We start from the raw sequence: 56,072 nt of genomic DNA on the forward strand, positions 1-56,072 counted from the left end.
AAGCTGTTCGCGACGCCCCAGGAGGGTCGCACACTGGGCGTCGACCCGGTGACCGGCCACGAGATCGTCGCCAAGGAGGGGCGCTTCGGCCCCTACGTGACCGAGATCCTGCCGTCCGACGAGGATGACGACGACGGCGAGGCCCCGATCACCATCCCCGCGGGCCCGACACCGCGCGACGGCGGGTCCCCCGGAGCAGGCGGCAGCGATGCCGGCGACGCCGATGTCGTCCCGCTGGACTCCCCGGGCGGCGGCACCACCACGAAGACCAAACCGGCAGCGAAGAAGGTCGCCAAGAAGGCGGCGAAGAAGGCCGGTCCCAAGCCGCGCACCGGTTCGCTGTTCAAGTCGATGGACATCTCGACGGTCACCCTCGACGAGGCGCTGAAGCTGTTGTCGCTGCCGCGGGTCGTCGGCGTCGACCCGGAGTCCGGTGACGAGATCACCGCACAGAACGGTCGCTATGGGCCGTACCTCAAGAAGGGGTCCGATTCGCGGTCTCTCGGAAGCGAGGAACAACTCTTCGAGATCACCCTCGACGAGGCGCTCAAAATCTACTCCGAGCCCAAGCGTCGTGGACGGCAGGCCGCCGCGCCGCCGCTGCGCGAGCTGGGCAAGGACGACGAGGTCAGCGGCAAGCCGATGGTCATCAAGGACGGTCGCTTCGGCCCGTACGTGACCGACGGCGAGACCAACGCCAGCCTGCGCAAGGGCGACGAGGTCGACTCGATCACGCCTGAACGTGCGATGGAGCTCCTCGCCGATCGGCGTGCCCGTGGCCCGGCCAAGAAGGCGGCGAAGAAGGCTGCCAAGAAGGCACCGGCCAAGAAGGCTGCGAAGAAGACAGCCGCCAAGAAGACCACCGCCAAGAAGACCACCGCGAAGAAGGCTGCCGCGAAGAAGACGACAGCCAAGAAGACCGCTGCCAAGAAAGCCGAGCCGTCGGAGGACTGAAGCCGGCCCCCTTGTGACATCCCTCCGTAAGCTCCGAGGCGTCTCAGGGAGCGCGGGGCGGGCTACCCGAGGACGGTGTCGAGGTCAGTCCCTGCGGTAGGGCGCCATGTGTGGTCGTGCGAGGAGGGTCTCGATCCCTCGTCCGCGCAGCTCGACGCCCTCACCGATCTCCCAGTGTTCGGCTTCCTCGTGCGAGGCGAGGAACACCGCGCGGGCCGAACCGAGGACGCGGGTCGGTTCGTCTTTGGCGAGTTCGGTCAGCCGGGCGGCCTCGTTCACCGGGTCGCCGATGACGGTGTATTCGAGGCGCTGTTCGGCGCCGATGTGACCGGCAATCGCTTTACCCGCGGAGACGCCGATTCCGATGTCGGTGTCGCCGAGGGTCTCGTAGAGCTCGGCGCGCAACTCACGTGCGGAGGCCAATGCGCGCCCGGCGAAGTCGTCGAGGTCGAGCGGAGCGCCGAAGATGGCGAGGGCCGCATCACCCTGGAACTTGTTGACGAAGCCGCCGTGACGTCCGACGACAGCGACGACCACTCGGAAGAACTCGTTGAGCAGTTCGACGATCTCGCGCGGCGGACGGTTCACGGCCAGGCGCGTCGAGCCGACGATGTCGACGAACAGGACGCCGACGTAGCGTTCCTCGCCGCCGAGTTCGGTGCCGGTCTCGATGGCGCGTCGTGCGACGTCCTCGCCGACGTAGCGGCCGAACAGGTTGCGTAGTTCCTGGCGTTCGCGCAGGTCGGCGACCATGTCGTTGAAGCCTGCCTGCAGTAGACCGAGGTCGCTGCCGTCGTAGATCTTCACCGCGACGTTCAGGTCGCCGTCGCTGACCTTCGACTGCGCCCGACGCAGCTGTTTGATCGGGTCGTTGATCGCGGCGACCACTCGCACGATCGCGATGACGCTGAACGCGAGCGCCGACACCGCCATCCACAGGATCGGACGTTCCAGCCCGGTGGAGTCGGCTTCGATGATCCCGAGGCGGTGCAGCACGATCATCCCGATGATCACGACCATCGGCGCCACCACGCTGATCACCCAGAACGCCGTGATCCGGGTGGTCACGCTCGGCGCGATCGCGTGGTCGGGGTTGTTGGCCATCGCCGCGACGGTGATCGGCCGCAGCACCTTTTCGGCCTGCATGTAGCTCAGCGCGCACGTGACCATGGCACCGATGGCGCTCGCGATCGCGACGATGAAGGCGTTCTTGGACGACACCGTCAGATTGACCAGGGTGAACAGCGTGCCACCCACGACCCACAGCGCGGCGTTGACGACCGTCAGCAGGGTGGGCAGGGCGAGAGCGCGGCGTCGGGCGGCCTCGTTGTCGAGTCGCGTGCGTCTGCGATGCCACACGAGGACCGGCAGCGACAGCTGGATACTCGCGTAACCTCCGATGACCATCGCGATCAACAGGTAGCCCGCGAAGATCGCCTGATTCAGCGCGGTGATCTCGTCGAGACTGATCGAGTCCTGGAGTGGCATCCCGAAGCGGAGGAATGCGAAGGTGAACAGCGCGCCGACGAGGTTGGCACGGAGCATGTCGAGCGCGAGAATCGGCCACGGCGTATGAACCAGCCATCGGCCAAGGTGCAGGACCTTGGACCATCGCGACCGCTGTTCCACCACGGAGACTACGGTAGCTGGCTGCTTGCAATCGTTAAACACGGTTCCGCCCCGTTGGCGTGTCCGAACTGCGGTTTAGGGTGTCGTTGTGACCAATGTCTTTGATCGGCTGACCGGCCAAGAGGCGATCGCGGCCGATCTACGTGCCGCCGCCCGGGCCGCGCGGGTCCTCGCACAGGGGCTCGACGCGGGCAGCACCGAAGGTCTGTTCCTCCCCGACGACGAGATCCCGGGTGTCGATGCGGGATGGTCACGCGCGTCGATGACGCATTCCTGGCTCTTCACCGGACCGCCGGGGAGCGGCCGTTCGGTGGCCGCGACCTGTTTCGCGGCCGCACTGCAGTGCCAGACCCCCGACTCCGCGAACGTCGGCTGCGGCGAATGCCGCGCCTGCGTGACGGTCATGGCCAAGACCCACGCCGACGTCCGACACGTCGTGCCCGAAGGCCTGAGTCTCGCGGTCGGCGCGATGCGCGACATCGTGCAGGCCGCCGCACGACGCCCCGGAACCGGTCGCTGGCAGATCGTCATCGTCGAGGACGCCGACCGTCTCACCGAGCAGGCAGCGAATGCGCTCCTGAAGGTCGTCGAGGAGCCGCCACCGCGCACGGTGTTCCTGTTGTGTGCGCCGTCGGTGGACCCCGAGGACATCTCGGTGACCCTGCGGTCGCGATGCCGGCATGTCGCGCTGGTGACGCCGACGACCGCCGACATCGAACGCGTCCTCGTCGAACGCGACGGACTCGACCCGGAGCAGGCCCACTGGGCGGCGTCGGTCTGCGGCGGTCACATCGGTCGCGCCCGACGCCTCGCCACCGACCCCGACGCTCGTTCCCAGCGCGAGAAGGCGCTGGCGCTGGCACGGGCGGCGTCCCGGGATTCCACCGCCTACGCCGCGGCAGAGGAGTTGGTGCGGTCGGCGGAGGCCGCTGCCAAGGCGATCAGTGCCGAACTCGACGGGGCCGAGACCGAGCAGATGAAGACTGCGCTCGGCGCCGGCGGAACCGGCAAGGGAACCGCCCGGATGCCCCGCGGCAGCGCCGGCGCGCTGAAGGAACTGGAGAAGCGTCAGAAGTCGCGGGCCACGCGCGTCGGACGCGATGTCCTCGACCGTGCCCTCGTCGACCTCGCCGCGCTGTTTCGTGACGCGCTCGTCGTCGGGGTCTGGGCAAAGGTGACCGCGATGCACCCCGACAAGTCCGACGACATCTCGATACCCCTGGCCGGCTATGCCCGGCCCGAGCAGTTGCTGTCGTGCGTCGAGGCCGTTCTCGACTGCCGGGAGGCGCTGGACATGAACGTGAAGCCCAAGTTCGCGGTCGACGACATGGTCGCCAGGATCGGGTTGGCGCTCAAACGCAGGGTTGACGCCTGACGCGGTTCGGCGAGCGCCACCTCGATGTCTTGTCTGCTCGTCTCGGCGATGCCGTACGTGACCAGCAGCGTGGTGACCCATCAAGGAGATCGATGAGGAGAACCCCGTTCTGAAGAAGTGGCCGGCCCTATCATGGGTGGACGGTCGCGGGCCGTGCAGTCGATGAGCAAGGGAGCAGGCGATGTCCGACTTCATCCGCAAGATCAAGGAAGAGGCCAAAGCCGTCTCGGCCGCCATCGACCAGGAACTGACGGTCCTCGAAGGGGTTCCGGGGTACGACCCGCTGGCGGATGAGAAGGACGTGGAAGCCGCCGCCGACGAGCCCACCGCCGCCGACGAGGCCGAGGGCGAGCCGAGCAGGTAGACATGACGCACCGGCCGCCGGGTGGGGTCTCCCGCCCGGCGGCCGTCGTGCGTCATGGGCCCGGCTTCACTTCTGGACGAACCGCAGCAGGGCCTCGTTGACCTCGACGGCGTGCGTCCACAGCAGTCCGTGGGGAGCATCCTCGATCTCGACGTACTCAGCCGCCGGCACGGCTTCGTGGAAGCGGCGGCCGGTGGCGTCGATCGGCAGGATGTTGTCCGCGGTGCCGTGCACATGGGGTGCACGCGGTCGGGATGGACAAGGTGCGCGACGCGCCGGAAAGGCTACGGGCCGCCGAGACTTGCCGCGCAACTGTCGATCCTGGCGGAGGGGGCCCAGACGACCGCCGCGATCGCCGGCACCGCACAGGCTGCCGACGACGCGCGGAGTGCCGCCGAAATCCTGATCGATCAGGCTCTCGAATAAGTTGTCACTTGTTCGGAGGAATGGTCCGCCAAGCAATTAGTGGGTCATTTGAACCAATTGTTGAGGCATTCTGGTCGATTGATCTATCCGGAACGAATTTGGGCCATGATCGGTGATTGTTGAAACGGTATCCCGCCGAATCTCTAATTCGGTCTGCTAATGTTCCCGAGTAATCAACCCGTTGGAGAGTGCCTTCGGCACATGTTGACGCGCAACGGATCAGGGGCTGGGAAGGGTATGTGGATGCGATTCACGAAGGTGGCGACAGTAGGAATCGGGGTGGCGGCTGCGGCTGCGATGGGGTTCTCCGGATCGGGAGAGGCATCGGCAGCGCTGCTTCTGTCGTCGTCGTACCCTCACACACAATCCCTCAGTAATGGCACGGTGGCCGTGAAGGTGACCAACAAGACGTCGAAGACGGCGACGTGCTGGCTGTCCGTCCACAAGGCGAGCGACGAGACCGAACTCAAGATGCGCGCCACCGCCGTCAACGCGATCATCGCCACCGGCATCGAGTCCGGGCTGCTCGACAGCGCTCGTGAGGATGCAGCCGAAGGTGCGCTCAAGGTCGTGTGGAACGGCAAGAGCATCGCCGAGGACGGCTCGTCGACCGGACAGTGGGCCTCGGGTCGGACCGACACGTCGTATGCGATCTACCAGGAGTGCACGACCCCCGATCCGATCCTCGGGTTGACGATCAACGGCCTCGCGCAGGTCTACACCGTGACCGGAACCGGCAAGTCTCCTGACTCGCCTGACGATTCGGGCAACGGCAGCCTCGCAGGTCTGTTCGGCGGACTCCTCGGATAGTTCCTCGGACGGTGGGGGATCGGCGGGCCGAGACCTCTTGACCCCCGGCGTCAATGTCACATCGCTGCTCTGGGTGCATTGCTGTGCCCGCACGAAATCAGACACTCAATTCCCCGACGTTGTCGATCTTGTCGGGGTGTGCCTACGACACGTGTTGTAGGGCAATGAATCACGTGTCCGAAAGGGAACAGATGCGGTTTTCGCGGATGGCGCTGGCCGGAATCGGAGTGGCGGCTGGAGCCGCGGTGGCATTCACCGGGAGCGGAGAGGCTTCGGCGGCGCTGCTCCTGCCTTCGTGCAGGTCTACAAGGTGACCGGAACCGGTAAGGCTCCCGATAACCCGGGTGGTGGCGGCACTGGTGGTGGTGACACCGGTGGTGGCGACTCGGGCAACGGAAGCCTGGGAAATCTGTTCGGGTCGAGCTGATCCACTGGCCGGTTGGGGATCAGGCGGCCTCGCGGCCCGTCGAATCCCCACCGGCCGAGCTTGTTTCGGCGGAGTCCGACTTCTCCCGGTCCGTCCCGGCGTCCGATGAGTCGTCACCGCCGGTCGGTGAACCGGAGTCCCCGGCTCCGCTGTCTCCGGAGTCCGGTTTCTCCGAACCCGAGCCCGAACCCGAATCCTCAGAGTCAGGCGCTTCGGTGCCGCCGGGGCGGTCGTCGGCATCTCCGCTGCCGGGCTCGCCCTCGCCGCGGCCATCTGCGGGCGTCCGATCGTCGGTGGGGACGTCCTCGGCCGGCGGAACGATCCCCCCCGGCACGAACCCGCCGGATCTCGGCGGGTCACCCGGCTTCTCCGCGCCCGTCGCCACCTCGGACGGAACGGTGACGGTGTAACCATCGCCCGGTCGGTCCTGCTTGACCGAATCCACTGCTGTCACCGGCACCGCTGCGGTGTCGGGGTTCGGTGCCTGGGTCGGGTAGTAGGCCTCGGCGAGTTCGTCCCAACGAGCGAGGTCGTCCTTGTCGTAGGTGATCCCGAGCCGGTCGTGGACGGCAGCCACCAACAGCGCCAGGGGATGCGCGGCGTCGTAGACCAGGTATGTCGTGTTGCCGCTCTTGTACTCCTTCGGGTCACCCAGTCGTTCGACGTCGCCGTACGTGTGCGGTCCGGTGCCCGAGTGGATGGTGAGGAAGCCGGCCGCATTGACGATGAGCGACGCGACGGGCCGGTACGACACCCACTGGAAGTTGCTGACCGGGTCGCCGACGATGATCACCGACACGACCTCGACCTTGCCGGTGGCCTCCGGGTCGCGTGCGCCGTTCGCCTCGATCCCGGCCGCCTCGACGATCGGCTTGAGCCACGGCATGGCGTCGAGCCAGGCCTTGATGCCCCAGGGGCTCCGCGGGTCGGAGACCAGGACGACCATGTCCTTGCCCGGGACGAAGAAGTCGTCGTCGTAGGCCCGTGGGTTCTCGGCGGCATCGCCGAGTACGTCGGCGCCCTGCGAATAGCCGGTGTAGACGACGAACGGGCGGTCCTCGCCCATCTCGGCGAACGCGGCCATCACGGCCAGGTTCTGGTTCATCGCATGCTCTTTGGACTCGTCGTAGCCGGGCGAGAACGGAGCGATGGTGTTCGAGCGGCCGGCGATGACGGGTCCGAAGGACTCGGTGTAGTTGACGATGAGGGCCTGGCGGTTGCCGGCGTACGGGAGATTGCGCGGCATCAGCATGGTGTCGTCGGTCCCGGGTGTGACGACCATGATGGTGTCGTCGGGCAGGTCGGCGAAGATGTCGCTCGTGTTGTCGTGTTGGGTGGCTTCGCGGACGACGCCGCGGTCGATGAGGGATTCGACCACGGCGGTGACGTTCGTCGAGGCGACGGCGATCGGCACGACGGTGGCGAGAGACAATGCGCTGATCGTCAGCGAGGTGGCTGTCGCTCGCGACGGTTTACGAGGTGTTATGGCAGTCCGCGCCGGTTGAGACCGGTGCTTTCGTCCGCGACGTGCCCCCAATTGACCTCCTACAGTCGCATGGAGTGTAAGGAGCAGTGGGCTCGGAGTCTGTCATCCGAACGGATTAACGGGGCATACCTGGCACCGAATTATCTTTGCATCGCTAAGGGTTTAGCGGGCGGAAGATTCACTTGAAGGGCGGAAGAGGCTTCGGGTGTGCCTTCGGTAGTGGCGTGAGGGAGTGAATCCGTCGATGCGGGGAAGCGTCGTACGAGGGTCGAATCGTACGATCCTGGTGGAGCCGCCCAGGGGAATCGAACCCCTGACCTATTCATTACGAGTGAATTGCTCTACCGACTGAGCTAGGGCGGCGTGCTACGCGAGGCAGCGCAGACGAGTCTAGCGAGTCGATCGCCCGCAACAAAAACCGGCCCAGCTGTGCTGCCCCGCGCGTCGCCGCGCAGAATCGGCACCTGCGCGAAGAAGCGCCAGTTACAGCTGACGAACGGGCGTTGACCTGGAGATTCTGTGGCGGGTCGGGACTCAGAACGGGTAGTCGGAGCCGCACACCACCGGCACACGGTGGTCGGGGTCGAGCGCATTGCGGACGAGTGCGGCGACGGTCGGGGAGTAGGCCATGCCGACGTGACCGATCTTCGACGCCGGGCACACGTCCTGGACCAAGATGTTGACGACGTTCGGACCAGGTGTCATCAGCGTGACCTGGTACGGCGTCGAGATCTCGTCGTACCTGGTTGCGAAGTTGACGTAGTCGATCGACGGGTGCCGCGGGCCCCAGTAGCTCTGGCCGGGCGCCCGCGCCGGGAGTCGGTCGGTGATCGAGCCGACGCGGGAGAACCCCTGGTGTGATGCCGACAGCGCGATGATGGTGTCCACCTGCGCGGCGCGGCCGGGGAGTTGGGTCACGAGCTGGGCGATCGCTCCGCCCTGGCTGTGGCCGATGAGGTCGACCTTGGAGGCGCCGGTGGCGGCGAGGACCTTGTCGATGAACGGCGCGACCTGACGCGCGGATCGCTCCTTGTTGCCGAGGCCGCCGGTGGTGCCACTCCACGACGCCTGACCGTAGGTCGTGCTGAAGACGCAATACCCGGCGTTGGCGAGGGTCGGGGCGAGGTAGGCCCAGTTCGCGCTCTGGTTCATCGCGGTGGCATGCAGCAGGACGATAGGGTCGCGCCCTTCTCGATCCCGGCAGCCGAACCGGTTGCTGCCGGCCGGCGACTCGGTTGCCGGACCCAGGTAGTGCGCGGCGATCGCCTCGTCGGGATTCGTGGTGACCGGGAAGGGCGCGGCCTGCGCGGCGCCCGGGACGAGCAGCACGCAGGCCGCGGCAAGCGCGGTCGCGGCGGCGGCGAGGCCTGATCGGAGACGGCTCATGGGAGCATTGTCGCCCACGACCGTCGGCGCGACAGGCACTCTCGGACCTACGCGAGAATTTCGGCCATCTGCGTCAGGCGGATGCTGTTGCCCGACGGGTCCCGGAAGCCCGCGTCGATCCCGTATGGCCGCTCTTCGGGCTTCTCGGTGAATTCGACGCCGCGGGCGGACAATGCCTCGTAATCGGCCCGGCAGTCGTCGGTGGTGAGGAAGACGGTCCCCGCGAAACCCTTGGACATCAGGCTGTGGATCTCACCGGAAATCTCGGCCTCGAAGGCAGGCGGACCGGGGATGTCCATCAGCACGATGGAGACGTCGTCCTGTCCGGGCGGGCCGACGGTGAGCCAGCGGAACCCGCCCATTTCCGGGAGCGAGACGTCCGAGCGGACCTCCATCCCGACCTTCGTCGTCCAGAATTCCAGGGCCTCGTCCTGGTCATGGACCCACAGCTGAGCGCTGGCGATACGAATCATGGTGTGCACCTTTCGAATTGGTTCGTGGTCGGGCGTGTTCTCCCGGTGGTGGAACCAAAGTTACGGCCGCGCGGGTGCGGCGGTCTTCTTCCCGTGTGCTGTCTTCGGAAGCTGCTCGGCCGGCGCTGCGGACGGTTCCGGACGTTCGACGCGACTCGACGGTCCGGGCCGCGAGTAGACCCGCAACACACACGCGGGTACGTGAGCATAGGTGGCCGCGGGTGGGAACGAATCACGGTACGCGGTCGGCGTCTTGCCGAATGCGCGCGTGAAGCTCGTGGTGAACGATCCGACGCTCGACAGTCCCACCGACATGCAGATGTCGGCCACTGTGCGATCCGTCGACCGCAACATCGCTGCGGCCCGCTCGAGTCGCCGGGTCTGCAGGTAGGAATGCGGGGATTGGCCGAATGCGGCGGTGAACGCGCGCGAGAAGTGTGCGCGGGACAGCTTTGCCGCGGCGGCCATGTCGTCGACGGTCAGCGGTTCGGCGAACCGGACGTCGGCGAGATCCTTGGCGCGCAGCAGGTGGCGCGCCGGATGTGCGCTGGACATGGATTGATTATGCCGATCCCGCGATGACCCCGCGCCCTGTTCGACCGTCGGCTAGGTGACATCGCGACGGAGGAATTCGACGCCGCGCGGGGACAGTTCGTAGCCCACCTCGAGGCTCTCGGTCAGCCCGAGTTTCTTCAGCTTGGTGACGTCGTTCTTGAAACCCGCTCGGTCCCTGCCGAGTTCGACCGCGAGTTCGGTGGACACGACGCCGGGCCGGCGGGCGATGATCGCGAGGGTGTCCCGTGTCCAGGGTCCGTGTTCGGAGCGAGTGTCCATTCGATCGAGCCGCGAACGGATCTCCGCGACAGCGTCGTCGGAGAGATCGTCGTCGGCGCGCAGTGCGATCCGGGGATCCTCCCCGATGCAACGCAGTCCGATCCGGTAGGTCGGATTATCGGTGTTGACGCACAGCGTCGCCCGTATCGCATCGGCGTCCTCGTAGCCTGCCCGGCGGGCGTCCTCCGTGCTGAGCTGCGCGGGATCGACTCGCTCGAGGGACGTCACCTCGATGACGTGTGTCAGGGCGATGAAGCTCGATCCGGGACGGATGCGGGGACGCCCCCAGCGACGGAAGGCGAGGTCGACGGAACCGTCGGCGACCCCGCGCGCCACTGCAGCTGTGAGAAGCACGCCTCCGACCGTAGCGAGCGCGTTGGGGTCGCGCTGAGAGTCGGGATGAGTGCCTGTCGTGCCTGTGGATGACACCTGAGATGTTGCTGAGAGCTGTTGTAGGGTGACCCGAGATCAGCGACGGCAGTGCCGGCGCCACGGGGGGATCTTCCTTTGGTGTCGTGTCGTCGCGTGCACAACTGACAACGACGATCACCAGCCGGGGGGAGGGGGTCTCATGGTGCTGCAGCGTCCGCAGTCTTTGTGGTTCCCCGACGTTGCCGCCTGGCCGTCCTCCGGTGCCACGCCGGCGGTCGATCTGGCCGCTCACCTGGCTCGATTCCGATCCGTCGACGCAGTTCAGAGCGATGCCGGCGGCACGGCCGTGGCGGTGCTCGGCGCTCCGGCCACTTCTGTCGGGCGATCGGTGACGAGGGGTGAAACCCCCGTGGCCGCGGTTCCCGAGAAGCCCTCTTCCGATCTCGACTCCTTCCTCGCCGAGGCCGAGAGATCGGTCCGCGCGAAGCGAAAGGCCGTGTCCGGCATCGCTCCCGGGTGGCGCCGATTACTGGGTTCGGGACCGCGGATCGCGGGTGCGGCAGCTGCAGTTCTTGTGATTCTGACCACAGGCGTTGTCGCAATCTCGATGACTGGTGCCGACTCCGGGCGCTCCGCTGTGGCTGTGGAAACCTCCGAATCCGCCTCGCCGACCGAGGGGCCGACGACGTCGGCGGTCGCCCGCAACCCGGCGTGTGCGCAGCGTCCCGTCGGGTCGGGGACGACGGTGTCGAACGACGACGAGAAGGGCGACCAGGAGTCCGGTCCGGGCGCGATCCGCGCGTTCAACCACGCCTACTACGTACTGCGCTCGGCGAAAGCCGCACGCGCGGTTGCCGCCCCGGGTGCCGTCGCCTCCGAGTACGTCATGCAGCAGTACATCGATCAACGCCCGATCGGCACGCGGCACTGTCTGAAGATCACCGAACGGGCTCCCGGTGAGTACTCCGTCGTGCTCACCGAGTTGCAGCCCGACGCGGCGCCCATCACCTATCGCCAGGTCATCCGCACGTCGACGACGGGCGGCAAGACGTTCATCCAGTCCATCAGGTCCGTCGAATGAGTTCACGCGCAGCGTCATCGGGAGTCGCGCAGAAAGGTTGTACCGAGATGTCTCAGAGTCGTGGTCGGCATCGTAGGCGTCGGAGGCCGAGTGGTCCGGTTCTGTCGGTGACGTCTGCTGTTGTGGCGGTGTCGATCACGGCTGGTGCGGGTGCGGCGTTTGCTGTTCCGGAGCAGGGTGGTACCGATCCGTCGGATTCGGTGCCGGGTCAGGGTGGTACGAGTCCGTCTGATGTTGCGCCGGGTGCTCCGGCTCCGGGTGACACGGTGGTGCAGCCTGTGGTGGTGCCGGGTCCGGGTTCGGTTCCGGGTCCGCCGGTGGAGGCTCCGTATCGTTCGTACGACGATGCGAGTTCGTGGAGTTATGAGCGGCCGTATTCGCCGGTGATCACCAATCCTGTTGTGCCGCAGGTTGCTCCGCCGGTGCGTCCGATTGCGCCGCCGCCGGACAAGATTCGTGCGGGCAACTTCGTGACCGATATTCCTGAGGGTCTGTCGGACAAGGATGTGAACTCGATCAATGCGTGGTCGGCGTATGGCGAGGCGAAGATTGCTCAGGGTTTGATCTCGGTGGGTGTGCCGGAGGACGAGGCGAGTCGTCGGGCAGCTGCGACGATCATCGGTGTCATGGCCGGCGGTACGGCAGGTGCTGTCGCGCTGGGTATTCCGTCGGCGGTGGTTGGTGCTGTTGGTGGGGCTGGGGTCGGTGCGATCGCTGGTCTGGGAGTCAGCTGGATCACTACCGCTGGTGCAACGGCTTTCTTTGATGTGCCTGTCGGCGCTGGAATCGGTGCTGCAGTTGGCGGGATCGGGGCTGGCGCAGCCGGTGCAGCGCTCGGCTTCGCGATCGGTGGCACCGCTGGTGGTCTCCTCGCTTACTCCCTCGGGGCTGGTGATCCGGGTGCCAACCCGGATGAGCCGTGGAGGCAGAACCGCCCTCGGCATGCGGCGCCTGAGGTAAAAGAAGAGAATCAGTTTGAGTTTCACCTCTCGCCGGCCGAAGCGCGTCGCTCTGGCCTTCCGGCTGTTGACTATGTCGTCAACAGCCGCGGGGATGTGAATCTCAAGGTTGGGGCATCGGCGGTGAAATGGTCTGCTGCGCAGGCCAGGTCGCCCTATTCGGTCTTTGGCGAGGGCGCAGAGAAGTCCGTCCGGGACTGGACCAGGGCGCAATCGGACGGCTTGAAGAACGCCATCCCCGGCAGTGAAGTCCTCTGGCCGACGGAGAATGAATAGTCCTATGACGAGCGCTAGAGCGACAGCCCCACACCCAGTCCGTCGAACACATGCAAGTGTTCAGCACACGATCGAGTTCACCCCGCGGATGGGTCGCGCCGGAGAGAAGAGCATGCGACGGACAAGTGGAGGATTGAGATGAGAAGACTGTTCATCGGATTGATTGCTGGAGTTAGCGTGATCGTGTCCACCGGCATAGGGGCGGGTGGTGCGGCCGCTGCGCCCATCCCGAACATCGCGCTCTACGGCCATAATCTCGCGACAATGGGAGACCATTCCCTGTGCCGTGGCACTGTCAACCTCGCGATTCACACTCCACAGAACAAGCGCGGCGTGGTTCGTGTGACTGCACGGTCACTCGGATTCGGTGGTGACGGCGCCAGCTGGAAACGAAATCCAAAGTGCCGAGTACTATTCCAGACGACTTACACCAGTCTTCGGGGCTATGCACTGCACAAATGGGTGCCAGCAACGTTCGGTCCCCGTCCCGGTGAGAAGACAGAATGGGATGTCCCGACCGGATCGGGTCCGGCGACCATCGGTATCACGACGTACGCGGTGAACAATCCGGTCAGGACACCCACAGGTGGTCTCGTGGGTTTCCACATGCTTGTCCCGTAGAAGTACTCGTGTGTCAGATGACGAGCCTGCATGAACTCGCTTGACCACGGCAACCAGCCGCGAACTCCGTACCCTGATCGACGATGACTGGCCTGATACAGCCGCGCGACGGCGACCCGCAATCTTGGGATGAGCGGGCCGTCGTCGTTTGTGGAACCGCGGGCGGGGTCGGCACGTCTGTCGTGTCGGCCCTCCTCGCCGAACATCGCGCCGCGTCGACCCTCGGCCTGCTGTCGTGGTGGGTCGACGCGTCCGGCAACGACTGCGACATCGAGCTCCGACTCCGCGGAACTGGCAACGAAGAGCTGCTGCGCACCGCGTCGGGCACTGGTCTCTGGCTGCCTCCCGAGGAGGCGGCAGTCACCGACGCTGTGGTGGAGGTATGGCGGCAGGGCGCGGTGCCGGTCGTCGACGCCGGGGCGCACCCGCTCACGCTGCTGCCCGAACTCGCCGAAGACGACCTCCCGAACCTCACGCCGGTGCTCGTGATCAGCCCACGACCCGACCTGCTCAACCGGGCACGGGTCATCTTCACCGAATGGGACCGCGCGGGGGTGCTCGAGCGCACCGTCGTCGTGATCGGGTCCCAGCTTCCGGTGCCACAGCAGAAAGGCCTCGCGGACATGCTGGTCGGGGTCGTCTCCGGGGCGGTCGGCACGGTGATCGGCCTCGACTACGACCCGGTCATCGGCGCCGGGACCGCACTGGACCAGGACGCTCGACGCGGGTTTCTGCCTGCGACGGCCGAGGCGATCGCGAAACTGGCCGCAGCGACGTCGAACCAGCGCTGACAACGTTTCCACAGTGCGGGCTGAGTGCCGGAATCCGGCACTGAGCCCGCACTCTGTGTCAGCACCCCTTTCGCATCCGCGGTCCAGCAGGCAGCATGGGGGAGTATGACCGGCTCAACACGCAGTCCGCTGTCCCGTGCCCAGGCAACCGAAGCCGTACCCGATCCCTGGCGGGTGATCGGGTACAAGCTCCAGGCGGCCTATCGCACCGGTTCGATGGTGCGAGGTCTCGAGTTCATCACCAAGATCGTCGACGCGGCCGAGGCGGCGAACCACCACCCCGACATCGATCTGCGCTACGGCTCAGTGCATCTCGTTCTCACAACGCACAGTGCCCACCAGCTGACCGAGGCCGACGTCGCACTGGCGAACCGCATCGCGGGCATCGCGATCGAGATGGGCCTCGAGACGTTCCCCGAGCCCGCCGGCCAGTTCGACGTGGGGATCGACGCGCAGGACATCGAGGCCATCCGACCGTTCTGGAGGGCGGTGCTCGGCTATTCCGACGCGGTGGGTGACGAGTCCGTCGATCTGATCGATCCTGCCGGACGTCTGCCTGCCGTCTGGTTCCAGCAGATGGATTCCCCACGACCGGAACGCAACCGGGTGCACTTCGATCTGTGGGTGCCCCACGACGAGGTACACGAACGCCTGCAGGCAGCGATCACCGCGGGTGGCCAGCTACTGACCGATGAGTACGCGCCCGCGTGGTGGGTTCTCGCCGACACCGAAGGCAACGAGATCTGCCTGTGTACCTGGCAGGAACGGACCGACTGACGGTCAGTCGGGGTACATCGTCTGGGTGAACGCCATCCGGTCGCCTCGATAGAGTGAGCGGCGGAATTCGATGGGAACGCCCTGTCGTCGTACGACTGGCGCTTGAGCACGAACATCGGCGTACGCGCATCGACGTGTAGCAATGCCGCTTCGCGCGCGTCGGGAAGAGTGGTCTCCATCGTGTCCTCCGTTCTGCCGAAATTGATTCCGCGTCTCGCAAATTCGGCGTACAGAGATGACGACACCTCGAAGTTCGGCTCGAGATCGGGATACCGGTGGGCCGGTAGACGGGTCGTGTCGAGTCCTATCCGCACGCCGGCGGTGGTGATGATCCTGCCGTCGAGCAAGAGTTCTCGGAGTGCTTGACGAATGGTCTCGCGGGACACCGAGAATGCTTCGGCGAGTTCACGTTCCGCAGGGAACGGATCGCCCTCGACGAGATCTTCCAGCAGTCCTTCGAGCCGTGATCGAACCACCTGGTGCTTCAGAACACGCGGCCGCTCGAACAGATCCATGCTGCCGAAGATCAAGACTTGGTCTAGACCAAATGGAAGCCGAGTGTTCATCTGGAGTTCGGAGGAACCACCCGAATTGGGCTATACCAAAGGTGAGAGTTGTGCGCATGCAGACTTCAGGCAGCATCCGCATACCGAACTCGGAGGTCATCGACTCGACTGTCCCCCAGTACATCACCGGTCCCGTTCAGCTGGTCGTCTTCGACATGGCCGGTACCACCGTCGTCGACGACGGTCTCGTCACCCAGGCCTTCGAGGCAGCCGCCACCGCGGTCGGCGTCCCCGAGGCGGGAGAGACACGTGAACGCGCCCGCAAGTACGTGCTCGACACCATGGGGCAATCGAAGATCGCGGTCTTTCGTGCCCTCTTCGGCGCCGAGGGTGCAGCCGAAACCGCCAACGAAGAGTTCGAACGCGCCTACGGAGAACTGATCACCCGCGGAGTCGAACCCGTGGCGGGGGCTTCCGAAGTACTCGCCGGTCTTCGCGCTCGGGGCATCGCGACCGCCTTCACCACCGGGTTCAGTCCCGCGACGCAACAGCGAATCCTCAGAACTCTGGGATGGACCGAGGCCGTGGACCACGTCCTGGCACCTACCGCGGGCCTGCGCGGCCGGCCATACCCGGATCTCGTACTCGCCGCGGCCCTGACCGCACAGGTCGACGACCTGGCCAACGTGATCGTCGTCGGCGACACCTCCAGTGATATCGAGACCGCCCGTCGTGCGCGCGTCGGCCTTTCGGTCGGGGTCCTCACGGGCGCACACGACGAGGCCACCCTCCGTGCGGCCGGTGCCGACGCCGTGCTCGCCTCGGTCGCAGACCTCCCCGCGCTGATCCCCGACTCCTGAGCACTCCCTTCCCCAGAATCGCGTCACCCCATGATGATTCGCCGGCTCCTCGACGTCGACATCCGCACGTCCACGGTCCTCGGCGTCGTCGGTGCCGGCGGTATCGGTCTCCTGCTGTCCGAGTCGATCCGCACGCTCGGTCTCGAGGTCGTCTGGGCGATCGTGATCGTCATCTTCGTCATTGTGTTCGCCATCGAAAGGTTGCCGGGATGGATACGTTCGAAACAGGTCTGACCCGTGCGGCCGTGTGGCGGGGCGATCGGATCGACATCGTCGAGATGCCGCTGCCCGCACCGGGGCGAGGAGAGATCGTCGTCAGAATCCGACTGGCGACGGTCTGCGGCAGTGATCTGCACACCGTCAGTGGGCGTAGACAGTCGCCGTGCCCGTCGGTCCTCGGGCACGAAGCGGTCGGCGAGGTCGTCGCAGTCGGCGCGGGCGCACCCGCGCGGGTGGGCGACCGGGTCGTGTGGTCGGTCACGGTCGCGTGCGGTGAATGCGACCGCTGCGGGCGCGGGATCACCGCCAAGTGCCGGCGAGTACGGAAAGTCGGTCACGAGTCCTTCGACAGTGACTGGACGTTGTCGGGAGGCTATGCCACACACATCGTGCTGCCTTCGGGTACCGCGGTGGTCAGGGTTCCGGAGCATCTCGGCGACGCGGTGGCCGCTCCGGCCGCCTGTGCGACGGCCACGGTCATGGCCGCGGTCGAGCGCGCCGGCGACATGTCGGGCCGCAGGGTGTTGATCGGGGGTGCCGGCATGCTGGGTACGACCGCCGCGGCGGTGTGCACCGACCGCGGGGCCCACGCGATGATCGTCGACCCCGACCGGGTCCGACTCGGACAAGCGGTCAGCTTCGGAGCTCTGCTCGACGACGGCGAGATGGTCGATGCAGTACTCGATTTCACCGGTGCCGCGTCGTTCATCCGGGAAAGCCTTCCGCGGCTGGCGATCTCCGGGGCGCTTGTTCTCGCCGGGTCCGTCGCCCCGGGGCCGTTGCTGGAAGTCGATCCGGAGCAGATCGTCCGACGCTGGTGGACGATCACCGGCATCCACAACTATGAGCCACGCCATCTGCGGGAGGCTGTCGCCTTTCTCGGCCGCACGGTGGACCGTCATCCTTGGTCGGAACTGGTGACCGATCCGCTACCACTCGAACAGATCGAGACCGCGGTGCGGTCGGCCCCCGGCCGCAAGCTACGCGTCGCCGTCGCGCCGTAGACCCCGAAACCGATGGGAAACGAGAGGATCTGAATCGATGCGCGTGATCATCGTCGGAGCCGGAATCACCGGAACCGCGCACGCCTGGATGGCCGTCGAACGAGGTCACGACGTCGTTCACCTCGACCGTGAGCTGGAGGCGCGGGGCGCGACGGTCCGCAACTTCGGTCTGGTGTGGGTGTCGGGCCGGTCGGCGCCCGAACTGGAGACACGCTGCGGTCGCGCGTGCTCTGGGAGGAGATCGGGGCACTGGTTCCGGCTGTCGGATTTCGCGCCAATGGGTCGATCACATTGCTGCGCAACGCTGCCGAAGTGGCAGTCGCAGAGGAGGTCGTCGCCCGCGAGGATGCGGACCGCCGCGGCTTCCACCTCCTCACGAGAGCCCAGGTCGCCGAGGTCAATCCCGCCCTTCAAGGCGAATACCTTGCCGGACTGCACTGTACGAGCGATGCCGCGGTCGAGTCACGACAGGCGATGCCGGCTCTCCGAGCGCATCTCGCGCGTTCGGGGCGGTATACATTCGTGCCGGGTGTGGAGGCTCGCGACATCTACGGGACCTCTGTGCGTGACGACGCCGGCACGGTTCACGGCGGTGACTGTGTCCTGTTGTGCCCCGGGGCAAATCACCGCGGTCTTCTGCACGAGGTGTTCGGCGAACTCCCGATCCGCCGGGTGCGGCTGCAGATGATGCAGACGTCCCCGCTCGGGCAGCGGCTGACGACCTCCATCGCCGACGGCGACAGTCTGCGTTACTATCCGGGGTTCGCCGGGACGGCGCTGGACGAACTGCGGCGAACCGAGCCGCAACGACCGATCGCAGCCGAGCAGGGCATGCAGTTGCTGTGTGTTCAGCGGCTCCACGGCGGGCTGACCATCGGGGACACCCATGAGTACGAGGAGCCGTTCGCGTTCGACATCGACGAGGACCCCTACGCGCATCTGGTGGCGGTGACGGAGGGCCTGCTGGGCAGGGCCCTACCGCAAATTCAACGACGCTGGGCCGGTGTCTACAGCCAGTGCACCGAACCCGACCGCATCGTGTGCCGGGAGTCGATCGCCGACGGAGTCTGGGCCGTCACCGGCCCCGGCGGGCGGGGGATGACGCTGGGGCCCGCCATCGCGGAAGAATCTGCGGGACTGATGGGCTGGTAGCGGCCTGGCGCCGCGGTGAGCGGCGCCAGGCGCAACCTTCGATCAGGAGCAGAGACCCTCGTCCTGCGCGGCCTTGGCGACCGCGGCCGCGACCGCCGGTGCGACCCGGTCGTCGAGCGGGCTGGGCACGATGCGATCGGCGCGCAGGTCTTCGGCGGCGACCGAGAAGATCGCTTCTGCCGCAGCGATCTTCATGCCCTCACTGATCCGGCGGGCGCCGGCGTCGAGTGCGCCCTTGAAGACGCCCGGGAAGGCGAGCACGTTGTTGATCTGATTCGGGAAGTCACTGCGTCCGGTCGCGACGACGGCCGCGTACTTGGCGGCGGCCTCGGGGTGGATCTCGGGATCGGGGTTCGACAGTGCGAACACGATCGCGTCGTCGTTCATCGACGCGATGATCTCCTCGGGGATGAGGCCGGCCGAGACGCCGATGAAGACGTCCGCGCCCTCGAGGGCCTCCACGGCGCCGCCGGTCAGACCACGCGGGTTGGTGCGGCTCGCCAGATCGGCCTTCGACTCGTTCAGGCCGTCGCGTCCCTCCGAGACGATGCCCTTCGAGTCGAGCACGATGACGTCCGAGACGCCCACGGCCAGGAGGATGTTGGCACATGCGACGCCCGCGGCGCCGGCGCCGGAGATCACCACGCGCAGGCTGGTGATGTCGCGGCCGAGGTGCGTCGTCGCGCCCTTCAGGGCGGCGAGTACGACGATGGCGGTGCCGTGCTGGTCGTCGTGCATGACCGGGCAGTCGAGGGCCTCGATCACGCGGCGCTCGATCTCGAAGCAGCGTGGCGCCGAGATGTCCTCGAGGTTGACCGCGCCGAAGCTCGGACGCAGACGGATCAGGGTCTCGACGATCTCGTCGGGATCCTTGGTGTCGAGGACGATCGGGATCGAGTTCAGCCCGGCGAAGCTACGGAACAGTGCGGACTTGCCCTCCATGACCGGCAGCGACGCACGCGGGCCGATGTCACCGAGACCGAGCACAGCCGATCCGTCGCTCACCACGGCCACCAGACGGTCGGTCCAGGTGTACTTGTTCACCAGGGTGGCGTCGGTGTCGATCGCGCGTGACACCTGGGCGACGCCCGGGGTGTAGGCGATCGACAGGTCGCGCTGAGTGTCGATCGGCGAGCGCAACTCGACGGACAGCTTGCCGCCGGCGTGCGCCAAGAAGATCTCGTCATCGGTGATCGGCAGATCGGCAATGGCCGGTTCGGTGATCGGGGTGTCGCCCATACGTGTGTCCCCCATACGTGTCTCCTCCGTGCTCGTCACGGTCGGGTCCTCCTGAATGCCGCGAAACGCGGGTTGCATCGTCTCGCCGGCCACGTTGCCCGCGAGCTGTCGAGATCCGCATCGACGCGAGCGGGTGGCTCAGCGGACGCGATCAGGGCTCGTGAGCGAGGGTGACGCTCGTTACGGCCGCATCAAGTGTCTCACCGATGAGGACCGTCATGGAAGTCGGGTCTGCCCTGGTGACGGCGCCATCAGGCATTGGTAAGGTACAACTTGTGTCTATGTCGCATGCCTCCGCGGAATCCGCTGCTGAGCGGGTATATGCCGAGGTCAAAGAGCAAATTCTCACAAACGAGATCGCTGGCGGTGAGCTGATCAGCGAGGGTGAGATCGCTTCGAGGTGCTCCGTGAGCCGCACTCCCGTGCGTGAGGCATTCCTGCGGCTCGAGACCGAGGGGTGGATGCGGCTCTACCCGAAGCGAGGAGCGCTCGTGGTACCGATCGGAGACCGCGAGAAGCGCGACGTCGTCGACGCCCGACGTCTCCTCGAAGGTCACGCGGTCCGCGCGGTCACCTCCCGGCCCGCCGCCGCGGCCGAGCTGGCCGCGCGACTGCGAGCCAACCTCGAGGCGCACCGGCGAGCCGACACGACCGACGTCGCCGAGTTCTCGCGGCTCGACGCCGAGTTCCACCAGCTGATCGCCGCTGCCGGCGACAACCCGCTCCTCGCCGACTTCTACACGACGCTGGGCGAGCGGCATCGCCGCATGACGATCGCCTCGGTGCACCGCGACGCCGGGGTGGCCGCCCGCATCATCACCGACCACCTCGGCCTCCTCGGCGCCATCGAGTCCGCCGACGCCGACCGTTTCGAACACCTCTTGGCGGGGCACCTCGCCGGTGTCCATGACCTCCCGGGAGAACCCGCATGACCGACAACCGCCGCCGCTTCGGATGGCCCGCGGTCTCGCTGGCCGTCTTCGCGACCGCGTGGGGCGGTAACGAGTTCACCCCGCTGCTCGTCATGTACCGCCAGATCAGCGGTCTTTCGCCGGTCGTCGTCGACGCCCTGCTGTTCGCATATGTCTTCGGCATCGTCCCCGCACTGCTGATCGGCGGACCGCTGTCGGATCGGTTCGGACGTCGTCCCCTGATGCTGCCGGCGCCGGTGTTCGCGGCGCTGGGCTCGGTGTTGCTGGCCGCGGGGTCGCAGTCGGTGGAGTTGCTGACCGTGGGACGCATCTGCAGCGGCGTCGCGCTCGGTCTGTCGATGGCGGTCGGCGGCAGCTGGATCAAGGAACTGTCCGACCGCGACGGTGCGCGAGCCGGGATCGGCGCCGGACGTGCGGCGATGAGCCTGACCGCCGGCTTCGGAATCGGCGCGGGTGTCGCCGGCGTGCTCGCCCAGTGGGGCCCGTGGCCGCACGTGCTGCCGTACCTGGTGAACATCGCCGTCGCGGTGTGCGCGGGAGCTCTTCTGACTGTCGTCCCCGAGACGCGTTTCCCCAGCCTGTCGCCCGGCCGCCTGCGCGACGACCTGCGTATCCCGGCCGCCGGTCACCGACGGTTCATGTTCGTGGTCCTGCCGGTCGCGCCGTGGGTCTTCGGTGCCGCCGCGACGGCGTACGCGATCATCCCGGCGCTCATGTCGGCACGGACCTCCGGGGCGCCGATCGCCTTCGCCGCCCTGTGCTGCGTCCTCGGACTCGGCGCCGGGTTCGGCATCCAGTCGGTGGGTCGGCGCATCGATGTGCCGGGCAGTTCGCGCGGCGTGGTCGTCGCGCTCACGACCCTCGTCGCGGGCATGCTCGTCGCCGCCGTGGCGGCACACGTGCTGACCGTGTGGCTGTCACTGGTCGCCGCAACCCTGCTCGGCTGCGGCTACGGGATGGCCCTGATCGCCGGCCTGCTCGAGGTGCAGCGCATCGCCGGTCCGGACGACCTCGCCGGTCTGACCGCGGTGTTCTACAGCGTGACCTACCTCGGCTTCGCCGTCCCCGCGGTCCTGGCCTGGATCACCGGGACCTGGACGTCGATCACCTACACGGAGATGTTCGTGTTCGGTGCGGTCGCAGCCCTGGTCTGCCTCGCCGTCGCGGCGTCCGGGCACTCGAAGCATCGCCCGGAGGTCCTCCCGGTGTCCGACGGGCAACCGATGCCCGACGAGAGCGTCGTCACCGGACAGTCGCACTGATACGGCGCCGGGTACCCTGCTGAGTGTTTGGTCGGGGCCCGGCAGGGAGTGGAAACGGGTCTCAACCGCGGGGTGACAGGCGAGTGTGGAAAGGCGCGGGGTGATGGTGCTGGCTGCGTGGGTCGTGATCGTGTCCGCGCTCGTGCTGATCCTGCCTGGTGCATTCGTAGGACGCCGGATGAACCTGTCGTGGCCGGTGGCGCTCGCGGCGGGACCGGCCATCACGTTCGCGCTGGTCTCGATCCTCACCGTGCTGTACTCCGCGGTCGGCTTCGTGTGGAACCCGATCTCGGCGCTCGTGGGGCTGGTTCTCGCTCTCGCGGTGGCGTGGGCGTATTCCCGCCTGCTGCGCACCGGCGTCGCACGACGGTTTGTGCCGGTGCCTGCGGATACGAGCGAACCAGGAGTCGGGCGTACCGCGATGCTGCGCGTGGTCGCCGGTCTCGGTCTCGGCGGACTCATCATCGCGATCACCTGCATCCGGCCGGTGGCCAAGACCGCGTTCGCGGGACTCGACAACATCTCGCAGGTGTGGGACTCGTTGTGGCACGCCAGTTCTCTGCGGTGGATCCACGAGACCGGGATCGGTTCGGCCCTGCGCATGGGCGAGCTGATGAACTACGACACCCACGGGTTCAACTATTACCCGAACACGTGGCATGCCCTGGGCGCCTTGCTGTTCCCGTTGACCGGCGCGAATCCGGTCGAGTTGTACAACACGTATTCGCCTGCGGTACTGGCGGTCACGGTGCCGCTGGGTGTGGCGTCACTGGCCTACTGGTTCGCCCGACACCGCTACGACGTCGACACCTCCGCTCTCATCGCGGGTACCGCCGCCGCCGTCGCCGCGCTGTTCCCGTCACTGCCGTACGTCGAAGTGCAGCTGACGTCGGTGCCGAATGCGGTTGGCGTGAGTCTTGCTCCGGTCGCGGCGGTACTGGTTCTCAGCGTGGTCCGCGACCGGTCTCGTGTGCTACCGGCCGCCCTGGCGGTGGCCGGTGTGACGGCCACGCATCCCTCCGGTCTGATCCTCGTCGGTGTCATCGTGGGACTGTGGTGGCTGTGTGAGGGCCTCTGGCGACCGGCGGTGAGCCGTGTGGGTGATCTCGCGACCCTCGCGGTCACGGCCGTCCTCACGCTGATCCTGATCTTCCCGGTGGTCCTCGGCACGATCCGCGTCGCGGACACCAACGAACTCCCGTTCTTCGACTTCCGTGAAGAAGGGATCGGAATACTCGACGGCCTGGCGCAGGGTGCGTTCAACGGCACGATCCCGCTGAATCTCGATCACTTCCCGGTCTGGCCGCTGATCATCGTGACCGTCCTCGGCCTCGGGGTCCTGGCCTGGTTGCGGTGCTGGGCCGGACTCGCGGCGTGGCTGGTCTTCGCGCTCGTGACGGCGAACTCGGTGGTGTCACTCGGCCCGCTGTCCTACCCGCTCGGCGCCATCGGGGGCTACTTCTACAACTCGCCGCACCGACTCACCTTCGTGGTCGCCATCTTCTCGGCGGCGGCCGCAGGTGTCGCGATCGGCGTGTCCGTGGTCGCCCTCATCGGCGTCATCGGGCGGCGGTTCGGGCCGTCGGACGAGACCTCCACCACGGGCACGAACCGCGCCGGTTGGGTGGTCGCGACCACGTACGTGGTGTTGCTGGCCCTGATCGCCGGCGCCGCGGTGGTCCGCTACTCGCCGAACGCGCAGATCGCGTCGAAGGAACGGGGCGGCAAGTACATCGGCCCTGACGACCTCGCCGCCTACGCATGGCTCGCCTCGCAACCCGACGCCCAGGACGTGCTCGTCCTCAACAACCTCGACCAGGGCACCGGTTGGATGTACCCGGTCACCGGCGTCACCCCGATGTTCCCGTTCTACCGCGCCAACGAGTTCTCCGATCGGCAGCGCGACGTCTTCTGGGGTGTCGCGAAGATCGGCGCCGACCCCGCGATCGACCAGATCGTCCGGGACATGAACGTGCACTACGTGATCGACTCCCCGACGAGCTACTGGGAGTTCCAGCGCGGCCGGCCCGATCCCGAGAACGGCCACCAGGGCGACCCGTTCCTGGAACTGCGCGAGAACGGGGCCCCCGGTCTGACCGAGGTGTTCCGGCAGGGCGAGGCCGTCGTCTACCGCGTCAACGACCTGGTGTACCCGCCTGCGCCGGTGGAGGGTGTGCCGGCTGTGGGCGTCCCGCCGGCCGAGGCGCCGCCCGTCGGCTGACCCGGGACGAGGTCGTATGTGGTCCGGCGTCCTCGGCTTTGGTGCGAGGCCTGCTCGTCGCGCCGCCCTTCGCGAGCATCGGGCTTTCTGCTTCAGACCGGTATGACGTTGTGCCCGGATTCCGGGCACAACGTCATACCGATGCCATCTCAGGCGCGCGGGTATGCGGCGGCGAGCATTATCGAGGCGAGGGTGGCTTCGGCGTCGGAGGCGTTGCGTAGGTCGATGATCTGGCGCAGCTGAAGGCGCGACTGATCGCCGGACGCCTCGTCGGGCCCGTGGATCTCGGTGCGCACCTGTTCAAGGTGCTCGGCGAACCGTCGGGGTATGTCGGGTCGCCGGTTCACACGTTCGGGGTTGGGTGGTGCGCCGGGTTCGGCGTTGAGTTGCCAGGTGCAACGGCCTTCGTCGGGTCCTTCCCGCACCATGCGGGTGGTGTATTGGCCGGGCTGGTCGCCGACCATGCGGTTGTGTTTCGGGCATGCGGGTGCGAGGTCGGTGATGTCGGTGAGGCCACCGAGACCCCAGTCGAGTTGCGCGTGGTGCATTTCCACGTGTGCGGCGGATAGGTCGCAGTCGGGTGTGGAGCAGACCTCGCCGTCGGGTCGGGCGAAGGACACGAGTCGTTGTTCGCGGGTGGCCAGGCGTTTGCCGCGTCCGAAGTAGAGCGGGACGGCGGTGGCGTCTTTGAACACGGCCAGCCAGGGTTGGGCGTCGGCGGCCATGTCGATGAGGTCGGGGATGGGGATCAGCGTGCCGGTGGCGGTGGTGGCGAACCCGGCTTCGCGGATCAGATCGTTGAGGTCGGCTTTGACGATCACCTGTATCGGCAACCCGCGGTGACTCTTGCCGAGCAGGCCGTCCTCGAACACAGCCTTCAGCAAGGCGTCGAACGCGTCGTGGTTGCGCTGCGCATCGCTGCGATCATCACGTGCGGCAGCGGCTTCGACCATCTCGGGGTCGGCATTCTCGATCGACCCGTGCGGTGATTCGGGGTCGTCGGGGTTGTTCATGCCGGGTTTGGCCCAGACCGCGAGCAGCATGGTGATCCGCGCGAGGAGTTCGGGTGTGAGGTCGGCGGACATCTTGGCGGTGCCGTCGGCGCGTTGCCGGTTGACCGACAGTTTGCGACGGCGTTTGCGGTCGGTGTCGTCGGCGAGTGTTCCGTCGGGGTCGAGGTGGGCCAACAGGCGGGCGCCGAGGGCGGTGATGTCGGCGGGGGTGTGGTCGACGGCGATTTCGGCCATCTGTCGTTCGGCGGCGAGTTTCACGTCGTGGTCGACGGCGTGCGGGATCTGGTCGAGCACGTCGAGTACCGCCCGGATGTGGGAGGTGTTGATCTTGCCGTCGGCCAATGCCTCTGCCAGAGCGGGGCGTTCGGGTTCGAGTGGTTCGCCGGTCGGGCTGAGGTGGGTGGCGGTCGCGTGGCGTTGTTTGGTGCGGCGCATGGGGTCGGCCATGCGCAGGCGGTGGGTCATGAACTGGGTGATGCTGCGGTGCCCGGTTTTGTGGGGCAGGTCGCGGTCGGCGATCTCGACGATCTGCCGGTCGCCGGCGAAAGTGAGTCGGGCGATGGCGCGTTCGGTGTCGGCGGCGACGTCGACGAGCTCGGCATCGGAGCATTGTGTCAGGTCGACGGTCTGCAGTTCGGTGGTGATCCGGTGTAGTTCTTGCACGAGTTCGGAGGCGCGGGTCGACGGCACGACGTCGGAGTTCGAGATCTCGATCAAGACGGTCACCCCCCCCGATGCCGTTGTTACGAATGTATGTTCGAGCGTACGCCTGAATATCAAGGCGTGCAACGATTGTCGATGGAGTTCGTGTGCAAATCTTCTGTCGGTATGCACTGATATAGTGCTGACCCACGTCGGTCCGATGGACCACATCCCTCGGAGATCAGGGCCCGAGGCTGGCAACGGGGTTAGCGTCGAGTCATGCAGCCGTGGATGTGTGTCTTCTGCGCGAACGAGTACGCGCCCGACGCGGACCTTCCCGAGGTCTGTCCGATCTGCGACGACGACCGGCAGTGGATTCCGACAAGCGGACAACAGTGGACCCGACTCGACGAGGACGCCGACAATGCGCTCGACGTCGCCGAGGTCGAGCCGGGCCTCACCCGACTTTCGCTGAGGCCGTCGGTCGGCATCGGCCAGCAGGGATTCCTGGTGGCCACTTCGCAGGGAAACATCCTCTGGGAACCACCGGGTTTCGTCGGTCCCTCTCTCGTCGACCGGCTGGTGGAATGCGGCGGCGTCGCAGCCATCACGGCCAGTCATCCGCACCTCTACGGCGCCAGTGTGTCTCTCAGTCACCGGTTCGGTGGGGTGCCGGTCTACTACAACGATCTCGATCGTCGATGGCTGACCCGGCCGGATCCTGTCGTCGAGTTCTGGTCCGGCGACGCCGAGATCCTCAACGGGGTGCGAATCATCCAGTGCGGCGGGCATTTTCCGGGTAGCGCGGTCCTGCACCTGCCGGGTGCCGCCGACGGTCGGGGAGCGTTGCTGACCGGCGACACGATCAAAGGCGTCATGCAGCCGGGGATGGTGACCTTCATGCGCAGCTACCCGAACATGATCCCGTTGTCGCCCAGACTCGTTCGTCAGATCGCCGACCGGGTCACGGCACTACCCTTCGATCGACTGTACGACGCGTTCGGCGTCGTCGTCGACGAGAACGCACGCGAGGTCGTCGAGACGTCGGCCCGCCGCTACATCGGGTGGGCCACCGACGAGACCGTCGATCCCGACGATCCGTACGCCGATCGGTGACGGCTCAGGCGTCCGGATAGCCCGTCGGGTTTCCCGACTGCCAGCGCCAGGTGTCGGCGCACATGTCGTCGATCGTCTTGGTGGCGTGCCAGTTCAGGTCGGCGTTCGCGCGGGTGGGATCGGCGTACGACGCGGCGATGTCACCGGGCCGGCGCGGTGCGATCTCGTACGGAATCGGCTTGCCGCTCGCCTTTTCGAAAGCGTGCACGACTTCGAGGACCGAAACGCCTTGTCCGGTTCCGAGGTTCCACGTCGACATGCCGGTATGACCAGTGCTGATGCGGTCCAGTGCGGCGACGTGCCCGGCCGCGAGGTCGTCGACGTGGATGTAGTCGCGAACGCCGGTGCCGTCCGGGGTGTCGTAGTCGTCGCCGAAGACCGACAACTTCTCGCGCCGGCCGACGGCGACCTGCGCGACGAATGGCATCAGATTGTTCGGGATGCCCGACGGGTCCTCACCGATCTGACCGCTCGGGTGCGCACCCACCGGGTTGAAGTAGCGCAGCGCCGCGATCCGCCAGGCGTCGGAACTGGCCGCGACGTCGCGCAGCACCTGCTCGATCATCACCTTGGTCCAGCCGTACGGGTTGGTCGCCGACGTCGGGAGGTCCTCGGTCATCGGCAACTCGGGGTCGGCGCCGTAGACGGTCGCCGACGACGAGAAGACCAGCGTGTGCACGTTGTGGCGTTCCATCGCCCGCAACAGCGAGAACGTCGTGCCGAGGTTGTTCTGGTAGTAGTCCAGCGGCTTGGCCACCGACTCACCGACCGCCTTGTACCCGGCGAAGTGGATCACCGCGTCGACGTCCTCGTGGGCGAAGAAGTGCTCGGTCTTGTCCACGTCCGCGAGGTCGAAGGCGTGTACCGGGATGGAACGACCGCTCAAGGCCTCGAGCCGACCGACGACCGTGGGCTTGGCATTGCTGAAGTCGTCGACGATGACGACGTCATGTCCGGCGGAGACCAGCTGGATCACGGTGTGCGAGCCGATGTAGCCCGCGCCGCCGCTCACGAGTACGCGCATGTGAACACCGTAGGGGGCGGAACTGCGAGAACGCCAAACGACCGGCCGCGAACTAGCCCGTCACCCGCTCGGTGGCGGCGTATTTCTGTTCGACGGCGTCTTTGGCGGGTTGCCACCAGCTGGTGTTGTCGCGGTACCAGTCGATGGTGGCGGCCAGGCCGGCGCGGAAGTCGACGTAGTTGGGTTGCCAGCCGAGTTCGGTGCGCAGGCGGGTGGAGTCGATGGCGTAGCGGCGGTCGTGGCCGGGGCGGTCGGTGACGAAGTCGAAGGCATCCTTCGGCTGGCCGAGGAGTTCGAGGATGGTTTCCACGACGGTGCGGTTGTCGACCTCGCCGTCGGCGCCGATCAGATACGTTTCGCCGATCCGACCCTGGTCGATGATGGTCCACACCGCGTCGTTGTGGTCGTCGACGTGGATCCAGTCGCGCACGTTGCGGCCGTCGCCGTAGAGCTTGGGACGTACCCCGCAGAGCACGTTGGTGATCTGGCGGGGGATGAACTTCTCGATGTGCTGGTACGGGCCGTAGTTGTTGGAGCAGTTGGAGATGGTGGCGGCCACGCCGAAGGAGCGCACCCAGGCGCGCACGAGCAGGTCGGAGCCGGCTTTGGTCGCCGAGTACGGGCTCGAGGGGTTGTAGGCGGTGGCTTCGGTGAAGCGGGCCGGGTCGTCGAGGTCGAGGTCGCCGTAGACCTCGTCGGTGCTGATGTGGTGATAGCGCACCTGATGGGCGCGGACGGCTTCGAGCAGGGTGTAGGTGCCCACCAGGTTGGTGTGCACGAACGCCGAGGGGTCGGCCAGGGAGTTGTCGTTGTGGGATTCGGCGGCGAAGTGCACCACCAGATCGGCCTCGCCGACCAGGTGGTGGACCAGGGCGGCATCGGCGATGTCGCCCTCGATCAGCTCGACCCGGTCGGCGACCGAGGTCAGGGTCTCGGGGTTGGCGGCGTAGGTGAGTTTGTCCAGCACCCGGATCGAACACTCGGGGCGGGTGGCCAGCGTGCGCAGCACGAAGTTGGCGCCGATGAAACCGGCACCGCCGGTCACGAGAACACGCACGTCGATCCTTCCGCCTGAGGTATTCGTCGACGCAACTCTACCGAGATCGGCACCCCGACCCGAGGTGACGAGCTTGCCACGCGGATGGGGACCGGCCAGGGCCCCGGGTGTGCGCGCAGTGAGCCGGAGCGTCGGGCACTAGGCTGTGGCGCATGCGAGGGATCATTCTGGCCGGCGGTACGGGCTCGCGCCTGCACCCGATCACGCAGGGTGTGAGCAAACAGCTCGTCCCGGTCTACGACAAGCCGATGATCTACTACCCGCTCTCCACGCTGATGCTCGCCGGTATCCGCGACATCCTCGTCATCACCACCCCGCACGACGCGCCCGCCTTCCAGGGACTGCTCGGCAACGGCGACCAGTTCGGTATCAACCTCACCTACAAGACCCAACCCTCGCCCGACGGCCTCGCCCAGGCCTTCACCCTTGGCGCCGACCACATCGGCGACGAGTCGGTCGCACTCGTGCTCGGCGACAACATCTTCTACGGACCCGGTCTCGGCAGCCGGCTGCAGGGTTTCGAGAACGTCGACGGCGGAGCGGTCTTCGCCTACTGGGTGTCCAATCCGGAGGCCTACGGTGTCGTCGACTTCGACGCCGACGGGACCGCGATCTCGCTGGAAGAGAAGCCGGCACAACCGAAGTCGAACTTCGCGGTGCCCGGCCTGTACTTCTACGACAACGAGGTGGTCGAGATCGCCCGCAACCTGAAACCCAGCGCACGCGGCGAATACGAGATCACCGACATCAACGCCCACTACCTCGAACGCGGCAAACTGTCGGTGACGGTCCTGCCGCGTGGGACCGCCTGGCTCGACACCGGAACCTTCGACAGCCTCCTCGACGCCGGCAATTTCGTGCGCACGGTCGAACAACGCCAAGGCCTCAAGATCGCTGTGCCCGAAGAGATCGCGTGGCGTCGTGGATTGCTCGACGACGACGAGCTCCGTTCTCGCGCGGAGAAACTCCGCAAGTCCGGTTACGGTGACTACCTGCTCGAACTCCTGCAGCGGGGCAAGGGATTCTGAGGATACATCCGATGCGAAAGGCTCATCCATGAAGGTGCGACCGCTCACGATCGACGGCGCGTGGGAACTCACCCCGGTCCAGCACGGCGACGCACGGGGACTGTTCGCCGAGGCGTTCAAGGGGGACCTGCTGGCCGAGGTGATCGGGCACCGCTTCGACCTCGCGCAGGTCAATCTGTCGGTATCTGCCGCTGGTGTGCTGCGCGGTGTGCATTTCGCCGATGTTCCTCCGGGACAGGCGAAGTACGTCACCTGCGCGTCGGGTGCCATCCTCGACGTCATCGTCGACATCCGCGTCGGCTCCCCGACCTTCGGCACCTACGACACCGTCCTGCTCGACGACGTCGACCGTCGGGCGGTTTACCTGTCGGAAGGGCTAGGGCACGCGTTCTGCGCGCTGGCCGACAACTCGACCGTCACCTACCTCTGCTCCACCGGCTACAACCCGTCTGGCGAACACGGCATCAACCCACTCGACCCCGACCTCGCCATCGACTGGCCGACCACCGCGCGGGATGGTACGCCGCTGGAGTACGAACTCTCCGAGAAGGACACCGCCGCACCCGGATTGCACGAAGCCGCGGCGTCGGGACTGCTCCCGCGCCACGACGACGTGACCGCCTACCTGCGTTCGCTGGCGGACTGAGCGCCGCGGACTCGGGACGACCGCCCGCTCAGCCGGCGGTCGAGCGGCGGAATGCGGTGACCGCCCAGAAGTAGCCGACGATCAGGAACACCACGCACCAGCCGAGTGCCCACGGCCAGCGATCGCTGATGTCGAGTCCCATGAGCAGGCCGCGCAGCGTGTCGGCGATCGGGCTGAAGGGCTGATACTCGGCAAACTGCCGCACCCCGTTCGGCATGCTGTCGGTCGGCACGAGCCCGCTGCCCAGGTAGGGCAGGAACAGCAGCGGCAGGGGCATGTTGCTGGCGCTCTCCGGATTCGGTGCGACGACGCCCATGGCGACGGCGATCCACACCAGGCCGGCCGTCAGCAGGAGCAACAGGCCGCCCGCGAGCAGCCAGTCGAGAGCGTTTGCCTCCGAACGGAAACCGAGTGCAAAGGCGGCGGCGAGCAGGAACAGCACCGCGACGACACCCTGGATCAGGGCACCGACGAAGTGACCGGCGAGGATCGCCGTCGGCGGGGTGGCCAACGAGCGCAGACGATTGATGATGCCCTCGGTGACGTCCTGGTTGACCGAGACCGCCACCGCCACAGTGAGGAACGACGGCACGAAGAGCAGCAGCCCCGGCAGCAGGTAGTTGATGTACTTCCCGTCGAGCGGGCCGTCGGCGGCCAGTGCGCTCTCGATCGCCCCGCCGAAGAAGAAGGTCATCATCAGCAGGATGACGACGGGCATCGCGATCGTGGAGAACATCATCGTGGGGTATCGCCGGAGCCGAACGAGGTTGCGGCGAACCATGACCGAGGAATCGGAGAGCGTGAAGGCGAGGGTGGTGGACATCGGATCTCCTAGAGGGTGGCGGCCGACCGGCCGGTGATGGTGAGGAACACGTCGTCGAGATCCGGGGTGTGCACCGAGATGCCGGTGGCCTCGATGCCCGCGGCGTCGAGGGTCGACAGGACGTCGCGGATCGCTCCGATCCCGCCGCCGGAGGGAACAGCGAGGCTGTTCTCCTCCTGCCCGTCGACCGACGACGAGAACGCGCGGCGGGCGCGCTCGCGGTCGTCGGCGTCGGCGAAACCGATCCGGATGTGACCTCCGGGCACGAGCTGTTTGAGTTCGGCGGCGGTGCCCTCCGCGACGATCCGGCCGCGATCGAGGACGGCGATGCGGTCGGCGAGATGGTCGGCCTCTTCCAGGTACTGCGTGGTGAGGAAGATGGTCGTGCCCCGGGCGACGAGTCCGCGGACGGTCTCCCACACGGTCCGGCGAGAGCGGGGATCGAGGCCGGTCGTCGGTTCGTCGAGGAAGATGATCGACGGTTCGCCGACGAGGGTCATCGCGAGGTCGAGGCGGCGGGTCATCCCGCCGGAGTACTCGGCGACGCGGCGGTCGGCGGCGTCGACGAGGTCGAAGTCGGTGAGTAGCTTCTCCACTCGCTCGTGGGCCTGGTGTTTCGGCAGATGCCGGAGCCGGGCGACCATCGTGAGGTTCTCGCGTCCGGTGAGCAGCGTGTCGACGGCAGCGAACTGGCCGGTCAGACCGATCCGGGCGCAGATCGCATCGCGGTCGGAGGCGGGATCGAGTCCCGCGATCCGTATCTCGCCCGAGTCCGGCTGTGCGAGCGTGGACAGGATCTTGACCGTGGTGGTCTTTCCTGACCCGTTGGGGCCGAGTAGGGCGAACACGCTGCCGGCGGGCACCGAGATGTCGATACCGTCGAGAACCGTGTTGTCTCCGAAGGCCTTTCGAAGACCGGAGACACTGATGGCGGGTTGATCGGACATTGCTGTTCCTTTCCGTACGAATAAGGACATGCGCATATATGCATGTATTGATAGACGAGCGCCCGATGGGGCGTCGCCGGGATGTTCTGGGGGAGTGGTCGGTTACGGTGAGGCGTTACACGTCGAGGTCTTCGACGTCGGGTGCCAGTGCGGCCGCGGTGCGCTCGAAGAACCTCTCGGGCACGAGTTTTCGCAGTCCCTCGATGTCGTCGACGATCTCGACGGTGTAGTCGCCCCAGTCGGGGAGTTCGGCACTGAACAGGCTGCGGACGCTGGGGATGCCGGTGAGGTCCTTGAGCCAGTTGCCGGTCTTCTGCATGCGGGTCACGCCGTAGTTGTTCCAGTCCACGAAGTGGATCGACAGCACGATCTTGCCGGTGCGTCCCTCGTAGGCGGTGAGTTTGGTTGCGTTGCCGGTGTTCTCGTCGTACTCGGTCTCCTCGGCGAGGGGTCGACCGAAGAACCGTTTCCGACGCACGCCGTCGGGTCCGTCCCGGAGCACGATCTCGTCGTACCCGGCGTCGCGATAGTCCGCGGCCCGCACATACGCGCGGAGTGCCTCGACGACGGCGCCGGAGAGGTTACCGCCCGACACCTGCTGAGCGCGTTCGAGGACGGCGATGTCGTCGTCGGAGACGTAGATGGTCTTGTTGGGCATGAACCCACTATAAGTAGACGTATACGTAGACGCAAGGGGTGCGTCGAACTCGGATCTTCCGGCGACTTATGCCCGATCAGTCCTCGGGGGCCGCGTCCTGACCGGGCCTGTTCTGGTTCTCGGCGTTCTGCAGCGCGACGGCGCGCGCGAGCCGTGCGTACTTCACCTCGAGGTCGCGGAACCGCAGGTACGTCGACACCGTGGTGAACGCGAAGGCGATGACCAGCAGGAACAGCACGAGGTCGAGGCCGCGCTGGATGCCGATCTTGTTGGCGACCCAGGTGACGTCGTCCTGGCGCAGCATCGCGTAGAGGCCGAAACCCACGAACGCGACGAACAGGATCTTCACACCGGCCGACGATCGGGCGGTGCCGCGGTTGACGACGAAGAAGCCGACCAGTGCGAGCAGGCCGATGATCGCGAGGATCTGGAACCAGATCATCGACTCCTCACTTCCTCATCCGGGTGTGGAACAGGCCGTCGGCGACGATGTTGACCCCGTTGATCAGCGACTGTCCCTTCGCGCGTGAGTATTCGGTGTAGAGGATCGTGACCGGTTGCTCGGCAACCCGCCACTTGTGGTGATCGATGAGCGCGATGAACTCCGACGCGTGACTCATCCCGCTCATCAGGAGGTCGAGATCGTCCGCGACCCTCTTGTTGAAGACGCGAAGTCCGTTGTGCGCGTCGGACAATCCGAGCCGTCGCGTGCGGGGGCTCAGGAAGACGATGGTGCGCAACGCCATCCGGCGCAGCAGCGGGACCGACTCGCTGCGTCCCTCGGCGAACCGGGTGCCGACGATGATGTCGACCGGTTCGGTCCGCAGGCGGGCGACCATCGCCGACACGTCGTCGACCTGATGCTGTCCGTCGGCGTCGAAGGTGACGAAGAAGCGGGCGCCGGGCTGCTTGCGCGCGTATTCGACGCCGGTCTGGATGGCCGCTCCCTGCCCGAGGTTCACCGGGTGGCGCACGAGGTGGACGCCGGCGGCCCTGATCTCCTCGGCCGAGTTGTCCGACGAGCCGTCGTCGACGCAGACGATGTTGGGGAAGGTCTCGCGGGCCTTTGCCGCGACCTCCCGGATCACCTGCCCCTCGTTGAAGACGGGTACCACCAGCCAGACGTCGGCATTGGTGATGGGTTCGGCCATGGTGAACAACCCTAACCCGGCCGGTCGCGGTACTCCCATTCCGCGGCCTCGGAGAGGAACCGCCCGGCTCGGCCCGGCTAGTCTGGTCGGATGCCGATCGACGTGATGATGCCCTTCTACGGCGACGTCGCGCAGTTCCGCGAGGCCGTGACCAGCGTGCTCGATCAGAGTGACCCGGACCTGCGGCTCGTGGTGGTCGACGACTGTTATCCCGACCCGACGCCGCGCGAATGGCTGGCCTCGCTGAACGACGCGCGCGTGCGCTACCTGCGCAACGACACCAACCTCGGCGTCAACGGGAACTTCCGACGCTGCGTCGAGCTCGTGACCGCCGACTGGTTCGTCGTCATGGGCTGCGACGACGTGATGCACGCCGACTACCTCGCGACCGTCCGCACGTTGACCCGGCATCACCCGGAAGCGTCGGTCATCGCGCCGGGCGTCGACGTCATCGACGAGAACGGTCGGACGGTGCGTCCGCTGGGGGACCGGATGAAGAGCGTCCTGGCCCCCTCGAACGCGACGGTGCTGTCCGGTGAACGCCTAGCGACCAGCCTGTACCACGGCAATTGGACGTACTTTCCGTCGTTGCTGTGGCGGACCGCCGCGGTGCGGGAGGTCGGGTTCCGGCCCGGGCTGGAGATCGTCCTCGACCTCGCGCTTCTCGTCGACCTCGCCGCCGACGACGGATCACTCGTCTACGACCCCGAAGTCGTCTTCTCCTACCGCCGCCACAGTGGGTCGGTGAGTTCGGTGCAAGCCGTCGACGGACGTCGCTTCGACGAGGAGAACCGCTTCTTCGCCGCCGAGGCGGAACGGTGCGCGGCTCGCGGTTGGCCAAGAGCGGCCAGGGCAGCGCGCTTACACGCGACGTCGCGGCTCAATCGCCTGCAAGCGCGGGTGGGGGCGGCGGCAGGCAAGGTTTCGACGGGGCTCAACCGGCGATAGGCCGCCGCAGCACCCCGACCATGTGCACGACGAGCCCCACCAGCGGGCCGACGACGAGCGCGACGCACGTTCTGACCTCGACGTCGGCCGGGATCAGCAGCAACCCGACGGCGACGAGGGTGGCGACCCACCAGCCCGTGGCGTACCAGCGGTGGGCACCTGCGGCGATCGCGGCCGCACCGGTGACGGTCAACAGGGCGAGGCAGGTGGCGCCGGCGGTGAGCAATGCGACGACGATGCCGTCGAGGTCGAAGTCGGCGCCGAAGACCGACCGGAGCAGCCAGGGCCCGACCAGCCACGCGGCCACGATCCCAACCCCGCCGACGATGCCGACGATGCCGAGCGGGGCGGCCAGCGCCGCGAGCCGTCGGTCACGGTGATCGACGAAGCGCGAGATCAGCACGCCCTGGAAGCTGTTGAGCGGCACCAGCAGCGGTGCACGCGTGAGGGTCACCGCCAGAATCAGTGCGCCGATCACCCGGGCCTCGTCGGCGCCGGGGGTACCGCGCAGGTTGGCGGTCAGGTTGATCAGCACGGGGAAGCCCATGACGAGAACGGCACTCGCGGTGGCGGCGGCCATCGCGGTGAGGGTGTTGGTCGTGAGCCGGCGCGGGGGTACGTCTCCGCCGATCCCGACCGCGCGTCGGGCAGCGGGGGACCCGACCAGCAGCAGGCACCACGACACCGAACCGATGACGGTGACGATCAGGAAGGCCGTCGTGCCCCAGCCGGCGGCCACCGCGATGACGGCACCGGCCAGGCGGATCAGTGCGTCGACCGACAGCAGCACCGCGAACGACGACCAGCTCAGCATCCCGGACAGCGCGCCGCACAAGTGCGCGTACACCGCGAAGCTCGCCACCCCGATCGCCAGCAATGCCACCGACAGCCGGCGTTCGTCGGTGAACACCGCGCCGCTCCACAGCGGTGACGTCGCGGCCACCAGTACGGCGAGACCGGCGCCGATCCCGATGTTCACGACCAGCGGCCGCGACCGGGCCGCACCACCGGATGCGGCGCGCACCGCGCGCGTCGTCTCCTGCAGCTGACCGTTCTGTGCACCGGTGACGAGACCGTAGGCCGCCCAGAACACCGCGAAGACGCCGTACCCGATCGCACCGAGGTGACGTGCGGCAAGCAGCAGCACCAGATAGCCCGACGCGGCGGCGATGAGCGTCGCGACGGTGACGCGTCCCAGCGAACGCGCGTCGGTGTCGATTTCTCCGGCCGCGCCGGAAGGCGTCTCCGGCGTCGGTGCCGGCACGTCCGTCATCGGATCCTCAGGACGGACTGGGGAACGGCGGCAGTTCCGGGGTGAACAGCCAGGCGTCCCACAGGTCCTTGAGCGGCATCGACGAGTGGTTGGCGGCGAGCGCCATGAAGTCTTCGGTCGTCACCGACCCGTAGCGGTACTTCTCGGTCCAGCGCTGCAGAAGCGCGAAGAAGTCGCCGTCGCCGATTCTCAGCCGCAAGGCGTGCAGGGTGAGGGCACCGCGTTTGTAGACCCAGTCGTCGAACATCTTGCGCGGGGTCGGGTCGGCCAGCGGCACCCGCACCGGGTTCGCATCGAGCTTCTCGTAGTAGTGGCGTGCCCATTCGTCGGCACTGCGACCGCCCGACCGCTGGCTCCACAGCCATTCGGCGTAGCAGGCGAATCCCTCGTGCAGCCAGATGTCGCGCCAGCGTGCCGCGGTCACCGAATTGCCGAACCACTGGTGGGCGAGCTCGTGGGCGATGAGACGGTCGGCGTCCCGGCTGCCGTCGCAGTGGTTCGCGCCGAACGTCGAGAAGGTCTGTGCCTCGATGGGGATTTCGAGCTCGTCGTCGGTGACGACGACGGTGTACTGCGGGAACGGATACGGTCCGAACATCTCGACGAACACCGAGATCATCTCCGTCTGCGGGCCGAAATCGATCCCGAAGTTCTCCTCGAGGCGGGACGGGATGAGGCCGATCACGGGAAAAGGCTTGCTGGTCAACGAAATCTGCTTGTACTGGCCGATCTGGATGGACGCGAGGTAGGTCGGCATCGGCTCCACCTGCTGATAGACCCAGGTGGTCTGCGCAGCGCGGACCCGCTTGGACTCCAGTACGCCGTTGGCGAGTGCGTGGTACGGGCTGTCGGTGGTGATCGAGATCCGGTACGGCGCTTTGGCACTCGGATGGTCGTCGCACGGGAACCACGACGCCGCGCCGTTGGGTTGGTTGGCGCAGAGTGAGCCGTCGGTCAGTTCTTCCCAGCCGACCTCACCCCAGGGGCCACGGATCGGCCGGGGGTTGCCGTGATAGCGGACGGTGATCGTCATCGCCCCGCCGGGTGGCACCGGGGTGTCGGGGGTGATGGTCAGCTTGTGGCGTCGATGGCTGTACCGGGCGCGCTTGTCGTTCACCGAGACCCGCTGTACCGACATCGAGCTGGCGAGATCGAGTGTGAAGCGACTGAGTTCCCGATGTGACGTCGCGGTCAGGACCGCGGTGCCCTCGAGACGGTTGCTCGACACCTTGTACTCGAGTTCGAGGTCGTAGCGCGAGATCCGGAAGCCGAGATTTCCGTTGTCCGGCAGGTAGGGATCGAGGACGTCGGACGGTGCACCCAGGAAGGGCTCCCCGGCGTGCCCCCGTGACCCAGGGCCAGACTTTCCCGGCACTCTCGACTCCTACTCCGTTCTGCCGTATGGCATGTTCGCCCGCCTGCTGCCGGCCGCGTCATCGGGCGCCGACGATGCGGTTCCTTTGGTCACGGTGCGGTTACGGTTGATGACTCGATTTCGGCGTATCACCCGCGACGAGGTCTCGTCGTCGCGGACACTGTGAGAGTACCTGGCGGCGGGGAACCAGGCCCGTCCGACGATGCGAGGAGCAGCATTATGACCGGATTCGGCAGTGTCGCGCAGTTTCTCGCGCGACTGATACTCGGCATCATCTTCATCGCCCACGGCTGGCAGAAGCTGGTGACACAGGGGATGGACGCCACCAAGGTGGCCTTTGGTCCGGCCGGCATGGACGTGCCCTATCCGGATCTGGCCGCGTACTACGCGACCTGGGTGGAACTGGTCGGCGGCATCCTGTTGATCCTGGGCCTCCTGCTGCCCATCGTCGCCACGTTGCTGATCGCGGAGATGATCGGCGGGATCGTCTTCGTTCATTGGGATGCGGGATTCTGGAACACCGACGGTGGTTACGAATGGCCGCTGGCCTTGATCGCCGGACTGCTGGCGGTGGGATTCACCTCGGCCGGACGCGCAGCCGCGGACAGCTACCTCCTGCGGCGACGCCGCCGACGGACCGAGGTGGTCTGAGACGTCGACGATAGACAGGATCGCCACTTCCGTGCAGCTGCGCCGGCCCGAACAGCACGGCTGGGCGGGAGTGGCGAGATTCTGCGATCCGTCAGGCGATCGCGAAGCCGTCGATGGTGGCCGAGCTCCGTGACGCCGTGTCCGTGTCGGCCAGTTCGGCCACCAGACGCGAGATCACGGTCCGTTCCTCGTCGGCGTGGTGGAGCCCCACCCCGTCGATGACGCCGGGGGTGAGGATCGCCAGGGGGTCGGTGTCGTGCCGGTGGATCACCGCGGCACCGAGAAGGCGCTGTGCCTGACCGGGATCGACGTCCCAGAGGGCATCGGCGGTCATGAGGTAGAGGCGGATGGCCGGCGGATAATCGTGGAGGTTCACGAGTGCCCAGGCCCAGTGTTTGGCGACGTCGACGGTGTCGGCCTCCCCGCGACCGTGGGTCCGCACGTACTTGCCGTGCAACTCGCTGCAGAGGTAGTTGGCGTCCATCCACAACTGCAGCTGGGACATGCATCGGACGCAGTCGTGCAGATTGGACAGGTACTTCGTCGAGTACGGTCCTTCGCGTCGTGCTCTGACCTCGCGGAGCACGGAGAACGCGGCCAGCGCGTGCTCGTATTCGCCCGCGGCGAGGAGGGCTTCGGCCTCGGCCTGCAATTCCTCGATCATCTTCGACATTCTCGCCGATCCCACGGACGGTCACCGGCGCTTTGCCCGAACTGGGACCACCCGAGGTCACGTGTACCGGACAAGTCCGCGGAACTCTGGCACACGCCCCGTTCGGCTGGCATCGTGGCAAGGGTGAAGGACGATATCGGCAGCACCCCGGAAGGCTCCGACGGCGAGTTCAGCCTCGACCAGGACGACCAGCTCCAGCCGGAGGACACCCTGGTCGACCGCGGCGTCGACGACGTCCTCGACGAGGGCTACTCGCCACCCGACTACCCGCCCAAGGCGGCGATCCACGGACTCACGGTCCGCGAGCAGGCGGAGGGGGAGACCCTCGACGAGCGGCTGGCCGAGGAGGAGCCCGACGTCGGTGCGGTCGATCCGCTCGACGAGATCACTGCCGACGAGCACGCCCGAACCGATTGGCGTGCGCACGATTCCGATCGCAGCGACGAGTTCGACGAAGGTGACGAGGTCGGTGACCGGCGGGCCGGCCGGCTGATCGCTCCGGACGAGGGATCGGGGATCGACACGGAGGCCGAAGCAGTGGCTGCGGATGCGGGTATCGACGGCGCCGCGGCCTCGGCCGAGGAGGCCGCGGTGCACTACATCTCGGATCAGGAGTAGTTCGGCTACTCGGCCGGCGGAGCTTCCCCGAACTGCGCGAGTGTGGCGACGATCTTGTCGCGGATCGCGCTGTCGTCGAGTCCGAGACCGGTGAGCGCACCGGCCACCGGATCGTCGGCGAACAGCCCGAGCAACAGGTGTTCGGTGCCGACGTAGTTGTGACCGAGGTCGACGGCGATGCCGACGGTCGCCTCCAGGACCGCCTTGGCGGCGGCGCCGTAGGGCACGACGGACGATGCCTCGGCATACGGGACGTCCCGCGGCGCCGGGACGAGTTGTGCCACGGCATCGGCGAACGCATCGGGGTCGACGCCGAACTCCCGCAGCACGACGAAGACGAGGGCCTGCGGCTCGGCGGTCATGGCAGCTGCCACGTGGGCGGGGGTCACGTACTCGGCTCGATCGGCGGCCGCCGCACCGTTGGCCGCCATCAGGACGTTCGCCGCGCGGGGCGTGAACCGCGAGAACGGGTTCGACTCGCCGGCCAGGCCGCCGTCGGTGCCGCCGGCGGCCGACACCCGGTCGACGAACCGCTTCTGGGCGGCCTGCTTGCTGACGCCCATGCTGGCCCCGATCGCAGTCCACGAAGCGCCCGAGCGGCGCGCCTGGTCGACGAAATGGCCGATCAGACTGTCGGCGACCTCGTCGAGATGAGCCGCGGCCAGTACCGCGTCGGACAGCTGGTCGAGGGGGTCGTCGTGCACCTTGCGGATCGCTGCGATGAGGTCGTCCAGCCGAATGGGAACAGCGTTCTTCGTCATGCGTCAACCGTAGGTTGACGGCCGAACTTCGTCAACCCTTGGTTGACGATCGATCATTCGGCGAATCGGGGGCAAGGCCGGCCATCGTTGACACGGATGCAAACCGTCGTGACGATGGATGCGGAGATCCGCCGAAGACGCCGCCGCACTCCACCGCCTTTGCCACGGGAGGTTTTCCAGTGAGCATCACCGAACCCACCGTCCGCCCGGACCCGAGATCAGATCCCGAGTCTCCGGTTGCCCGGCCTCCGGGTATCGCCACGGCGGACGGTCCCGACACCGTCCGACGGTTTCTCGAGGTGCGGTCGCTGACCGATGCTCTCGCCGAACGACTCTCACCCGAGGACCAGACGCCGCAGTCGATGACCGAGGCGAGTCCCGCGAAATGGCATCGGGCGCACGTCACCTGGTTCTTCGAGGAGTTCATCCTCCGTCGGAACCCGGACTACGTCGTGTACGACGAGACCTTCCGGTACCTGTTCAACAGCTACTACGAAACGGTGGGAGAACGACATCCGCGCCCCGATCGCGGTCTCGTCACGCGACCGGGCGTACGCGACGTGACGCGTTATCGCGAGCACGTCGACGCGGCGATGGTCGAGGCTCTCGAGGCCGGGCGATTCGACGACGCGGCGCTCGAATTGCTCGAGCTCGGCTGCAACCACGAACAGCAGCACCAGGAGTTGCTGCTGATGGACATCAAGCACCTGTTCTCGACGCATGCGTTCGGACCGGTCTACGTCGACCGGGATCCCGACGTGCCCGGGCGGTCCGCGCCGCTCGGCTGGCGGGAGTTCTCCGGTGGGGTGCACGAGATCGGCGCTGTCGGAAGTGGATTCTCCTACGACAACGAGGGCCCCCGCCACCGGGTCCACCTCGAGGACTTCGCGGTGTCCGATCGGCTGGTGACCAACGCCGACTGGCTGGAGTTCATGGCCGACGACGGATATCGGCGTCACGAGTACTGGCTCTCCGACGGGTGGGCGAAGATCCACGAAACCGGTTGGCAGGCACCGAGTTACTGGCGTGAAGAGGACGGCCGGTGGACCACCTTCACCCTGTCCGGACGCCGCCCCGTCGTGCCCGACGAGCCGGTGACCCACGTGTCCTTCTACGAAGCCGACGCCTACGCCCGCTGGGCCGGCGCCCGACTGCCCACCGAATTCGAATGGGAGGTCGCGGCCGGAACACTCGGCGACGCGCGGGGCGGGCTTCTCGATCCCGGCCGATGTCACCCCGGCCGGGCAGGCTCCGCGATGGTCGGTGACGTGTGGGAGTGGACGGCGAGCGCGTATCTGCCCTACCCGGGATTCGTCCCGGCGAACGGGGCCGTCGGTGAGTACAACGGAAAGTTCATGTCCGACCAGCACGTCCTGCGTGGCGCGAGCGCGGTGACGCCGCCGGGGCATGAGCGGATCACCTACCGCAATTTCTTTCCCGCTGCGTCGCGGTGGGTGTTCTCGGGACTGCGGCTCGCTCGATGACTCCCGAGCGCGAGGCGCAGCCCAGGACATCCGAGCGCGACGACACGCGTACCGAAGTCGACGAGGCGACGACAGGACTTGCCGCGGACGCGCTTTCGGGTCTGTGGCAGGACCCGCCGACGCTGCCGACCAAGTGGCTCTACGATGAGCGCGGAAGCCGACTCTTCGATGAGATCACCCGGCTTCCCGAGTACTATCCGACGCGTCGCGAGACCGCGATCCTGCGTGAGCATTCGGCCGACATCGTGGCGGCCACGGATGCCGAGGTGATGGTCGAATTGGGTTCGGGCACCTCCACCAAGACCAGGTTGCTGCTCGACGCGTTCAGTGCCGCCACCCCCGACTCCGAGCAGTTCACCTACATTCCCGTGGATGTCAGCTCCGAGATGCTCACGACCACAGCCGATGTGCTGGCCGCCGACTATCCGGGCGTCGAGGTCGTCCCGTTGGTCGCGGACTTCACCGAACCCGACCTCCATCTCCCCGACGCCGACGGCGCCCGCCTCGCGGTGTTCCTCGGTGGCACCATCGGGAACTTCGATCCCGAGGCGCGGCGCGAGTTCTATCAGGGTCTGGCGAAGGCGCTCTCGCCCGGCGACTTCTTCCTGCTCGGTACCGACCTCGTCAAGGACACCGGCCGACTCGTGGCCGCCTATGACGACAAGGCGGGCGTCACAGCCGATTTCAACCGCAACCTCATCGAGGTCCTGCGGACGGGACTGGATGCCCGCGGACTGTATGCGGACGACTTCGAACACATCGCGCGCTGGAACCCGGGCGAACATCGCATCGAGATGTGGTTGCGTGCCCGGCGGGACATCGACGCCTACTTCGGCGTCCTCGGACGTTCGTGGAAGCTGGCCGCCGGCACCGAGATCCACACCGAGATCAGCACCAAATTCGAACCGCAGGCGCTGCGTGTCGAACTCGAGGAGGCCGGATTCGACGTCGCGTCGGCGTGGACGGATCCGGCCGGCGATTTCCAGCTCACGCTGGGTCGTCGCTGAGGAAAGCCGACGCCGCGTATGCGGAGTGGGTGGTGGAACATGCCGTACCCGGGAAAGTGCCATTTCTGAACTCGCTGAAGAAATCCACCGAGAAGATTACAGTAGAAGAACTGTAGGCATTTCCCGTCCTGAAACAGCGAACGGGACACAGGGCGGTTGTGCCTGTCGGGGAGGCTGTTTCGTCAGAGTCCGCGAGTGTCGAAGGGGAAATGTCATGGCAGGGCGAGCTGATCTTCGGGTACGGATTGTTCTATGTTTTTCCGCGATCATCGCCGCAGTCGGCCTTCAGGTTGCTGCACCGGCAAACGCCACGATCAGTCGGGTGGATATCGATCCAGCCGGCTCGGGGGAACTCTATCGCGTCGGATGTGAGTACGAAGCCGAGGCCTTCTACTGGCCGCCTTATCGCATCAAGGTCTACTTCGAGGTCCGCGATGTGGGCAACAAGGGACCATGGCGAGCACTCCAGACAGCAGAGCAGGGCGATACCTGGGCCACTGCCATGTGGACACCACAGCGAGTGGGGGTCTTTCAGATCCGCGCGAGGCAGGATGGGTCCGTCAAGCACACCGAACTGCTCCGTGTCGCCGGCCGAGGAACTGTCATCGACAACCTGAGCGACGGCGTCTGCTTGCACGTGCCCTACTGACGCGACACGCGTTTGCCGGAGCGTAGGAGTCGTGCTCCGCGATCGCTGATTCGGCAGGCGATTCCCAGCGCGCCTGCACGCGGCGATGAGAGAGGGCCCGACCGGTTCATACCGAGTCCGCATCTGCCGCGTTGTCGCCGAGCAGTTGGCGCACCCGAGGGATCACTCGGGTGCCATAGAGTTCGATGCTGCGCATCTGCTCGGCATGGCCCAGGGTGCCGTGGGAGTACTTCATGTCGAAACGACTCAGCCCGAGCGCCTTCGACGTCGAGGCGATCTTGCGTGCGACGGTCTCCGGCGACCCGACGAACAGCGCACCGTCGGGGCCCGTCGACCGCTCGAAGTCGATCCGGGTGGGCGGCGGCCATCCCCGTTCGCGTCCGATCCGCGCCACGTACCCGCGGTAGTGCGGCCACAACTCGTCGCGTGCCTGTGCGTCGGTGTCGGCGACATGGCCCGGGCAGTGCACGCCGACCGGAAGTACGTCCTGCTCCATCTCGGCGAGCGCACGGTGGTAGAGGTCGACGTAGGGGCGGAAGCGCACCGGGTCACCGCCGATGATGGCGAGCATCAGCGGAAGCCCGTACGACGCTGCGCGTACCACGGATTCGGGGCTGCCGCCCACCGCGATCCAGGTGGGCAGCGGCGGGCTCTCGAGCTGCGGGTACACCGGCTGAGCACGCAAGGGGCCCCGCGTCGAGCCGGACCAGGTGACCGGCTTGCCGGTGCGCAGTTCGGCGAAGAGCGCGAGCTTGTCGGTGAACAGTTCCTCGTAGTCGGAGAGGTCGTAATCGAAGAGCGGGAACGACTCGGTGAACGAACCGCGGCCGAGGATCACCTCGGCACGGCCCGAGGAAAGCGCGTCGACGGTCGAGAACCGCTGGAACACGCGGATGGGATCGTCCGAGCTCAGCACGGTCACGGCCGAGCCGAGGCGGATGCGGCTGGTGCGGGCGGCGATGGCGCCGAGCACCACCTCGGGTGCGGATACGGAGTAGTCGGAGCGGTGATGCTCACCGACACCGAGGAAGTCGACGCCGACCTCGTCGGCCAGGATCGCCTGCTCGAGTACGTCCCGCAGGGTCTGTGCGTCCGATCGCGGAGTGCCATCGGGCTCGGCGGTGATGTCGCCGAAGGTGTCCAAGCCCAACTCGAGTTCATGCGTGGCCGTGTGTGATTCCATCTCGTCTCTCTTTTGTCGGTTCGTGGCACAACTTCGTATAAGTGGCAAATGGTGCATGCCTGGGGGACGTGCTACTACTTCTCACGGCCACTTTGGCCTGACAGCGCGATGCCGAGGGTATGGCTGTGACATGCTTCTATTCGTCAGGGGACCATTCGGCATGGTCCTTTTCTTCTAGAAACGGGAGACCTTCAATGTGGGACTCATTCTGGGATTTCATCTGGTACACAGTCGTCATCTTCGCGTTCGTCGCGTACCTGATCGTCCTGTGGCACATCATCACCGATCTGTTCCGTGACAAGAAGGCATCGGGCTGGCAGAAGGCCGCCTGGGTGGTCTTCCTGATCATCTTCCCGTACATTACGGCCATCGTGTACCTGCTCGCGAAGGGCAAGGGCATGGCCGAGCGTCAGCGCGAGGCCTACACGGAGGCCAAGCAGGCCTCCGACGAGTACATCAAGTCGGTTGCGGGAACCTCTCCGACCCAGCAGATCACCGAGGCGAAGGCTCTCCTGGACTCCGGTGCCATCACCCCGCAGGAGTTCGAACACCTCAAGTCGAAGGCACTCGGCGGAGCTGCCTGAGTCACCATGCGGTCGGTGAAAATGGCCTGACGACGACCTGGAGCCGCGGTGATCGGATACCTCTGTAAACGCATCGCGGCCTGGGCTGTCCTCGTCTTCATCGCAACCAATCTGACCTACTTCCTGGCCACTTGGTTTCTCGACCCCCGATCCAACTACGCGATCCGGCGACCTCCGTTGCCGGAGAGCGTCGTCGACGCCACGCTGTCCTCCCACAACCTCAACGACAAGACCCCGCTGGTCGAACGTTGGTGGAACTGGCTGACGGGCGTGGTGTTGCACTGGGATTGGGGGTCGACTCCCGTGGGCGAGAGCGTCAACGCCGAGATCGGCTTCCGCCTGGTCTCCTCGGTGCAGCTCCTGGCCGCCGCCACCATCATCTCCACCCTTCTCGGCATAGCCCTGGGCGTCTACACCGCCCTCCGGCAGTACAAGCTCGCCGACCGTGCCTGGCAGTTCATCTCGATCGCGATGATCAACCTGCCGGTTCCCGTTGTCGGCCTGGGGATCGTGCTGGCCGCCATCTCACTCAACCAATCCCTCGGCCACAGCGTGGTATTCGTCTCCGGGGCGTCCAGCGTGGGTGTCGAGGGGTTCATCCCGGTGCTGCTGGATCGCATTCAACACCTCATCCTGCCGACCATCACCCTGGTCGTGATCCAGTATGCGGGACTGCATCTCCTGCAGCGGTCGATGGTGCTCGACACCATCAACGCCGACTACGTACGAACCGCACGTGCCAAGGGACTCACCCGCGGCGTGGCGGTTCGACGACATGCGTTGCGCACGGCCATCATCCCGGTGGCCGTCGGTATCGCCTTCGCGATCCCGGCGGTGTTCACCGGCGCGGTCCTCACCGAGACCATCTTCGGCTGGGAGGGGATGGGCCGGTACTTCGTCACCTCGATCAACACCAACGACATCCACGGTGTCGTCGCGGTCGCCGCATTCGGTGCGCTGGCGACCGCGGTCGGTGCGATCCTCGCCGACCTCGCCGTCGTCTATCTCGATCCGAGAGTGCGGGTGAGCTGAGATGGCGATGATGCCACCCGAACCGCGCGGACCGCAGTCCGGGCACCTCGATGCCACCGCCCCGATCATGGGCGAGACCGGCGGTCTCCTCGACGAGTCGGACACCGCGTCGGCGCCGCTGGCGAGGCGTCGTGCCGGCCGGGTCGTGATCTTCGCCAAACGATACGCGCGCAACCGTTCCGCGGTGCTGGGCCTGGTCATGTTCGTCCTGCTCGTCTTCTTCGCTGTGTTCGGCGGGCTGTTCACCGCCTACACCTACACCGACACCGATTTCCTGGCCATCGGCTTCCCGCCGTCGACGCAAGGAGCAGAGGGCGCCCACTGGTTCGGCACCAACGACGCCGGCAACGACCTGTATGCGCAAGTGGTGCACGGACTCCAGCGCTCGCTGACGATCGCGCTGACCGTGTCGATCGGGACGACCGCGATCGCCGCGTTCCTCGGCGGGATCGCGGCCTATTTCGGCGGTTGGGTACAGCGCGTCATCCTGGGTGTCGTCTACCTGCTGCTCGTGGTGCCCACGTTCCTCATCCTCGCCCTGGTCTCGAACAGCACCGGTGGCGACTGGCGGTGGCTGATCGTCGTGCTCATCGCATTCGGCTGGATGATGCTCGCGCGCGTGATCCACTCGCTGGCGGTGACCATCCGGGAGCGCGACTACGTCACCGCGGCAAAGTATCTGGGGGTGTCCCCGCCGGCGATCATCCTGCGGCACATCCTGCCCAACATCGCGTCGTTGCTGGTGATCAACTTCGCACTCGGCGTGGTGGCGGCCGTGCTCGCCGAGACGGGTCTGTCGTTCCTCGGATTCGGGGTCAAGATCCCCGACGTCACCCTGGGCTCGCTCCTGCAGGCGGGTGCCGGGACCCTCGCCGCGTCACCGTGGCTGTTCTGGTTCCCCGCCGCCGTGCTGGCGCTCCTGACGGTGTCGATGGCGCTCATCGCCGACGGTCTGCGCGACGCCTTCGACCCGACGTCGAGTGGAGGTACCCGCCGATGACGAGCCGGTCCGACGCGGTGCTGACGGTCCGTGACCTGAGAGTGGATTTCGGCAGCGAGGCCGGGATCGTCGACGCCGTCCGCGGTCTCGACCTCGACCTGCGACCCGGCCGAACCACGGCCATCGTCGGCGAATCGGGATCGGGGAAATCGGTGTCGGCACTGGCGGTTCTGGGACTGCTGCCGGACTCCGCGCACGTCAGCGGATCGGTCGTCCTACGGGACCGGGAGCTGATCGGGTTGTCGGACAAGCAGATGTCGGCGGTCCGGGGTTCGGAGATCGCGATGGTCTTCCAGGACCCGTTGTCGTCGCTGACCCCGGTGTTCACGGTGGGTGCGCAGATCTCCGAGGCGCTGCGGGCGCACCAGTCGGTCACCGCCAAGGCGGCCTGGGCGCGGTCGGTCGAGCTGCTCGACCTGGTCGGCATCGCTGATCCGGGACGCCGCGCGAAGGCTTTTCCGCACGAGTTGTCCGGCGGGATGCGTCAGCGTGTGATGATCGCGATGGCGATCGCCAACGACCCGTCGGTGATCATCGCCGACGAACCGACCACCGCCCTGGACGTGACCATCCAGGCCCAGATCCTCGACCTGCTCGCCACCGCGCGCCGGGAGACCGGTGCCGCGATGCTGTTGATCACGCACGATCTCGGCGTCGTCGCGGGCCATGCCGACGACGTCGTGGTCATGTATGCCGGCCGGTCGGTGGAGACCGCCGACGTCGACACGCTCTTCGGCGGGCCGCGCATGCCGTACACCATCGGGTTGCTGGGGGCCGTGCCGCGCGTGGACCGGCGGACCGACGCGTTGATCCCGATCCCGGGGTCGCCACCGGTCCTCATCGACGTACAGGACCGATGTCAGTTCATGCCACGGTGTCCCGTCGCGCTCGACGACTGCGGTCGGACCGAGCCGGCCCTGGCGGAGCTGAGCGGCGACCACCGGGTGGCCTGCGTCCGCGCGCGGGAGATCGATGCCGACGGCCGGATCGACGGTGAGCCGGTGTTCCCGCTGCCCGACGTGCCGGTGACATCGGTGGCCGCAATCGAGCGGGTCGAGCGGCCGACCGTCCTCGACGTGGTGGACATGACGAAGGTCTTCCCGCTGACCAGCGGTTTCCTCAAGCGGCGAGTGGGATCGGTGCGGGCGGTCAACGGCATCAGCTTCGACATCCGACGCGGCGAGTCGATGGCACTCGTCGGGGAATCGGGTAGTGGCAAGTCGACGACCCTGCTGGAGATCATGGACTTCGCGCAGCCGAAGGGTGTCGTGCGGATCGGCGGGGTGGATCCGGCGGCGGTCCGCGCGCGGGAGGCGCGCGCGCTGCGGCAGCGGGCGTCGATCGTCTTCCAGGATCCGTCGGACGCGCTCGACCCGAGGTTCACCGCCTTCGACCTCATCGCCGAACCGCTTCGGGCACTGGGAATCCCGAAGGCGGAGGCGGAGGAGAAGGTGACGCGCCTGATGCGACGGGTCGGGCTCGACCCTGTTCACGCCGACCGTTTCCCCGCCGCCTTCTCCGGCGGTCAGAGACAACGGATCGCCATCGCGCGGGCACTGGCCACCGACCCCGACTTGATCATCCTCGACGAACCGCTGTCGGCACTCGACGTCTCGGTGCAGGCGGACGTCGTCAATCTGATCCGGCGACTGCAGGCCGACGGTGATGTCGCCTATCTGGTTGTCGCACACGATCTCTCCGTGGTGCGACATCTCGCCGACCGCACCGCGGTGATGTACCTGGGGGCGATCGTGGAGGCCGGACCCACCGAGGCGGTCTTCGCCGAACCCGCCCATCCCTACACCCGAGCGCTGCTGTCGGCGGTGCCGATTCCCGACCCGCGCGTCGAACGCGAACGGCGGCGGATCGTCCTGACCGGCGAACAACCGAGCGCGACAGACGAGATCGTCGGGTGCAGCTTCACGAGTCGTTGTCCGTTGCACGCGCAGCTCGACGACGAACGTCGCGAGCGGTGCCGCACCGTCGTTCCCCGGCTACGGCCGGCGGACCACGATGGTGTTGTTCGCGGCGACCACCGAGCGGCATGCCACTTCCTGGAGGTGGAGCAGTGAGGCGCTGGTCGCGGTTCATCACCGCGGTGCTCCTGACCATCGCCTGCGTGACCGGTTGCGGCGCAGCGGTCGACAGCGGTGCGGTGAAGACCGAGGGTGCCTCGCTCAATCCGCAACCCCGGGAGAACCTCGAGGACGGCGGCAGCCTCACGACGGCCATCACCGAGGTGTCGCCCCAGTGGAACACCTTCCACGCAGATGCCAGCGCCTACACGTTGAGTCTGTGGCGCTGGTACAACCCGGTACTGGCCTACTTCTCGCCCGACGGACGGTACTCGCCGAACCCCGACTACCTCACCGGAGTCCGTACCGAGACCGTCGGCCGGAACACGGTGGTCACCTACACGATCAACCCGAAGGCGTTCTTCAACGACGGCACGCCGATCGATTACCGCGCCTTCGTCGAGACGTGGCGCACCAGTCGGGGTGTCGACGACCGCTACATCGTCAGTTCCACCGACGGGTACAGCCAGATCGCCTCGGTCACCCGCGGTGTCGACGACCGCGAGGTCATCGTGCGCTTCGACGGCGTCTACGCCTGGCCCGACGGCTTGTTCAACGTCGTGCTCCATCCGAAGGCCACCTCGCCCGAGGTGTACAACGAAGGCTATGTACGGCAACCGCATCCGGAATGGGGTGCAGGACCGTACACGGTCTCCTCGTATGACGCCGACAACGGGACCGTCGTCTTCGAACGCAATCCGAAGTGGTGGGGGAGGCCCGGAAAACTCGACCGGCGGATCTTCCGGCAGATGGAGTCGCAGGCGGCGCTCAATGCTTTCCAGAACGGCGAGATCGACGCGACCGGGGTGGCGGCCAAGGACGCGCGTGCACGGGTGCTCACGATGAACGGCATCGACATCCGGACCGCTGCGTCGCCGCAGCAGGCGCTGCTCGTACTGAATCTCGATGCGCCGATACTGTCCGACCGCGTCGTCCGAGAGGCGGTGTTCGCCGCGATCGACCGGCAGACCCTGGCGCGCATCCGGTTCACCGGTTTGAACTACACCGAGGAACTCCCCGGTTCGCTGTCGTTGTACCCCTTCCAGCCGGGGTATGAGGACAACCTCGCGGGGGTGGTGTCCTACGACCCGGGCAAGGCGGCGGCGCTGCTGGAGGAAGCCGGGTGGCGTGAGGGCGGGGACGGCATCCGCGAGAAGAACGGCAAACGGCTGTCGCTGGTGTTGCCCAACGTCGGCGACGACGCAACCGGCGCCAACCTGTCACGGGCGCTCCAGGCGATCCTGGGCAAGGTCGGCGTCGATCTCGTGGTGCAACAACGTCCCTCGTCGGACTTCTCCGCCGTCGTGGTGAACAAGGAGTTCGACCTGTTCATGATGGGCTTCTCCTCGAGCGATCCGTTCGGCATGGCCTACTTCTGCCAGGTGTGGTGCAGCGACTCGCAGTTCAACCCCGCCGGGGCCGGCACTCCCCAACTCGATGCACAGATCAGGGCGATGACACGGATCGGCGACCCGATGGCCCAGATCGCGGCCGGGAACAAGGTCGAGCGCGAGGCATTCGCCCAGTACTCGAACCTCCCGCTCTTCAACGGTCCGGCGATGGTCGCGGTGAAAGAAGATCTCGCCAATTACGGTGCGGGACAGTTCTACGTCGGTCCGATCGAGGACATCGGCTGGGAGAAGTAGGGTCGCCCATCGACCTCGACGGTGGCGGGCGACGCTTCAGCGGTTGGGGCCCACCCGCCACAGCGGGTTCACCGGGCCGTGGCCGGCGCCGAGCGGATAAGCTGCGGCGAGTCCGCGGGTGACCCACTCCTTCGCGAACGCGACGGCGTCGGGCACCGAGTACCCGTGTGCCAGAGCGCAGGTGATCGCGGCGGCGAGGGTGTCGCCGGCCCCGTGGTCGTGGGTCGTGTCGATGCGCTCGTGGTTGAGCTCGATGAACTCCGCACCGTCGTAGAGCAGGTCGGGGGAGTGGTCGCTGGAGCGCAGGTGTCCACCCTTGACCAGGGCCCAGGCGGGCCCGAGATCGAACAATGCTTTTGCCGCATCACGCTGGGAATCGGTGTCGACGACGTCGACCCCGGTGATGAGCCGGACCTCGTCGAGGTTCGGGGTCACCACCGTCGCGAGAGGGAACAGCTTGTCGCGCAGAGTGTCCAGGGCGGAATCCGCGAGTAGCTGGTTCCCGTGCATCGAAGCACATACCGGGTCGACGACGAGCGGTGTCGACGTGTCGCGACCGATACCGCTGTCTGTGCACTGGGCGACGACCGCGTCGATGATCGGCGCCGACGCCAGCATGCCGGTCTTGGCGGCGCCGATCCCGATGTCGTCGGCGACCGTGCGGATCTGGGCGGACACGGTCTCCGGTGCGATCTCCTGAAAGCCGCTGACGCCCAGTGAATTCTGCACGGTCACCGCGGTCACCGCGACGCAACCGTGCAGGCCGAGCAGCGCGAAGGTGCGCATGTCGGCCTGGATGCCGGCGCCGCCACCGGAATCCGATCCGGCGATGGTCATCACGCGGACCGGCGTCTCACCCGGTGCCGCGACGGGCAGCAATTCGAGGTCCCCGTGGCCTTGCGGTGGCTGGCCGGTCACGCGGAACCGCCTCGACTGGCCTCGAGGGGCAGGTACACGCGGTTGCCGCCCTCGGCGAACTCGGCCGACTTCGCGGCCATGCCCTCGGCGATCTTGCGGTCGATGTCCTCGGCGGTCACCAGGTTGTTCTCCTCCGCGTAGGCGCGCACGTCGGCGGAGATCCGCATCGAGCAGAACTTGGGACCACACATCGAGCAGAAGTGAGCTGTCTTCGCGGGTTCGGCCGGCAGGGTCTCGTCGTGGTACTCGCGGGCGGTGTCCGGGTCGAGGGCGAGGTTGAACTGGTCGATCCAGCGGAACTCGAAGCGCGCCTTGCTCAATGCGTCATCACGTTCCTGTGCCCGGGGATGCCCCTTCGCGAGGTCTGCGGAGTGGGCCGCGATCTTGTACGTGATGACGCCGACCTTCACGTCGTCGCGGTCGGGCAGCCCGAGATGCTCCTTGGGCGTCACGTAACAGAGCATCGCCGTTCCCGCCTGGGCGATCATCGCCGCACCGATCGCGGAGGTGATGTGGTCGTAGGCGGGTGCGATGTCGGTGGCCAGGGGACCCAGTGTGTAGAAGGGTGCCTCTTCGCAGAGTTCTTCCTCCAGGCGCACGTTCTCGGCGATCTTGTGCATCGGGATGTGTCCGGGTCCCTCGATCATCACCTGCACGCCATGGGATTTGGCGATGGTGGTGAGTTCGCCGAGGGTGCGCAGTTCGGCGAACTGGGCTTCGTCGTTGGCGTCCGCGATCGACCCCGGCCGTAGTCCGTCGCCGAGGGAGAAGGTGATGTCGTAGCGGCGGAAGATCTCGCACAGTTCGTCGAAGTGCGTGTACAGGAACGACTCCTCGTGGTGAGCCAGACACCAGGCGGCCATGATCGAACCGCCTCGGGAGACGATTCCGGTGACCCGCCGGGCGGTCAGCGGCACGTAGCGGAGCAGGACCCCGGCGTGCACCGTCATGTAGTCGACTCCCTGCTCTGCCTGCTCGATCACGGTGTCGCGGTAGATCTCCCACGTCAAGGCGACCGGATCGCCGTTCACCTTCTCGAGTGCCTGATAGATGGGCACGGTGCCGACCGGTACGGGGGAGTTGCGCAGGATCCACTCGCGCGTGGTGTGGATGTCGGCGCCGGTCGAGAGGTCCATGATCGTGTCGGCGCCCCAACGCGTGGCCCACACCATCTTCTCGACCTCGTCGGCGATCGAGCTGCGCACCGCCGAATTCCCGATGTTCGCATTGATTTTCACCGCGAACCGCTTGCCGATGATCATCGGCTCCGATTCGGGGTGACGATGGTTGGCCGGGATCACCGCGCGACCGATGGCCACCTCGGAGCGGACGAGTTCGGCGTCGACGCCCTCACGCGCGGCGATGAACCGCATCTCGTCGGTGATGATCCCCGCTCGTGCCCACGCGAGCTGGGTGCTCGCGCCGTCGATCGGTTCCGGGCGGTGCCACGAGTCGCGGGTCTTCGGCAGTCCGCGCTCCACATCGATCTCGGTTTCGGTGTCCGTGTACGGACCCGAGGTGTCGTAGACGTCGAGGTGTTCGCCGTTGGTGAGGTGGATCCGACGCTGCGGTACGCGGAGATGATCGACGGCGAGGTAGTGCTTGGAACTGCCCTCGATCGGTCCCGTGGTCAGTCCGCCGTCTTCGAAGGTTGCAGTGGTGGGTGTGGTGGATACACGTGTGCCCATGATGGTCTCCCTACGCCGGCATTACCCGGACAGGTTCGAGCGGTCGGCGACCGCCCGTCGCCATCTCAGCCCTCGGTCATCGTGAGAGCCCCCGCGGTGTGTAGTTGTGTTGCGCTCGCCACCATACAACGTCCGCGGAGCAGCCACCCGATGCCAGGCAGATCGAGACCCTTTCTCAGCAGTTACGGATCCGTAAGGTAGGGTGTGACCCTAGTCACAGGGGGCCGAACGTCAAGAAGTGGCGTGATGCCGGTGACCCGCAGACGGTGACGACATGAGGAGGTGTAGGTGCTACGCAAGAACCGGCATCGACCGCCGCAATCGGCGAGGTCCATCCTGCAGCAGATCGCTCAGGTGGTGCACAATCCCGACCGCGAACGGTTCGAACTCTGGGTTGCGGGCGATCTCGTCGGCGTACTCGGCTATTCGATGGAGACCGTCGACGGCCAGACGACCATCACCGTTCTGCACACCGTGCTCTACGACGAGTACACCGGCCACGGGCTTGCGACGCGTCTCACCCGGACGGTCATCCATTTCGCCCGTGAACACAACGCGCGGATCCGGCCGGTGTGTTCGTTCACCAAGGACTACCTCGACCATCACCCGGGAATCGTGGAGCTCGCGCCCGTGTGAGGTTTCGACAGGCTCAACCAGCGGGAAGGGCGGCTCAACCAGCGGGAAGGGCGGCTCAACCGGCTCATCCCGCCAGCAGCGTCGTACGCAGGACCTTCTTGTCGATCTTGCCGACGGCGGTGACGGGCAGGGACCGCACGATGCGGACCACGTCGGGGAGCTTGAACGACGCGAGGCCGCGGTCGGCGAGGAACGTGCGGAGCGCGGCCAGTTCGAGCGGCTGGGCCGGCGGATGGTCGTGGGAGAGCACGACCGCGGCGCAGATCTTCTCACCTAGCGCATCGTCGGGCAGCCCGACCACCGCGACCTGTCGCACCGACGGGTGTGCGAGCAGGTTCTCCTCGACGTCGTCGGCAGCGACGTTCTCGCCGGCCCGGACGACGGTGTCCTTGATGCGGCCGGTCACCGACAGGTGTCCGGAGGGCAGGCGGGTCACCTTGTCCCCCGATCGGTAGAAGCCGTCGGGGGTGAAGGACTTCTCGTTGTGGGCGTCCGCCCGGTAGTACCCGCGGATCGTGTACGGGCCGCGCACCAGCAGTTCGCCCTCTTCGCCGTCGGGAACGTCGGCGCCCTGGTCGTCGACGACGCGCACCTCGTCGAACTCGGACATCGGTGAACCCTGCACCTCGTGGACGAGATCGCGCGGTTCGTCCGGCCGGGTGTAGCAGATGAGCCCCTCGGCCATGCCGAACACCTGCTGGACCACGTCGCCGAGCGCCTCGTCGAGCGCGACGGCGTCGGGGTGGGCCAGCTTGGCGCCGCCGACCTGGAGGAGTCGCAGGGAGCTGATGTCCGCGGGTTCCCACTCGGTCGCCGCGCACCACAGCTGCGCGAGGGCGGGGACCAGCGCGGTCACCGTGACGCGGTGGCGTTCGATGAGGTCGAAGGTGTGGTCGGGGCTGGGGTTGTCGGTGAAGACGACGTGGCCGCCGACGCCGAGGACGCCGAGGATGCCCGGGCAGCACAGCGGGAAGTTGTGGGCCGCGGGCAGCGCGACCAGGTACGTGTCGTCGGCCGTCAGGTTCGCGACGTCGCTCGACAGTCGCGCATTGAGGTCGTAGTCGTCGTGGGTGCGCGCGATCAGTTTGGGCAGACCGGTGGTGCCGCCCGAGACCAGGAACAGCGCCGGGAGACCGGGATCCGGCGGGGACGGGAGGTCGACCGCGGCGGGGTCCGTATCCGGTGCGGCCCGGAACGGACCGGGATCGCCGGAGATGAACACGTGCTCGACGTCCGGGACGCGGGATTGCAGCTCGGTGGCGAGATCCCGGAAGTCGAAGCCGCGCCGTCCGTCCTCGCCGATGTAGGCGACGGCCCCGGCGCCGGCCGC

51 protein-coding genes, 1 tRNA gene, 5 pseudogenes and 1 riboswitch (2 of these 58 cut by a window edge) are annotated in these 56,072 nt (G+C 66.8%); of the genes and pseudogenes, 31 read left to right on the forward strand and 26 right to left on the reverse strand.

What is annotated here, in order from left to right:
* On the forward strand, positions 1-954 hold the final stretch of the coding sequence (topA, locus tag GAA2_RS02040; protein ID WP_159405410.1) for a type I DNA topoisomerase. It extends 2,109 nt beyond the left edge of the window; 954 of the gene's 3,063 nt are visible here — the last part of the coding sequence; the start codon falls outside the window, past its left edge; its stop codon occupies positions 952-954.
* A gap of 84 nt (positions 955-1,038) precedes the next feature.
* Here topA and GAA2_RS02045 read toward each other — a convergent pair whose 3' ends face one another.
* Positions 1,039-2,499, reverse strand: coding sequence for an adenylate/guanylate cyclase domain-containing protein (locus tag GAA2_RS02045; protein WP_081712464.1), 1,461 nt, complete (start codon positions 2,497-2,499; stop codon positions 1,039-1,041).
* Positions 2,500-2,671: 172 nt separating this feature from the next.
* On the opposite strand from GAA2_RS02045, the gene GAA2_RS02050 reads away from it, so the two are divergent.
* On the forward strand, positions 2,672-3,958 hold the full coding sequence (locus GAA2_RS02050) for a DNA polymerase III subunit delta' (RefSeq protein WP_159405409.1): 1,287 nt from the start codon (positions 2,672-2,674) through the stop codon (positions 3,956-3,958).
* A gap of 181 nt (positions 3,959-4,139) precedes the next feature.
* Entirely contained in the window at positions 4,140-4,322 is a 183-nt protein-coding gene (locus GAA2_RS02055) for a hypothetical protein (protein ID WP_024499531.1), read from the forward strand.
* A gap of 66 nt (positions 4,323-4,388) precedes the next feature.
* Here GAA2_RS02055 and GAA2_RS02060 read toward each other — a convergent pair.
* Positions 4,389-4,556 (reverse strand): annotated as a pseudogene (locus tag GAA2_RS02060) (alpha/beta fold hydrolase); the annotation flags it as partial.
* A 54-nt stretch (positions 4,557-4,610) separates the two neighbouring features.
* Here GAA2_RS02060 and GAA2_RS02065 point away from each other — a divergent pair.
* Both GAA2_RS02065 and GAA2_RS02070 read left to right on the forward strand, forming a co-directional pair.
* A pseudogene (locus tag GAA2_RS02065) lies at positions 4,611-4,748 on the forward strand (TetR/AcrR family transcriptional regulator); the annotation flags it as partial.
* Positions 4,749-4,991: 243 nt separating this feature from the next.
* Complete coding sequence (locus GAA2_RS02070; RefSeq protein ID WP_024499529.1) at positions 4,992-5,558, forward strand: hypothetical protein; 567 nt, start codon at positions 4,992-4,994, stop codon at positions 5,556-5,558.
* Between the two features lie 446 nt (positions 5,559-6,004).
* Here the strand turns inward: GAA2_RS02070 and GAA2_RS02075 are convergent, their stop codons facing one another.
* The 6 genes from GAA2_RS02075 to GAA2_RS02100 all read right to left on the reverse strand — a co-directional run bounded on the left by GAA2_RS02075 (position 6,005) and on the right by GAA2_RS02100 (position 10,518).
* Positions 6,005-7,417, reverse strand: a complete 1,413-nt coding sequence (locus tag GAA2_RS02075; RefSeq protein WP_024499528.1) for a PE-PPE domain-containing protein — start codon at positions 7,415-7,417, stop codon at positions 6,005-6,007.
* A 341-nt stretch (positions 7,418-7,758) separates the two neighbouring features.
* Positions 7,759-7,834, reverse strand: a tRNA-Thr gene (locus GAA2_RS02080).
* Between the two features lie 171 nt (positions 7,835-8,005).
* Positions 8,006-8,857, reverse strand: coding sequence for an esterase/lipase family protein (locus GAA2_RS02085; RefSeq protein WP_024499527.1), 852 nt, complete (start codon positions 8,855-8,857; stop codon positions 8,006-8,008).
* Positions 8,858-8,904: 47 nt separating this feature from the next.
* Positions 8,905-9,330, reverse strand: coding sequence for a VOC family protein (locus tag GAA2_RS02090; RefSeq protein ID WP_006435059.1), 426 nt, complete (start codon positions 9,328-9,330; stop codon positions 8,905-8,907).
* A gap of 60 nt (positions 9,331-9,390) precedes the next feature.
* Positions 9,391-9,885 carry a helix-turn-helix domain-containing protein gene (locus GAA2_RS02095; protein WP_024499526.1) on the reverse strand — a complete coding sequence of 165 codons (495 nt, stop codon included), beginning with the start codon at positions 9,883-9,885 and terminating at the stop codon, positions 9,391-9,393.
* A gap of 51 nt (positions 9,886-9,936) precedes the next feature.
* Positions 9,937-10,518 (reverse strand): hypothetical protein, encoded by a 582-nt coding sequence (locus GAA2_RS02100; RefSeq protein WP_024499525.1) that lies wholly within the window; start codon positions 10,516-10,518, stop codon positions 9,937-9,939.
* A gap of 661 nt (positions 10,519-11,179) precedes the next feature.
* Between GAA2_RS02100 and GAA2_RS23015 the strand changes: the two genes are divergently transcribed.
* From GAA2_RS23015 to GAA2_RS02120, 4 genes are all read left to right on the forward strand, one after another.
* Entirely contained in the window at positions 11,180-11,617 is a 438-nt protein-coding gene (locus tag GAA2_RS23015; RefSeq protein WP_232513054.1) for a hypothetical protein, read from the forward strand.
* Positions 11,618-11,664: 47 nt separating this feature from the next.
* Positions 11,665-12,852 carry a hypothetical protein gene (locus tag GAA2_RS02110; RefSeq protein ID WP_394854767.1) on the forward strand — a complete coding sequence of 396 codons (1,188 nt, stop codon included), beginning with the start codon at positions 11,665-11,667 and terminating at the stop codon, positions 12,850-12,852.
* A gap of 704 nt (positions 12,853-13,556) precedes the next feature.
* Positions 13,557-14,264: a hypothetical protein gene (locus GAA2_RS02115; protein ID WP_024499522.1), complete on the forward strand. Its 708-nt coding sequence runs from the start codon at positions 13,557-13,559 to the stop codon at positions 14,262-14,264.
* Positions 14,265-14,369: 105 nt separating this feature from the next.
* Complete coding sequence (locus GAA2_RS02120) at positions 14,370-15,041, forward strand: VOC family protein (protein ID WP_024499521.1); 672 nt, start codon at positions 14,370-14,372, stop codon at positions 15,039-15,041.
* A 3-nt stretch (positions 15,042-15,044) separates the two neighbouring features.
* On the opposite strand, the pseudogene GAA2_RS02125 reads toward GAA2_RS02120, so the two are convergent.
* Positions 15,045-15,556: pseudogene (locus GAA2_RS02125) on the reverse strand (GntR family transcriptional regulator).
* Positions 15,557-15,657: 101 nt separating this feature from the next.
* Between GAA2_RS02125 and GAA2_RS02130 the strand changes: the two are divergent.
* The 4 genes and pseudogenes from GAA2_RS02130 (at position 15,658) to GAA2_RS02145 (ending at position 18,782) form a co-directional block, all read left to right on the forward strand.
* Entirely contained in the window at positions 15,658-16,407 is a 750-nt protein-coding gene (locus GAA2_RS02130; protein WP_024499520.1) for a phosphonatase-like hydrolase, read from the forward strand.
* 45 nt (positions 16,408-16,452) lie between these two features.
* A pseudogene (locus tag GAA2_RS02135) lies at positions 16,453-16,641 on the forward strand (phosphonate ABC transporter, permease protein PhnE); the annotation flags it as partial.
* A complete protein-coding gene (locus GAA2_RS02140; protein ID WP_024499518.1) occupies positions 16,617-17,630 on the forward strand; it encodes a zinc-binding dehydrogenase in 1,014 nt (337 codons plus the stop codon). The pseudogene GAA2_RS02135 and the gene GAA2_RS02140, both read left to right, overlap by 25 nt.
* 37 nt (positions 17,631-17,667) lie before the next feature.
* Positions 17,668-18,782 (forward strand): annotated as a pseudogene (locus GAA2_RS02145) (TIGR03364 family FAD-dependent oxidoreductase).
* Positions 18,783-18,824: 42 nt separating this feature from the next.
* On the opposite strand, the gene GAA2_RS02150 reads toward GAA2_RS02145, so the two are convergent.
* A complete protein-coding gene (locus GAA2_RS02150; RefSeq protein WP_051349647.1) occupies positions 18,825-20,021 on the reverse strand; it encodes an NADP-dependent malic enzyme in 1,197 nt (398 codons plus the stop codon).
* A gap of 281 nt (positions 20,022-20,302) precedes the next feature.
* Here GAA2_RS02150 and GAA2_RS02155 point away from each other — a divergent pair, with 281 nt between their 5' ends.
* The 3 genes from GAA2_RS02155 (at position 20,303) to GAA2_RS02165 (ending at position 24,436) form a co-directional block, all read left to right on the forward strand.
* Entirely contained in the window at positions 20,303-20,953 is a 651-nt protein-coding gene (locus GAA2_RS02155) for a GntR family transcriptional regulator (RefSeq protein ID WP_024499516.1), read from the forward strand.
* Complete coding sequence (locus tag GAA2_RS02160) at positions 20,950-22,215, forward strand: MFS transporter (protein WP_024499515.1); 1,266 nt, start codon at positions 20,950-20,952, stop codon at positions 22,213-22,215. Before GAA2_RS02155 ends, GAA2_RS02160 begins: the two co-directional genes overlap by 4 nt.
* A gap of 103 nt (positions 22,216-22,318) precedes the next feature.
* Complete coding sequence (locus GAA2_RS02165) at positions 22,319-24,436, forward strand: DUF6541 family protein (protein WP_159405408.1); 2,118 nt, start codon at positions 22,319-22,321, stop codon at positions 24,434-24,436.
* Positions 24,437-24,585: 149 nt separating this feature from the next.
* Here GAA2_RS02165 and GAA2_RS02170 read toward each other — a convergent pair whose 3' ends face one another.
* Entirely contained in the window at positions 24,586-26,139 is a 1,554-nt protein-coding gene (locus tag GAA2_RS02170) for a DUF222 domain-containing protein (protein WP_407043633.1), read from the reverse strand.
* Between the two features lie 231 nt (positions 26,140-26,370).
* Here GAA2_RS02170 and GAA2_RS02175 point away from each other — a divergent pair, with 231 nt between their 5' ends.
* The gene (locus GAA2_RS02175; protein ID WP_024500304.1) at positions 26,371-27,207 is read left to right on the forward strand and encodes a hydrolase; all 837 of its coding nucleotides are present in this window, start codon (positions 26,371-26,373) and stop codon (positions 27,205-27,207) included.
* 4 nt (positions 27,208-27,211) lie between these two features.
* On the opposite strand, the gene galE is transcribed toward GAA2_RS02175, so the two are convergent.
* Both galE and rfbB read right to left on the reverse strand, forming a co-directional pair.
* Positions 27,212-28,231 (reverse strand): UDP-glucose 4-epimerase GalE, encoded by a 1,020-nt coding sequence (gene galE / locus GAA2_RS02180; protein WP_024500303.1) that lies wholly within the window; start codon positions 28,229-28,231, stop codon positions 27,212-27,214.
* A 52-nt stretch (positions 28,232-28,283) separates the two neighbouring features.
* Positions 28,284-29,288, reverse strand: coding sequence for a dTDP-glucose 4,6-dehydratase (rfbB, locus tag GAA2_RS02185; protein ID WP_024500302.1), 1,005 nt, complete (start codon positions 29,286-29,288; stop codon positions 28,284-28,286).
* 152 nt (positions 29,289-29,440) lie between these two features.
* Between rfbB and rfbA the strand changes: the two genes are divergently transcribed.
* Both rfbA and GAA2_RS02195 read left to right on the forward strand, forming a co-directional pair.
* Entirely contained in the window at positions 29,441-30,316 is an 876-nt protein-coding gene (gene rfbA / locus GAA2_RS02190; RefSeq protein ID WP_024500301.1) for a glucose-1-phosphate thymidylyltransferase RfbA, read from the forward strand.
* Positions 30,317-30,344: 28 nt separating this feature from the next.
* Positions 30,345-30,962: a dTDP-4-dehydrorhamnose 3,5-epimerase family protein gene (locus GAA2_RS02195; RefSeq protein WP_024500300.1), complete on the forward strand. Its 618-nt coding sequence runs from the start codon at positions 30,345-30,347 to the stop codon at positions 30,960-30,962.
* Between the two features lie 28 nt (positions 30,963-30,990).
* Here GAA2_RS02195 and GAA2_RS02200 read toward each other — a convergent pair whose 3' ends face one another.
* The 5 genes from GAA2_RS02200 to GAA2_RS02220 form a co-directional block, all read right to left on the reverse strand.
* Positions 30,991-31,785, reverse strand: coding sequence for an ABC transporter permease (locus GAA2_RS02200; RefSeq protein WP_024500299.1), 795 nt, complete (start codon positions 31,783-31,785; stop codon positions 30,991-30,993).
* Positions 31,786-31,793: 8 nt separating this feature from the next.
* Positions 31,794-32,732 carry an ABC transporter ATP-binding protein gene (locus GAA2_RS02205; protein WP_024500298.1) on the reverse strand — a complete coding sequence of 313 codons (939 nt, stop codon included), beginning with the start codon at positions 32,730-32,732 and terminating at the stop codon, positions 31,794-31,796.
* 115 nt (positions 32,733-32,847) lie between these two features.
* A complete protein-coding gene (locus GAA2_RS02210) occupies positions 32,848-33,390 on the reverse strand; it encodes an EXLDI protein (RefSeq protein ID WP_024500297.1) in 543 nt (180 codons plus the stop codon).
* A 76-nt stretch (positions 33,391-33,466) separates the two neighbouring features.
* Complete coding sequence (locus GAA2_RS02215; RefSeq protein ID WP_024500296.1) at positions 33,467-33,832, reverse strand: DUF2304 domain-containing protein; 366 nt, start codon at positions 33,830-33,832, stop codon at positions 33,467-33,469.
* Between the two features lie 7 nt (positions 33,833-33,839).
* Complete coding sequence (locus GAA2_RS02220; RefSeq protein WP_024500295.1) at positions 33,840-34,541, reverse strand: glycosyltransferase family 2 protein; 702 nt, start codon at positions 34,539-34,541, stop codon at positions 33,840-33,842.
* Between the two features lie 90 nt (positions 34,542-34,631).
* Between GAA2_RS02220 and GAA2_RS02225 the strand changes: the two genes are divergently transcribed.
* Complete coding sequence (locus tag GAA2_RS02225; protein WP_024500294.1) at positions 34,632-35,489, forward strand: glycosyltransferase family 2 protein; 858 nt, start codon at positions 34,632-34,634, stop codon at positions 35,487-35,489.
* Here GAA2_RS02225 and GAA2_RS02230 read toward each other — a convergent pair.
* Both GAA2_RS02230 and GAA2_RS02235 read right to left on the reverse strand, forming a co-directional pair.
* Complete coding sequence (locus tag GAA2_RS02230; RefSeq protein ID WP_024500293.1) at positions 35,476-36,762, reverse strand: hypothetical protein; 1,287 nt, start codon at positions 36,760-36,762, stop codon at positions 35,476-35,478. The genes GAA2_RS02225 and GAA2_RS02230 overlap by 14 nt on opposite strands.
* 7 nt (positions 36,763-36,769) lie before the next feature.
* Positions 36,770-38,137 carry a M1 family metallopeptidase gene (locus GAA2_RS02235; RefSeq protein ID WP_024500292.1) on the reverse strand — a complete coding sequence of 456 codons (1,368 nt, stop codon included), beginning with the start codon at positions 38,135-38,137 and terminating at the stop codon, positions 36,770-36,772.
* A 219-nt stretch (positions 38,138-38,356) separates the two neighbouring features.
* Here GAA2_RS02235 and GAA2_RS02240 point away from each other — a divergent pair, with 219 nt between their 5' ends.
* Positions 38,357-38,788 (forward strand): DoxX family protein, encoded by a 432-nt coding sequence (locus GAA2_RS02240; protein WP_024500291.1) that lies wholly within the window; start codon positions 38,357-38,359, stop codon positions 38,786-38,788.
* 91 nt (positions 38,789-38,879) lie between these two features.
* Here the strand turns inward: GAA2_RS02240 and GAA2_RS02245 are convergent, their stop codons facing one another.
* Positions 38,880-39,452: a hypothetical protein gene (locus GAA2_RS02245; protein WP_024500290.1), complete on the reverse strand. Its 573-nt coding sequence runs from the start codon at positions 39,450-39,452 to the stop codon at positions 38,880-38,882.
* Between the two features lie 132 nt (positions 39,453-39,584).
* Between GAA2_RS02245 and GAA2_RS02250 the strand changes: the two genes are divergently transcribed.
* Positions 39,585-40,079, forward strand: a complete 495-nt coding sequence (locus GAA2_RS02250) for a DUF5709 domain-containing protein (RefSeq protein ID WP_024500289.1) — start codon at positions 39,585-39,587, stop codon at positions 40,077-40,079.
* 5 nt (positions 40,080-40,084) lie between these two features.
* Here GAA2_RS02250 and GAA2_RS02255 read toward each other — a convergent pair whose 3' ends face one another.
* Positions 40,085-40,840, reverse strand: a complete 756-nt coding sequence (locus GAA2_RS02255; RefSeq protein ID WP_024500288.1) for a Clp protease N-terminal domain-containing protein — start codon at positions 40,838-40,840, stop codon at positions 40,085-40,087.
* Positions 40,841-41,019: 179 nt separating this feature from the next.
* Here GAA2_RS02255 and egtB point away from each other — a divergent pair, with 179 nt between their 5' ends.
* The 3 genes from egtB (at position 41,020) to GAA2_RS02270 (ending at position 43,980) form a co-directional block, all read left to right on the forward strand.
* A complete protein-coding gene (gene egtB, locus GAA2_RS02260; protein ID WP_024500287.1) occupies positions 41,020-42,324 on the forward strand; it encodes an ergothioneine biosynthesis protein EgtB in 1,305 nt (434 codons plus the stop codon).
* Complete coding sequence (egtD, locus tag GAA2_RS02265) at positions 42,321-43,331, forward strand: L-histidine N(alpha)-methyltransferase (RefSeq protein ID WP_024500286.1); 1,011 nt, start codon at positions 42,321-42,323, stop codon at positions 43,329-43,331. Before egtB ends, egtD begins: the two co-directional genes overlap by 4 nt.
* A gap of 214 nt (positions 43,332-43,545) precedes the next feature.
* Positions 43,546-43,980, forward strand: coding sequence for a hypothetical protein (locus tag GAA2_RS02270; protein WP_152528565.1), 435 nt, complete (start codon positions 43,546-43,548; stop codon positions 43,978-43,980).
* A gap of 106 nt (positions 43,981-44,086) precedes the next feature.
* On the opposite strand, the gene GAA2_RS02275 is transcribed toward GAA2_RS02270, so the two are convergent.
* Entirely contained in the window at positions 44,087-45,163 is a 1,077-nt protein-coding gene (locus tag GAA2_RS02275; protein ID WP_024500284.1) for an LLM class flavin-dependent oxidoreductase, read from the reverse strand.
* 194 nt (positions 45,164-45,357) lie between these two features.
* Between GAA2_RS02275 and GAA2_RS02280 the strand changes: the two genes are divergently transcribed.
* From GAA2_RS02280 to GAA2_RS02300, 5 genes are read left to right on the forward strand one after another with little or no spacing between them, the layout of a single operon-like run.
* Positions 45,358-45,747: an SHOCT domain-containing protein gene (locus GAA2_RS02280; RefSeq protein WP_024500283.1), complete on the forward strand. Its 390-nt coding sequence runs from the start codon at positions 45,358-45,360 to the stop codon at positions 45,745-45,747.
* A 48-nt stretch (positions 45,748-45,795) separates the two neighbouring features.
* Complete coding sequence (locus tag GAA2_RS02285) at positions 45,796-46,779, forward strand: ABC transporter permease (protein WP_024500282.1); 984 nt, start codon at positions 45,796-45,798, stop codon at positions 46,777-46,779.
* Position 46,780: 1 nt separating this feature from the next.
* Positions 46,781-47,779: an ABC transporter permease gene (locus tag GAA2_RS02290; RefSeq protein ID WP_024500281.1), complete on the forward strand. Its 999-nt coding sequence runs from the start codon at positions 46,781-46,783 to the stop codon at positions 47,777-47,779.
* Complete coding sequence (locus GAA2_RS02295; protein WP_024500280.1) at positions 47,776-49,851, forward strand: ABC transporter ATP-binding protein; 2,076 nt, start codon at positions 47,776-47,778, stop codon at positions 49,849-49,851. The genes GAA2_RS02290 and GAA2_RS02295 overlap by 4 nt, the downstream gene beginning before the upstream one ends.
* Complete coding sequence (locus GAA2_RS02300; protein WP_024500279.1) at positions 49,848-51,500, forward strand: ABC transporter family substrate-binding protein; 1,653 nt, start codon at positions 49,848-49,850, stop codon at positions 51,498-51,500. The genes GAA2_RS02295 and GAA2_RS02300 overlap by 4 nt, the downstream gene beginning before the upstream one ends.
* A gap of 36 nt (positions 51,501-51,536) precedes the next feature.
* Here the strand turns inward: GAA2_RS02300 and thiD are convergent, their stop codons facing one another.
* A complete protein-coding gene (gene thiD / locus GAA2_RS02305) occupies positions 51,537-52,337 on the reverse strand; it encodes a bifunctional hydroxymethylpyrimidine kinase/phosphomethylpyrimidine kinase (protein WP_051349686.1) in 801 nt (266 codons plus the stop codon).
* Positions 52,338-52,414: 77 nt separating this feature from the next.
* Positions 52,415-54,106 carry a phosphomethylpyrimidine synthase ThiC gene (thiC, locus tag GAA2_RS02310; RefSeq protein WP_024500277.1) on the reverse strand — a complete coding sequence of 564 codons (1,692 nt, stop codon included), beginning with the start codon at positions 54,104-54,106 and terminating at the stop codon, positions 52,415-52,417.
* Positions 54,097-54,211: riboswitch (TPP riboswitch) on the reverse strand. It overlaps the preceding gene by 10 nt.
* A 183-nt stretch (positions 54,212-54,394) precedes the next feature.
* Here thiC and GAA2_RS02315 point away from each other — a divergent pair.
* The gene (locus tag GAA2_RS02315; RefSeq protein ID WP_006435014.1) at positions 54,395-54,742 is read left to right on the forward strand and encodes a GNAT family N-acetyltransferase; all 348 of its coding nucleotides are present in this window, start codon (positions 54,395-54,397) and stop codon (positions 54,740-54,742) included.
* Between the two features lie 64 nt (positions 54,743-54,806).
* On the opposite strand, the gene GAA2_RS02320 is transcribed toward GAA2_RS02315, so the two are convergent.
* Positions 54,807-56,072 carry the 3' portion of a (2,3-dihydroxybenzoyl)adenylate synthase gene (locus GAA2_RS02320; RefSeq protein ID WP_035760984.1) on the reverse strand. 393 nt of this gene lie beyond the right edge of the window, so only the last 1,266 of its 1,659 coding nucleotides appear in the window; the start codon falls outside the window, past its right edge; its stop codon occupies positions 54,807-54,809.

Origin of the sequence: Gordonia ajococcus (assembly GCF_012974285.1) — a bacterium.
Taxonomy (GTDB): domain Bacteria; phylum Actinomycetota; class Actinomycetes; order Mycobacteriales; family Mycobacteriaceae; genus Gordonia; species Gordonia amicalis.

Excerpts from the sequence above, each read along its gene's own strand:
- GAA2_RS02220 (WP_024500295.1), bottom strand. The coding sequence starts at position 34,541 with ATGGCCGAACCCATCACCAATGCCGACGTCTGGCTGGTGGTACCCGTC.
- GAA2_RS02120 (WP_024499521.1), top strand. The coding sequence starts at position 14,370 with ATGACCGGCTCAACACGCAGTCCGCTGTCCCGTGCCCAGGCAACCGAA.
- GAA2_RS02240 (WP_024500291.1), top strand. The coding sequence starts at position 38,357 with ATGACCGGATTCGGCAGTGTCGCGCAGTTTCTCGCGCGACTGATACTC.
- GAA2_RS02165 (WP_159405408.1), top strand. The coding sequence starts at position 22,319 with ATGGTGCTGGCTGCGTGGGTCGTGATCGTGTCCGCGCTCGTGCTGATC.
- GAA2_RS02110 (WP_394854767.1), top strand. The coding sequence starts at position 11,665 with ATGTCTCAGAGTCGTGGTCGGCATCGTAGGCGTCGGAGGCCGAGTGGT.
- GAA2_RS02085 (WP_024499527.1), bottom strand. The coding sequence starts at position 8,857 with ATGAGCCGTCTCCGATCAGGCCTCGCCGCCGCCGCGACCGCGCTTGCC.
- GAA2_RS02160 (WP_024499515.1), top strand. The coding sequence starts at position 20,950 with ATGACCGACAACCGCCGCCGCTTCGGATGGCCCGCGGTCTCGCTGGCC.
- GAA2_RS02255 (WP_024500288.1), bottom strand. The coding sequence starts at position 40,840 with ATGACGAAGAACGCTGTTCCCATTCGGCTGGACGACCTCATCGCAGCG.
- GAA2_RS02055 (WP_024499531.1), top strand. The coding sequence starts at position 4,140 with ATGTCCGACTTCATCCGCAAGATCAAGGAAGAGGCCAAAGCCGTCTCG.
- GAA2_RS02045 (WP_081712464.1), bottom strand. The coding sequence starts at position 2,499 with ATGCTCCGTGCCAACCTCGTCGGCGCGCTGTTCACCTTCGCATTCCTC.
- GAA2_RS02150 (WP_051349647.1), bottom strand. The coding sequence starts at position 20,021 with ATGGGCGACACCCCGATCACCGAACCGGCCATTGCCGATCTGCCGATC.
- thiD (WP_051349686.1), bottom strand. The coding sequence starts at position 52,337 with ATGACCATCGCCGGATCGGATTCCGGTGGCGGCGCCGGCATCCAGGCC.
- GAA2_RS02275 (WP_024500284.1), bottom strand. The coding sequence starts at position 45,163 with ATGGAATCACACACGGCCACGCATGAACTCGAGTTGGGCTTGGACACC.
- GAA2_RS02280 (WP_024500283.1), top strand. The coding sequence starts at position 45,358 with ATGTGGGACTCATTCTGGGATTTCATCTGGTACACAGTCGTCATCTTC.
- GAA2_RS02195 (WP_024500300.1), top strand. The coding sequence starts at position 30,345 with ATGAAGGTGCGACCGCTCACGATCGACGGCGCGTGGGAACTCACCCCG.
- GAA2_RS02155 (WP_024499516.1), top strand. The coding sequence starts at position 20,303 with ATGTCGCATGCCTCCGCGGAATCCGCTGCTGAGCGGGTATATGCCGAG.
- GAA2_RS02290 (WP_024500281.1), top strand. The coding sequence starts at position 46,781 with ATGGCGATGATGCCACCCGAACCGCGCGGACCGCAGTCCGGGCACCTC.
- GAA2_RS02140 (WP_024499518.1), top strand. The coding sequence starts at position 16,617 with ATGGATACGTTCGAAACAGGTCTGACCCGTGCGGCCGTGTGGCGGGGC.
- GAA2_RS02215 (WP_024500296.1), bottom strand. The coding sequence starts at position 33,832 with ATGATCTGGTTCCAGATCCTCGCGATCATCGGCCTGCTCGCACTGGTC.
- GAA2_RS02070 (WP_024499529.1), top strand. The coding sequence starts at position 4,992 with ATGCGATTCACGAAGGTGGCGACAGTAGGAATCGGGGTGGCGGCTGCG.
- rfbA (WP_024500301.1), top strand. The coding sequence starts at position 29,441 with ATGCGAGGGATCATTCTGGCCGGCGGTACGGGCTCGCGCCTGCACCCG.
- galE (WP_024500303.1), bottom strand. The coding sequence starts at position 28,231 with ATGCGCGTACTCGTGAGCGGCGGCGCGGGCTACATCGGCTCGCACACC.
- GAA2_RS02095 (WP_024499526.1), bottom strand. The coding sequence starts at position 9,885 with ATGTCCAGCGCACATCCGGCGCGCCACCTGCTGCGCGCCAAGGATCTC.
- GAA2_RS02115 (WP_024499522.1), top strand. The coding sequence starts at position 13,557 with ATGACTGGCCTGATACAGCCGCGCGACGGCGACCCGCAATCTTGGGAT.
- GAA2_RS02175 (WP_024500304.1), top strand. The coding sequence starts at position 26,371 with ATGCAGCCGTGGATGTGTGTCTTCTGCGCGAACGAGTACGCGCCCGAC.
- thiC (WP_024500277.1), bottom strand. The coding sequence starts at position 54,106 with ATGGGCACACGTGTATCCACCACACCCACCACTGCAACCTTCGAAGAC.
- GAA2_RS02210 (WP_024500297.1), bottom strand. The coding sequence starts at position 33,390 with ATGCCCAACAAGACCATCTACGTCTCCGACGACGACATCGCCGTCCTC.
- GAA2_RS02270 (WP_152528565.1), top strand. The coding sequence starts at position 43,546 with ATGGCAGGGCGAGCTGATCTTCGGGTACGGATTGTTCTATGTTTTTCC.
- GAA2_RS02090 (WP_006435059.1), bottom strand. The coding sequence starts at position 9,330 with ATGATTCGTATCGCCAGCGCTCAGCTGTGGGTCCATGACCAGGACGAG.
- GAA2_RS02245 (WP_024500290.1), bottom strand. The coding sequence starts at position 39,452 with ATGATCGAGGAATTGCAGGCCGAGGCCGAAGCCCTCCTCGCCGCGGGC.
- egtD (WP_024500286.1), top strand. The coding sequence starts at position 42,321 with ATGACTCCCGAGCGCGAGGCGCAGCCCAGGACATCCGAGCGCGACGAC.
- GAA2_RS02230 (WP_024500293.1), bottom strand. The coding sequence starts at position 36,762 with ATGACGGACGTGCCGGCACCGACGCCGGAGACGCCTTCCGGCGCGGCC.
- GAA2_RS02225 (WP_024500294.1), top strand. The coding sequence starts at position 34,632 with ATGCCGATCGACGTGATGATGCCCTTCTACGGCGACGTCGCGCAGTTC.
- GAA2_RS02295 (WP_024500280.1), top strand. The coding sequence starts at position 47,776 with ATGACGAGCCGGTCCGACGCGGTGCTGACGGTCCGTGACCTGAGAGTG.
- GAA2_RS02200 (WP_024500299.1), bottom strand. The coding sequence starts at position 31,785 with ATGTCCACCACCCTCGCCTTCACGCTCTCCGATTCCTCGGTCATGGTT.
- GAA2_RS02205 (WP_024500298.1), bottom strand. The coding sequence starts at position 32,732 with ATGTCCGATCAACCCGCCATCAGTGTCTCCGGTCTTCGAAAGGCCTTC.